At 38.3% G+C, this 57,671-nt stretch carries 52 protein-coding genes and 5 tRNA genes (2 of these 57 only partly in view); 22 read left to right on the top strand and 35 right to left on the bottom strand.

Annotated features, from left to right (window positions below; translation table 11 throughout):
* The 5 genes from CBM24_RS23410 to CBM24_RS23390 all read right to left on the bottom strand — a co-directional run.
* Positions 1-950 carry the 5' portion of an NAD-dependent succinate-semialdehyde dehydrogenase gene (locus CBM24_RS23410; protein ID WP_075994160.1) on the bottom strand. It extends 484 nt beyond the left edge of the window, so the window shows 950 of its 1,434 coding nt (coding positions 1-950); its start codon is at positions 948-950; its stop codon lies off the left edge, out of view.
* Between the two features lie 77 nt (positions 951-1,027).
* Positions 1,028-1,423: a thiol-disulfide oxidoreductase DCC family protein gene (locus tag CBM24_RS28155; RefSeq protein ID WP_075994159.1), complete on the bottom strand. Its 396-nt coding sequence runs from the start codon at positions 1,421-1,423 to the stop codon at positions 1,028-1,030.
* A 142-nt stretch (positions 1,424-1,565) separates the two neighbouring features.
* Positions 1,566-2,780, bottom strand: coding sequence for a bifunctional 3,4-dihydroxy-2-butanone-4-phosphate synthase/GTP cyclohydrolase II (locus CBM24_RS23400; RefSeq protein ID WP_075994158.1), 1,215 nt, complete (start codon positions 2,778-2,780; stop codon positions 1,566-1,568).
* Between the two features lie 71 nt (positions 2,781-2,851).
* Positions 2,852-4,336, bottom strand: a complete 1,485-nt coding sequence (locus tag CBM24_RS23395) for an LptF/LptG family permease (RefSeq protein WP_088162927.1) — start codon at positions 4,334-4,336, stop codon at positions 2,852-2,854.
* A gap of 101 nt (positions 4,337-4,437) precedes the next feature.
* Positions 4,438-4,815: an START-like domain-containing protein gene (locus tag CBM24_RS23390; protein WP_046671984.1), complete on the bottom strand. Its 378-nt coding sequence runs from the start codon at positions 4,813-4,815 to the stop codon at positions 4,438-4,440.
* Positions 4,816-4,880: 65 nt separating this feature from the next.
* Here CBM24_RS23390 and CBM24_RS23385 point away from each other — a divergent pair.
* The 3 genes from CBM24_RS23385 to CBM24_RS23375 all read left to right on the top strand — a co-directional run bounded on the left by CBM24_RS23385 (position 4,881) and on the right by CBM24_RS23375 (position 7,372).
* Positions 4,881-4,954 (top strand) — tRNA-Met (locus tag CBM24_RS23385).
* 293 nt (positions 4,955-5,247) lie between these two features.
* Positions 5,248-5,324, top strand: a tRNA-Met gene (locus CBM24_RS23380).
* 131 nt (positions 5,325-5,455) lie between these two features.
* Entirely contained in the window at positions 5,456-7,372 is a 1,917-nt protein-coding gene (locus CBM24_RS23375; RefSeq protein ID WP_088162926.1) for a peptide-N-glycosidase F-related protein, read from the top strand.
* 92 nt (positions 7,373-7,464) lie between these two features.
* Here the strand turns inward: CBM24_RS23375 and CBM24_RS23370 are convergent, their stop codons facing one another.
* The 3 genes from CBM24_RS23370 to CBM24_RS23360 form a co-directional block, all read right to left on the bottom strand.
* The gene (locus tag CBM24_RS23370) at positions 7,465-9,144 is read right to left on the bottom strand and encodes a hypothetical protein (RefSeq protein ID WP_088162925.1); all 1,680 of its coding nucleotides are present in this window, start codon (positions 9,142-9,144) and stop codon (positions 7,465-7,467) included.
* A 1-nt stretch (position 9,145) separates the two neighbouring features.
* The gene (locus CBM24_RS23365; protein WP_088162924.1) at positions 9,146-9,922 is read right to left on the bottom strand and encodes an ABC transporter ATP-binding protein; all 777 of its coding nucleotides are present in this window, start codon (positions 9,920-9,922) and stop codon (positions 9,146-9,148) included.
* A 157-nt stretch (positions 9,923-10,079) separates the two neighbouring features.
* On the bottom strand, positions 10,080-10,475 hold the full coding sequence (locus CBM24_RS23360) for a hypothetical protein (RefSeq protein WP_232475617.1): 396 nt from the start codon (positions 10,473-10,475) through the stop codon (positions 10,080-10,082).
* 182 nt (positions 10,476-10,657) lie between these two features.
* Here CBM24_RS23360 and CBM24_RS23355 point away from each other — a divergent pair, with 182 nt between their 5' ends.
* Positions 10,658-10,918 carry a hypothetical protein gene (locus CBM24_RS23355; protein WP_088162922.1) on the top strand — a complete coding sequence of 87 codons (261 nt, stop codon included), beginning with the start codon at positions 10,658-10,660 and terminating at the stop codon, positions 10,916-10,918.
* Here CBM24_RS23355 and CBM24_RS23350 read toward each other — a convergent pair.
* From CBM24_RS23350 to rplM, 6 genes are all read right to left on the bottom strand, one after another.
* Entirely contained in the window at positions 10,915-11,736 is an 822-nt protein-coding gene (locus CBM24_RS23350) for a helix-turn-helix domain-containing protein (protein WP_088162921.1), read from the bottom strand. The genes CBM24_RS23355 and CBM24_RS23350 overlap by 4 nt on opposite strands.
* A gap of 143 nt (positions 11,737-11,879) precedes the next feature.
* Entirely contained in the window at positions 11,880-12,743 is an 864-nt protein-coding gene (locus CBM24_RS23345) for an SDR family oxidoreductase (RefSeq protein WP_088163767.1), read from the bottom strand.
* A 187-nt stretch (positions 12,744-12,930) separates the two neighbouring features.
* A complete protein-coding gene (gene tsf, locus CBM24_RS23340; protein ID WP_075994150.1) occupies positions 12,931-13,767 on the bottom strand; it encodes a translation elongation factor Ts in 837 nt (278 codons plus the stop codon).
* A gap of 195 nt (positions 13,768-13,962) precedes the next feature.
* Positions 13,963-14,760 (bottom strand): 30S ribosomal protein S2, encoded by a 798-nt coding sequence (gene rpsB, locus CBM24_RS23335; RefSeq protein ID WP_075994149.1) that lies wholly within the window; start codon positions 14,758-14,760, stop codon positions 13,963-13,965.
* A gap of 18 nt (positions 14,761-14,778) precedes the next feature.
* Entirely contained in the window at positions 14,779-15,165 is a 387-nt protein-coding gene (rpsI, locus tag CBM24_RS23330; protein WP_070563091.1) for a 30S ribosomal protein S9, read from the bottom strand.
* Positions 15,166-15,176: 11 nt separating this feature from the next.
* Positions 15,177-15,620, bottom strand: coding sequence for a 50S ribosomal protein L13 (gene rplM / locus CBM24_RS23325; protein ID WP_046671993.1), 444 nt, complete (start codon positions 15,618-15,620; stop codon positions 15,177-15,179).
* Between the two features lie 235 nt (positions 15,621-15,855).
* Between rplM and CBM24_RS23320 the strand changes: the two genes are divergently transcribed.
* The 5 genes from CBM24_RS23320 (at position 15,856) to CBM24_RS23300 (ending at position 21,734) form a co-directional block, all read left to right on the top strand.
* Positions 15,856-17,577 (top strand): tetratricopeptide repeat protein, encoded by a 1,722-nt coding sequence (locus CBM24_RS23320; protein ID WP_088162920.1) that lies wholly within the window; start codon positions 15,856-15,858, stop codon positions 17,575-17,577.
* Entirely contained in the window at positions 17,567-18,370 is an 804-nt protein-coding gene (locus CBM24_RS23315) for a DUF4292 domain-containing protein (RefSeq protein WP_088162919.1), read from the top strand. Before CBM24_RS23320 ends, CBM24_RS23315 begins: the two co-directional genes overlap by 11 nt.
* A gap of 108 nt (positions 18,371-18,478) precedes the next feature.
* Complete coding sequence (locus tag CBM24_RS23310; RefSeq protein WP_088162918.1) at positions 18,479-19,792, top strand: murein hydrolase activator EnvC family protein; 1,314 nt, start codon at positions 18,479-18,481, stop codon at positions 19,790-19,792.
* Between the two features lie 93 nt (positions 19,793-19,885).
* The gene (gene tatA, locus CBM24_RS23305; RefSeq protein ID WP_088162917.1) at positions 19,886-20,083 is read left to right on the top strand and encodes a twin-arginine translocase TatA/TatE family subunit; all 198 of its coding nucleotides are present in this window, start codon (positions 19,886-19,888) and stop codon (positions 20,081-20,083) included.
* A gap of 184 nt (positions 20,084-20,267) precedes the next feature.
* Positions 20,268-21,734, top strand: a complete 1,467-nt coding sequence (locus CBM24_RS23300) for a LysM peptidoglycan-binding domain-containing protein (protein ID WP_088162916.1) — start codon at positions 20,268-20,270, stop codon at positions 21,732-21,734.
* 9 nt (positions 21,735-21,743) lie between these two features.
* Here CBM24_RS23300 and CBM24_RS23295 read toward each other — a convergent pair whose 3' ends face one another.
* Entirely contained in the window at positions 21,744-22,256 is a 513-nt protein-coding gene (locus CBM24_RS23295; RefSeq protein WP_070563077.1) for a phosphoribosyltransferase family protein, read from the bottom strand.
* A gap of 105 nt (positions 22,257-22,361) precedes the next feature.
* Positions 22,362-22,943, bottom strand: coding sequence for a C40 family peptidase (locus tag CBM24_RS23290; RefSeq protein ID WP_046671999.1), 582 nt, complete (start codon positions 22,941-22,943; stop codon positions 22,362-22,364).
* 536 nt (positions 22,944-23,479) lie between these two features.
* Between CBM24_RS23290 and thrA the strand changes: the two genes are divergently transcribed.
* The 5 genes from thrA to CBM24_RS23265 all read left to right on the top strand — a co-directional run bounded on the left by thrA (position 23,480) and on the right by CBM24_RS23265 (position 31,028).
* Entirely contained in the window at positions 23,480-25,927 is a 2,448-nt protein-coding gene (gene thrA / locus CBM24_RS23285; RefSeq protein WP_088162915.1) for a bifunctional aspartate kinase/homoserine dehydrogenase I, read from the top strand.
* Positions 25,928-26,014: 87 nt separating this feature from the next.
* Complete coding sequence (locus tag CBM24_RS23280) at positions 26,015-26,953, top strand: homoserine kinase (RefSeq protein ID WP_088163765.1); 939 nt, start codon at positions 26,015-26,017, stop codon at positions 26,951-26,953.
* Positions 26,954-27,108: 155 nt separating this feature from the next.
* Entirely contained in the window at positions 27,109-28,416 is a 1,308-nt protein-coding gene (thrC, locus tag CBM24_RS23275) for a threonine synthase (protein ID WP_088163763.1), read from the top strand.
* Positions 28,417-28,578: 162 nt separating this feature from the next.
* Positions 28,579-29,766, top strand: a complete 1,188-nt coding sequence (locus tag CBM24_RS23270; protein ID WP_075994142.1) for a class I SAM-dependent rRNA methyltransferase — start codon at positions 28,579-28,581, stop codon at positions 29,764-29,766.
* Positions 29,767-29,831: 65 nt separating this feature from the next.
* Positions 29,832-31,028 (top strand): MFS transporter, encoded by a 1,197-nt coding sequence (locus CBM24_RS23265; protein WP_088162914.1) that lies wholly within the window; start codon positions 29,832-29,834, stop codon positions 31,026-31,028.
* Between the two features lie 69 nt (positions 31,029-31,097).
* Here the strand turns inward: CBM24_RS23265 and CBM24_RS23260 are convergent, their stop codons facing one another.
* From CBM24_RS23260 to CBM24_RS23230, 7 genes are all read right to left on the bottom strand, one after another.
* The gene (locus CBM24_RS23260) at positions 31,098-31,859 is read right to left on the bottom strand and encodes an SGNH/GDSL hydrolase family protein (protein WP_088162913.1); all 762 of its coding nucleotides are present in this window, start codon (positions 31,857-31,859) and stop codon (positions 31,098-31,100) included.
* A 34-nt stretch (positions 31,860-31,893) separates the two neighbouring features.
* Positions 31,894-33,081: an aspartate aminotransferase family protein gene (locus tag CBM24_RS23255; protein WP_088162912.1), complete on the bottom strand. Its 1,188-nt coding sequence runs from the start codon at positions 33,079-33,081 to the stop codon at positions 31,894-31,896.
* Positions 33,082-33,142: 61 nt separating this feature from the next.
* A complete protein-coding gene (locus CBM24_RS23250; RefSeq protein WP_232475616.1) occupies positions 33,143-33,562 on the bottom strand; it encodes a hypothetical protein in 420 nt (139 codons plus the stop codon).
* On the bottom strand, positions 33,562-34,518 hold the full coding sequence (locus CBM24_RS23245; protein WP_088162911.1) for a hypothetical protein: 957 nt from the start codon (positions 34,516-34,518) through the stop codon (positions 33,562-33,564). The genes CBM24_RS23250 and CBM24_RS23245 overlap by 1 nt, the downstream gene beginning before the upstream one ends.
* A gap of 33 nt (positions 34,519-34,551) precedes the next feature.
* Complete coding sequence (locus CBM24_RS23240; RefSeq protein ID WP_075994136.1) at positions 34,552-35,097, bottom strand: RNA polymerase sigma factor; 546 nt, start codon at positions 35,095-35,097, stop codon at positions 34,552-34,554.
* A 21-nt stretch (positions 35,098-35,118) separates the two neighbouring features.
* On the bottom strand, positions 35,119-36,072 hold the full coding sequence (locus CBM24_RS23235) for a transketolase family protein (protein WP_075994135.1): 954 nt from the start codon (positions 36,070-36,072) through the stop codon (positions 35,119-35,121).
* A gap of 1 nt (position 36,073) precedes the next feature.
* Positions 36,074-36,922 (bottom strand): transketolase, encoded by an 849-nt coding sequence (locus CBM24_RS23230; protein ID WP_075994134.1) that lies wholly within the window; start codon positions 36,920-36,922, stop codon positions 36,074-36,076.
* 170 nt (positions 36,923-37,092) lie between these two features.
* Here CBM24_RS23230 and CBM24_RS23225 point away from each other — a divergent pair, with 170 nt between their 5' ends.
* Complete coding sequence (locus CBM24_RS23225; RefSeq protein ID WP_088162910.1) at positions 37,093-39,510, top strand: glycoside hydrolase family 3 N-terminal domain-containing protein; 2,418 nt, start codon at positions 37,093-37,095, stop codon at positions 39,508-39,510.
* A 125-nt stretch (positions 39,511-39,635) separates the two neighbouring features.
* On the opposite strand, the gene CBM24_RS23220 is transcribed toward CBM24_RS23225, so the two are convergent.
* From CBM24_RS23220 to CBM24_RS23205, 4 genes are all read right to left on the bottom strand, one after another.
* On the bottom strand, positions 39,636-40,190 hold the full coding sequence (locus CBM24_RS23220) for a NifU family protein (protein WP_088162909.1): 555 nt from the start codon (positions 40,188-40,190) through the stop codon (positions 39,636-39,638).
* A 72-nt stretch (positions 40,191-40,262) separates the two neighbouring features.
* Positions 40,263-41,612 carry an adenylosuccinate lyase gene (gene purB / locus CBM24_RS23215; protein WP_088162908.1) on the bottom strand — a complete coding sequence of 450 codons (1,350 nt, stop codon included), beginning with the start codon at positions 41,610-41,612 and terminating at the stop codon, positions 40,263-40,265.
* A gap of 126 nt (positions 41,613-41,738) precedes the next feature.
* On the bottom strand, positions 41,739-41,942 hold the full coding sequence (locus CBM24_RS23210) for a hypothetical protein (RefSeq protein WP_088162907.1): 204 nt from the start codon (positions 41,940-41,942) through the stop codon (positions 41,739-41,741).
* A 145-nt stretch (positions 41,943-42,087) separates the two neighbouring features.
* On the bottom strand, positions 42,088-42,309 hold the full coding sequence (locus CBM24_RS23205) for a hypothetical protein (RefSeq protein WP_075994129.1): 222 nt from the start codon (positions 42,307-42,309) through the stop codon (positions 42,088-42,090).
* Positions 42,310-42,636: 327 nt separating this feature from the next.
* On the opposite strand from CBM24_RS23205, the gene CBM24_RS23200 reads away from it, so the two are divergent.
* Positions 42,637-43,986 carry an acyl-CoA dehydrogenase family protein gene (locus CBM24_RS23200; RefSeq protein WP_198385988.1) on the top strand — a complete coding sequence of 450 codons (1,350 nt, stop codon included), beginning with the start codon at positions 42,637-42,639 and terminating at the stop codon, positions 43,984-43,986.
* A gap of 115 nt (positions 43,987-44,101) precedes the next feature.
* Here the strand turns inward: CBM24_RS23200 and CBM24_RS23195 are convergent, their stop codons facing one another.
* The 5 genes from CBM24_RS23195 to rplS form a co-directional block, all read right to left on the bottom strand.
* Positions 44,102-44,887, bottom strand: a complete 786-nt coding sequence (locus CBM24_RS23195; RefSeq protein ID WP_088162905.1) for an META domain-containing protein — start codon at positions 44,885-44,887, stop codon at positions 44,102-44,104.
* Positions 44,888-45,005: 118 nt separating this feature from the next.
* Positions 45,006-46,832 carry a membrane protein insertase YidC gene (yidC, locus tag CBM24_RS23190; RefSeq protein WP_088162904.1) on the bottom strand — a complete coding sequence of 609 codons (1,827 nt, stop codon included), beginning with the start codon at positions 46,830-46,832 and terminating at the stop codon, positions 45,006-45,008.
* Between the two features lie 39 nt (positions 46,833-46,871).
* Positions 46,872-48,482, bottom strand: coding sequence for a CTP synthase (locus CBM24_RS23185; RefSeq protein WP_088162903.1), 1,611 nt, complete (start codon positions 48,480-48,482; stop codon positions 46,872-46,874).
* A gap of 123 nt (positions 48,483-48,605) precedes the next feature.
* Entirely contained in the window at positions 48,606-49,691 is a 1,086-nt protein-coding gene (locus tag CBM24_RS23180; RefSeq protein ID WP_088162902.1) for a carbohydrate-binding family 9-like protein, read from the bottom strand.
* A 297-nt stretch (positions 49,692-49,988) separates the two neighbouring features.
* Positions 49,989-50,336 carry a 50S ribosomal protein L19 gene (rplS, locus tag CBM24_RS23175; RefSeq protein WP_075994123.1) on the bottom strand — a complete coding sequence of 116 codons (348 nt, stop codon included), beginning with the start codon at positions 50,334-50,336 and terminating at the stop codon, positions 49,989-49,991.
* Positions 50,337-50,678: 342 nt separating this feature from the next.
* Here rplS and CBM24_RS23170 point away from each other — a divergent pair.
* Positions 50,679-50,752: transfer RNA gene (locus CBM24_RS23170), tRNA-Pro, on the top strand.
* Between the two features lie 46 nt (positions 50,753-50,798).
* Here CBM24_RS23170 and CBM24_RS23165 read toward each other — a convergent pair.
* Entirely contained in the window at positions 50,799-53,174 is a 2,376-nt protein-coding gene (locus CBM24_RS23165; RefSeq protein WP_088162901.1) for an ABC transporter permease, read from the bottom strand.
* 435 nt (positions 53,175-53,609) lie between these two features.
* Between CBM24_RS23165 and CBM24_RS23160 the strand changes: the two genes are divergently transcribed.
* The 3 genes from CBM24_RS23160 to CBM24_RS23150 all read left to right on the top strand — a co-directional run bounded on the left by CBM24_RS23160 (position 53,610) and on the right by CBM24_RS23150 (position 55,239).
* A tRNA-Pro gene (locus CBM24_RS23160) sits at positions 53,610-53,683 on the top strand.
* A gap of 332 nt (positions 53,684-54,015) precedes the next feature.
* A tRNA-Pro gene (locus CBM24_RS23155) sits at positions 54,016-54,089 on the top strand.
* A 169-nt stretch (positions 54,090-54,258) separates the two neighbouring features.
* On the top strand, positions 54,259-55,239 hold the full coding sequence (locus tag CBM24_RS23150; RefSeq protein WP_088162900.1) for a DUF1080 domain-containing protein: 981 nt from the start codon (positions 54,259-54,261) through the stop codon (positions 55,237-55,239).
* 39 nt (positions 55,240-55,278) lie between these two features.
* On the opposite strand, the gene CBM24_RS23145 is transcribed toward CBM24_RS23150, so the two are convergent.
* Both CBM24_RS23145 and CBM24_RS23140 read right to left on the bottom strand, forming a co-directional pair.
* Positions 55,279-55,572: a Smr/MutS family protein gene (locus tag CBM24_RS23145; protein WP_088162899.1), complete on the bottom strand. Its 294-nt coding sequence runs from the start codon at positions 55,570-55,572 to the stop codon at positions 55,279-55,281.
* Between the two features lie 45 nt (positions 55,573-55,617).
* Positions 55,618-56,037 carry a hypothetical protein gene (locus tag CBM24_RS23140; RefSeq protein ID WP_075994119.1) on the bottom strand — a complete coding sequence of 140 codons (420 nt, stop codon included), beginning with the start codon at positions 56,035-56,037 and terminating at the stop codon, positions 55,618-55,620.
* A gap of 285 nt (positions 56,038-56,322) precedes the next feature.
* Here CBM24_RS23140 and CBM24_RS23135 point away from each other — a divergent pair, with 285 nt between their 5' ends.
* Positions 56,323-57,306, top strand: a complete 984-nt coding sequence (locus CBM24_RS23135) for a hypothetical protein (protein WP_157698577.1) — start codon at positions 56,323-56,325, stop codon at positions 57,304-57,306.
* Positions 57,307-57,466: 160 nt separating this feature from the next.
* Positions 57,467-57,671, top strand: the 5' portion of a protein-coding gene (locus CBM24_RS23130; protein ID WP_088162897.1) for a copper homeostasis protein CutC. The gene runs 542 nt beyond the window's last position; 205 of the gene's 747 nt are visible here — the first part of the coding sequence; the start codon lies at positions 57,467-57,469; its stop codon lies off the right edge, out of view.

The following is a 57,671-nucleotide window of genomic DNA, read 5'->3' as shown; positions in this document are numbered from 1 at the left end:
CCATTACCTACTTTCAATTTACTGACAGCATGGCTAAGTTTCATCGAAAATTCATCATAGACATCTTCTTGGATTAAAAACCTATTGATGGAAACGCAAGTTTGCCCTGAGTTTCTAAATTTTCCGGCAATGGCTCCTTCGACAGCAGCAGCAATATCCGCATCGTTAAAAACCAAAAAGGGAGCATTACCACCGAGCTCCATAGATACTTTTTTAATGTTAGAGGCTGATTGTTCTATGAGTGTTTTTCCGACTTCGGTAGAGCCTGTGAAAGATAGTTTTCTTATCAGGTCGTTTGTAGCTAGTTCTTTGCCGATACCAACACTATCTTTTCCTGTAATTACGTTAAAAACACCCTTCGGAATCCCTGCATCTTCAGCCAGTTTAGCCAATGCTATAGCAGAAAATGGGGTTTGGGAGGCCGGTTTTAGCACAACGGTACAACCAGCCACCAAAGCTGGAGCAACCTTTCGGGTGATCATCGCTAAAGGAAAATTCCAGGGTGTAATTGCGGCTACGACACCTACACCTTGCCTAATCGTTATCATTCTACTTCCTTTTTTATGGGTAGGTATGGTTTCACCATAGGCTCTTTTTCCTTCTTCTGAAAACCATTCTACGAAAGAACTACCGTAGTCAACCTCTACCCTCGATTCGCTTAGCGGTTTGCCGCTTTCTAGGGTCATGATTTCCGCAAGATCGTCTTTATAGTGTTGAATAAGATCGTACCATTTGCGGACGATGTTGCAACGTTCCAGTACCGTTGTGTTTTTCCAGCTTTTCCATGCCTTGTCAGCATCAATTATGGCTTTAGTACAGTCAACTACTTTTAAATCTGGCAACGAAGCAATAACTTTTCCTGTTGCAGGATTTACCACATCAAATGTGTGTTTTGACTTGATAAATTTCCCATTGATATAGGCACTGTCAATTAAAAGTGTATTTTTCATCGATGTAAATTTAATTGTCACAAGTATAATTAGAAGATTTCTGAACTAAACTTCACTTCAATAAGATTACTGTTTGTTCAAATGAATCTTTCTCGCTCAGATTTTGAAGGTATCGTACAAAATTCATTTTTTCCAAACCATCGATAGCGGTTTTTAGCAAAATAATCATAAAGCGCATCTCTCCACGAAAGTGGTAAAATCTTTAGTAAATAACATGTAATGTAAGGGAAGCCCAATTGCTTACAAATCTTTAAAATAGCTTCACTTTTGAGATAGGTACCAGCTGGAGATAGGAAGACGATGGAATCAGTATTTTTGGGAATATTTGTTAGCGCGGTCCGGGCAAATTCAGACTGCAAGGAACTAAATAAGAATTTCTTTCTGCGATCGATCCTTAATAATAGTTGAACAAAGTGATTACAGATCAAGCAATCACCATCGAAAAAGATGATATATCTCCCTTGTTGTTCCATATTATAAAGTTACTTCTATTTATTGAAAGTACTGCCATAACAAGATCATAAATGGAAGCGATTTTATCATCATTGGGGTTTAATTCTCTATGTTAAAAAAGGCGGTGTTTCCAATAGAAATACCGCCTTTTTTACTTCCTTTTTATAGATTTTTCATGATTGTATGTCCCATACGATCTCTTTTAGTTTTTAAGTACTCTTCATTAAAGGGATTTGCCGTTATTTCAATAGGTACATTTTCTATGATTTCAAGACCATAACCTACTAGGCCAGCACGTTTTGTCGGATTATTTGACATAAGACGCATTTTTGTGACACCAAGATTTCTAAGAATCTGGGCTCCTACACCGTAGTCTCTTAAATCTGCCTTGAACCCTAATTGCACATTGGCGTCTACCGTATCCAAACCATTTTCTTGTAATTTGTAAGCATGTAGCTTATTGATCAGTCCAATACCGCGACCTTCTTGATTCATATAGACAATAACACCTTTACCTTCTTGCTGGATCATTTCCATTGCTTTGTGCAATTGAGGGCCACAGTCACAACGGCAAGAACCAAAAATATCACCCGTAACACAAGAGCTGTGCACCCGTACTAAAATAGGTTCATCTTCATTCCACTCGCCTTTGTAAAGCGCTAAATGTTGTTCGCCAGTGTCCTTTTGTGTAAAGGCTTTCATTTTAAAATCACCATATTGCGTTGGCATATTAACAGTGACTTCTTCATTGATTAAAGAGTCGTGCTTAAGACGGTATTCAATTAGATCTTCAATACTAACGATCTTTAAATCAAATTTTTTAGCAACTTCCATTAGTTCCGGAAGTCTGGCCATTTCACCATCTTCTTTTAGAATCTCAACCAATACACCCGCTGGTTCAAATCCTGCTAATCGAGCGAGGTCAACTGTAGCTTCAGTATGTCCTGTACGACGTAATACACCACCATCTTTCGCTATGAGTGGGAAAATATGTCCTGGTCTACCTAATTCTTCATAATGTATATTAGGATCGATCATTGCTTTAATTGTTTTCGAACGGTCCGATGCAGAAATACCGGTTGTACAACCATATCCCTGTAAGTCAATGGAAACTGTAAAGTTCGTTTCATACACCGCTGTATTCTGTCCCACCATTAAGTCAAGGTGTAATGCATCTGCTCTTTCTTTTGTAATTGGGGCACATACTAGTCCACGACCGTGAGTCGCCATAAAGTTGATGATTTCGGGAGTTGCGTTGCGGGCAGCAGTGACAAAGTCTCCTTCATTTTCGCGATCTTCGTCATCCACGACGATTACTACTTTTCCTGCTTGTATATCAGCGATCGCTTCTTCGATCGTGTTTAATTTGAAATCCATTTATTGATATATTGTAATTGGTACAAAGTTAGTGTAGAATCTAAATTTATTTATAATAGCGTTGTCACAATCTAATGTGATTCTTTTAATTTGTTCTTTTTTGCAAGCTTTTCCTTAATCCACTTCCAAGCGGCTTCTACTTTTAATTTATATTGATCAATATCAAATAAGGCAGAATCAGTCGTCGACTTGTACGTTAGAAAAGCGGCTAATGGTGTTAAGACAATAATGGCCATCCACATGCCTACGGCTGATGATATAGCACCATCTTTCGCTGTTTTTTCTGCTACTGTAGAGATAATGTGATAGATCAGAAAGAAAATGATAGCCATCACGACCGGAAGACCAAGTCCACCTTTTCTGATAATGGCTCCTAGTGGAGCTCCGATTGCAAATAGTAAAAGACAGGAGACAGCTAGGGTAAACTTGCGATGCCATTCAATCCGATAGCGTATATCTTTCGATTTGTAATCTTTAAACTCAAGTGTACGTCCATTCAGATCTTCCTTTAAATAATTCAATTGGTTTAATGCATTCATGGTGATCTGTGCCCGTTGTTCTTGGGGAACCAGATCGGTAAGCAAATTTTTAAAAGGTTTGATCTTAGTTTCTTTGACCTTTGGCTGTCCAGGTTGATTCGCACTAAAATATTTCGAATAGATATTATATCGGGTGTCTAATGTACGGACGATCGCTTTTCCCATACTGTCTATCTTAATATGGTTGGAATCGATGTACATGTCTAACTGTTTCAGGTTTAACATGGCGTGGTGGCTCTTGAAGAGATTTTCATCCGTTTTACCTTGTTGAAAACTTCCCATATCAAACTTTTGCTCTGTTTCCTTGAACTTAAATCGCGTAAATTGCTGACGTGGATCGTAGGTTTTGGAGTTTTTAGTCCGTGCTTCCTCATAGCGGATACCATCCTTAAGTTTTAGGATCATATAATTGTTGTCAGGAGAGTTATAGATATACCCTTCTTTCGCCATAAGTACATTATTGGCTGTGTTACCGCCACGATGATCATAAATCATCAAGTCATAGAGAATTGTTCCCGCTTTATTTTTTCCTCTAGCGCGGATCGAGTAACCTGGGATGGTGTTGTTAAAGATTCCGGGTTTGATGAGGAAATCTGCCTTTTTATTACGTACATCAGTAAGTAGCGTACCCATTTTTAGATTCACTACGGGGAGAATATAGTCGGAGAACAGAAAAGAACTTGTTGCGAAAATTGCAACGAGTATAAATAGTGGGGTCATCGCTTTACGTAAAGATACGCCTGCAGCTTTGATCGCAACTAATTCATAGCTTTCACCCAGATTTCCGAAAGTCATAATGGAGGAAAGGAGCATGGATAAAGGCATTGCCATTTGGATTTGAACAACGCATTGATATCCAATTAGCTCCATGATCGTATACCATTCAAATCCTTTTCCAATCAAATCATCAATGTACTTGAATAGGAAAAGCATCAATAAGACAAACATCACAATAAAGAATGTGACAATAAATGGTTTTATGAAAGCTTGAAGAATAAGTAAATGAACCTTTTTCATCCGTGACGCAAAGCAAATTGATGCCTTTACATTAAGGCATCTTCCAACTAAGAGTTCCAGCTGGAGCTCTTAGTGGAAATATATTGCAAAGATAGGCTTTTTTATGCACCTATAACACTTTGAAGATAGACTATTGAATTTTTCCAAATTAACTTTCTATTTTCAAGGTCTTCTTCTTTAGCGTAATCTGTTATTTTAAGAGCAACATCATTTGTTAGTTCGTCTTGATCGATCTCCAGATCGAAATAATAGGGATCATCATCGAGCCATTTAAAGCGTACAGATTTATTTTCTCTCGATGCTACAATTTTTGCTCGGTGAGGTTCATCATCCCAAATGAAAGTATAAACGGTGTCTTTATAGTTTACATCATCTGCAAACCATTGTGCCAATTCGTTTGGTTCTTGCAAATACGGAAATAAAATTCTAGGTGAAGAGTTGATGATATATTCTAGTTGGAATTTTATTTTATCTGCCATAAAAATGTTTTTTTAAATTTTAGTTTGTTTAAATCAAAAATAAGCTATATTTGCATTCCCAAAATGGCGGGGTAGCTCAGATGGTTAGAGCGTTGGATTCATAACCCAAAGGTCGGCAGTTCGATTCTGCTCCCCGCTACAAATCTCTTCCAAAATTGCTTTTTACTGCATCAACTTATTATTTGTAATAATACATATTTATTTTGTTATTGCAAGTTTTTTTGTAAAAAGTTGCCCCTGTTTTTTGATAAACATGTTGTTTTTAGGACTATCAATTTTTTCAACTACTGTTTCTATTTTTCAATGATAAATTTATTGAGTTAAAAATGAGTTTGTTGCGTTTAATGCGAGTTTTAAATAGGTCAGAATTGGTAAAAAAATAAAAAAATCTTTTGAATTGACATACGAAGTGGTATATTTGCATACCGAAACGGCGGGGTAGCTCAGATGGTTAGAGCGTTGGATTCATAACCCAAAGGTCGGCAGTTCGATTCTGCTCCCCGCTACCAAAAGCATCAGTCTGTTAAGATTGATGCTTTTTTTATGATTGTATGTATTTCCTTTTTATCGCATTACCTTTTTTTCGCCGCCCACAAGAGTACATCTATCTTTGTATTGTTTTATGGATAATATTTAAATAATGAATATAAGACCTATACTAACCCTATTCTACTTTTTTATCTGCTATCATGTTTTTGCACAAGAAGGCACAATAAGCCATGTCGTTACACATCAACGGAAAACCATTCTATGTGATGCACAGAAAGGGGAGAATTCCTATCCAGCTTGGGGGGTATTTCCGAAAGAAAACTATCCTGTAAGAAAGGTTACTATGTTTGTTACCCTTGGGAGCCCAGATAGTTTGCGCACAGCGCATTGGGATTATTTGGATCACATCGTATTGCGTCGTAAAGGAGGAAAAAATGGAGCTGTGCTAAATTATGAATTAGGAAGAATGCTTACGCCATATGGTAGTATCTACAATAAAGGATGGAGTTGGAAATGGCAGGTCGATGTAACTGATTTTGCTCCTTTCTTAAGGGATAGCGTGGAAATTGTCTATACTCATTCTGGTTTTGAGGACAAGACTGTAGGGTGGGCACTTACTGTAGATTTTGAAATTTTATCAGGTCCACCAGTCGTTACCCCATTGGGAATAACAGCGCTGTGGAATAAAGCATATAAATATGGGGATGTTAACGAAAAGATAGCAGAAAATCTACTACCAATAACATATACCTCGAGTCCGGGAGCAGCATTGAGCCGAATACGTATTCAGCATACAGGGCATGGTATGGATAAACCACGTGGCTGTAGTGAATTCTGTAGCCGATGGCGCGAACTCACCTTCGATGGAAAGACTGTAGACAGACGTGATATGTGGAAGAAATGTGGAGGTAATCCACTTTATCCACAAGGCGGTACCTGGGTACATGACCGCGCATATTGGTGTCCTGGAGATTTACAGCAGCCTGATTTTATTGATGTATTTACTAGAGTTGGCACTCATCAAGTTGCCTTACAGATGGAACCCTATACAGCGACAGACAATGTACAGGCTGTCGAAAATATATCGGCTTACTTGTTTCAATATTCAGCCCCTAAACAAAAGGTAGATGTTGCAGTCGAGTCAATAATGGTTCCAAGTGATGAACAGCGTTTCTCTAGATTAAATCCGGCGAGTGCTGGCCCAAGGATCTCTTTCAGAAATTTAGGTGCTGACCCGATTCGATCCCTAGAAATTGTTTATGGCACGAAGGGATTTCCTGTCAAAACTTTCCATTGGAAAGGTAATCTTTCTTTTAATCAAGTTGCAGAAGTTATACTACCCGGAGAAATACAGGAAAAAGATCGGGAGAATGTATTCACGGTGTCACTTCTTAAGCCTAATGGAAAGCCGGATGCATGGCCCACAGACAATAAGGCGGAAAGCGTCTTTACAGCTCTGCAGAAATTTCCCACTGATTTTATTTTGGAGTTTACGACCAATAATAAACCAGCGGATAATCGTATATTTCTAATTAATGCAAAGCAGGATACGGTCTTTTGTAAGACAGGCTCTCAACTGGCTGCGGCAACAATGTATAGAGATACTTTACATCTTAATGAGGGAAATCACTCACTCTCTTTGGTTGATACTGCAGGTAACGGACTGCAGTTTTGGGCACAACCTGAAAATGGTGATGGTCATTTACGGATTTTCGATCTGAAAGGAAACCTTATTCATGCTTTTGAAAGCGATTGTGGAAATGGCGAAATGTTTAGTTTCAATGCCAAAAGTGAATTTGAGATGAACACAATTTCAACGCAATATGCCTTCTCACTTTATCCAAGGTCGGTTGTGGATAAGACGCAACTGAGCGTATTGTCCAATAAACAGAGTGAGATGATAGTGCTTTTTATGGTTGATGGCGTTTTGTGGCAAAAACATGAATACAAATCCATTCAACAAGCTGTCCTGAGCTTTGATCTGAGCCACCTACCTCCAGGAAGAATAATCGTTGAAGTTCTGATGGATGGTATGAGCCGATTTAAAGGACGGATAAATAAAAGATAAGCGGATAAAGAAAAGCACGAAGATATTTTGTGCTTAGATTTTGATTAAACAGATAAAAAAGCTCCATTAATGGAGCTTTTTTATCTGTTTAATCAATTGTCGTCGTAAGCTAAGCCTTTCCAGTCTTCTCTCTGTAGGTACTTCAGCATAAAAAAGAATACGACCCATGCAAGTCCGGCTAAGATCCAAATTAGAGTTTCATAGTGGAAAATTGTTTTATGTAAGTATCCCAAAATACCTAATAGGCCTAATATCAGTAGATTATTTATTGCTTTTGAATTGGATTGACTAGCCTTAGAAAACGGATAGTTTTTGACAATAAAAAGCATAATCAGAATACTTTCGATACCGCCGACCGCGGAAGATAATAGCAGATCATTAATAGAACTGAGACCAAATAGCGGTACACAGATAGAAAGAAACAGTATGTTGAACGGTAAAACATATTTAATAAGACATGCTTTGAGAACTCCAGTCATCAGTTGTCCCGGTTTTTGTATCGGCGTCACATGGTAGACCCAGGCCGCTTTATATTTATTACTTTGCGTGATAAGCTGGAAAACGGTTAATATGGTCAATAACGAAAGATAAAACATAATGATATACAAGCCCGAATCCCGAAGTTTCGCGATTTTGCCAGCTATTGGGAGATCATCTCCTGTACGTAGAAATAAAAAGACAAAATAAATAGGTAGATAAGCCAACGAAGGGTATAGCTGTTGCTTAAATTCTCTCGTTTTAGAACTTATCAGCCATACAATGCCAAATCCAGCCTCTTCAACAGGGGATGAGCAAACGCTCGAAGAGATCCTTTTATATAGCGGTAATTTGGAGGGATTATCTCGGGTTAATTGTGAAGTTTCACTAGGGAGGTTATCGGCACTTGCTAGTGCAGCTATTTTTGTATTAAATCCACTTGAAAACAGCTTAGCACAAGCGTAGATACCAGCAAAGGGAGTTAGTATTCCCAGTGTTGATAAGATGACTAAATGTACATTGTGGTTACCAAAAAGTAATGGTTGGAATGATGCAATCCAGGTACTTGGGAATATCCAAAGAAATCTGAGCTGTTCCATCGTTAAATGAGATTCCACAATAGATTGGATCAAATTTGGGCCAACATAATAGGATAGAAAAAGAACCAGTGAGAGACCGATCTGTATATAAGTAATTACATCTTTAAACTTTTGGATGGGGAGATATTTGATGCTAATCAGATAAAATCCATTGACAAATATCAGCGCGATTAAAGTGCTTAGTATAAGCTGCAGGCATAAAAGAAAGACGGAGACGATATCCCAATTGAATAATGCATAAATAAGCACAGGTAAGGTCAACGCAATTACTTGATTAAAAAGCTTGATTGCAATAAAAGTTATTCGGGAAATAGCTAAAGTCTTGTCATTAACTGGTCTAGGCATAATGATATACTGATCCCGGGTATCTAATAATATGGGAGAAAAATCGGATACCAACGTAATGCTTAACATGCTAATGAAACTGAGTAGCATAATCGAAACGGCTAAGTACCTATCTGGAATAGAAAAAATAATTACCATGAATATCAGGCCAAAGATGAGATACAATAAGAATTGTAAAATCGATGACGAAGAAGAGGATTTCCCTGAGCTACGTTTCCTAAAGCTAATCGGCTTTCTGTTCTCTAAGATTACTTTGGTTTCTAAGATGATCTTAAACTGTTCATAATTGATGCCCAAGCCTTTCCAAACCCCACGAAAAAGAAGGATAAATTTTAAGATAAATTTTTCCATGTTATTGAATTGCTGTAATGATATTGGAAGCGTCTAATGCACTGTTGCCTGTATTGGTTAATTTAGCAAATATATGCTCCAATGATTCGTTAGGATCTGTTTTTAGTTCCTCAATCGTACCATCCGCAATGATGCTGCCCTGATTTATCAGTAAAATCCGATCAGATACTTTTTCAACAACGTCCATCATATGTGAACAATAGAAAATTGTTTTCCCTTCTTTTGCAAGTAATGAGATAAGTTCTTTGACAAAGATAACAGCATTGGCATCGAGTCCAGACAATGGTTCATCCAGTACGATGATTTGTGGGTTATGAATAATTCCTGAAATTAAAAGTACTTTTTGACGCATTCCTTTGGAGAAGGTATCCATCCTATTATTTGCATTAGATTCAAGACCGAAGGCTGTTAGCAGTTTTAAGGAACGTTCTAAAATCAAATTATCTTCCATTCCATAGAGTTTACCTATAAAATCCAAGTATTCCATGGGAGTCAGGACGTCATATAATTCTGCGTTCTCGGGAACATATCCCAATAGTGCTTTTACTGCAAGTGGATCTTCTTGAATATTGATGCCATTAACTTCTACAGTGCCTGTGAAATCTTCGATTAGTCCTGTTAATATTTTAACGGTAGTGGATTTGCCAGCACCATTTGGGCCAATATACCCGATAACTTGACCTGGGAATATGTCAAGGTTGATTCCTTTCAATATTTCTTTTACTCCGTATGATTTTTTTAGGTCAACAATACGGATGAGAGGTAATATACTTTCCATATGATTATAATCTTCAAAGTAAACTTACATAAAAAATTGGAGTTATAGTTTCCAATTGAAAAGTATATATTTAATACTCTTGAGAAGAATATCTCTATTTTAATCAATAGAAAAGGGACCTTTTGGTCCCTTCAAAACTATGTTATTTTCGGAAAAACTACCTGTTGTTTTTGGGATATCCCTCTTCATCAAGATCATCTCTCAGATCTTCTTCGTTCTCGGCTAATTTCTTGTCCAAAGGGGATAGCCGTTCATGTTTAAAAGTCTCAATTCGCATGTTAGCTTTATCTAGATCTTCTTCTTCGAGCTCATCTTGTGTTGCATATTCATCTCCGACAAATGGATTAGAATCATCGTATGTTGAATCATCATCAATTGAGCCCTCAGCTACTGTATCATAGTCGGCGGGGTGGTCATAATCTGGGTCATTATCATCGACATCCATTTCATAACTGTCAAGCTCTTCATTGAAAGCAAGGTCCTGATCCATATCGGAATAGTCTTCTTCGACTTTCCCATTTTTATGCTCTTTTTTTGACATAATCCTACTCATGTTATTCATTTGTAAAACAGTTCTCAAAAAAAAAAGTTTTGAATTTATTCGGCAAAACTATTATTCCAAAAGTATTAAGAGATTCTGGGTTCGAATATCCTTCTGAAAGATAAAAACACAAAAAATGATTAAAGCATTAAAACAATGTAATTATATGTTTGTTCTATCTTAAAATAGGGACTATGATCTTCAAGCGTTTAAATTATCAGACTTTACAGAGTTTACGCCTACAAGGCTACAATATTTTATTGACCATTGGTCGAGCTGAAGACGAGAACCCAATTTATTTCCCGATGAAATTGGATTCTTTTAATTCCAGTACCTCAAATTTTGAAAGTGATGATGCAGATACCTTTCAAGGAAAAAAGATTCTTATTTTGGATGAGGCCATTCAACGCTCCTTAAATCATGATCTTAATGGTATAATCCAGCTTGACAATTAAGCACTATTTTTAGTTCTTTTATAAGAGCTGGGTGTAATGTTTCTTTTCTTCTTATAGAAATTGGTTAGGTGACTTTCATCATTAAATCCTAATTCTTCTACAATTTGTTTCATTGTGTATCTGTTGGATGCTAATCTCTCTTCAATTAGTTTAATACGAATATCATCTATATATACTTTGTAGCTTTTTGAATATCTTTTTTTAAAAAATGCCCCAAAATAATTTGCTGAAATTTGGAACTGATCTGCGATTGACCTGATTTGCAATTTATCCGGGAAATAAATATTTTGCTGTATGTATTGATCGATTTCTTGAGACATTTCATATGACTCGTTAATAGGTAGCTCCAGATCCTTCAATATATTTTCGACTAAAGCGAAGAGGGACATTATCTGGTGGAATATAAAAATTGATTCTGCTGTATCTTCACACTCATATTGTTGAATCAGAGATATTACCCGCTCGATTAGTTTTTTATTTTCCTTTTTAAGCGATAGGCTTTTATTTAATAAAGTCTTCGAGTTGAAGATATCAATAGGATTGTGTGAAAGTCTGAAATTTTGTTGTATAAAGTGCAGGTCTTTAAAATAGGAGTTTGAGAAATAGAGTACAAATGCGGTTGTATCCTTTTTTGTCTCAAGTGTTTCGAAATCTTTATTCAAAAAAAGTAAATTCTCTTTTGAAAATTTTAAGTTATTTCCTTTCGATACGAGTGTGCCTTCGGATATATAAACTAACGCAAAATCAAAACCTGTTTTGTTTAGTTCTAATTTTTGTTTGTGTTTGATTTTTTGAGATTCGAAAGATAAATTCATCATATGTACAGACCCTATTGGAAAATAATCGCTACAAACCTAAGAAAAATGAATTAAAGACTTTACTTTTTCCTCGCTTAAATCTACATGGATTACAGTTATGTATTCACAATAAAATATAAATCATTCGTTGTTTTAAACGGTTATCAAGTGCTTTTTGCATTTCTGGTCATTTTTTCAATAGTATCCCATTGATCTTCAGGAATAATATCTAATCCATTGAACTCTCCAGCCCCCTTAAGCCATTCGCCACCATCTATCGTGATAACATCTCCGTTGATATAACTCGCATAATCGGATACCAGATAGGCCGCGAGGTTAGCTAATTCCTCCAGTTTGCCCAAGCGGCCTAAGGGGATACGTTTGGTAGGTGAGAGGAGTTCGCCTAACTCGCCCGGGAGTAACCGTTCCATGGCGCCCGAAGTTTGGAATGGACCAGGAGCTATAGCGTTGAGTCTTATTCCTTTTTTTCCCCATTCTACAGCTAGAGATCTGGTTAGCGCAAGAACTCCGGCTTTAGCAGTTGCAGAAGGAACAACATATCCCGAACCCGTCCAAGCATAAGTTGTTACGATACTGAGTATAGCTTTATTCTGTTCATTTGCCTCAATCCATCGTTTGCCCAGCGCTAGGGTATAGTTTATACTCCCTTGGAGCACGATACCAATAACAGATTCGAAAGCTCGGTGGCTTAAACGTTCGGTAGGCGAGATAAAATTTCCAGCAGCATTGTTTATGAGGATATCTATCCCCCCAAAATGTTCATATCCATAGGAAACGACGCGTTCGACATTTTCATAATTTCGCACGTCTCCAGCTACTGCAAGACATTTTGCCTGATGTTTTTCCGATAATTCGTTTGCTGTATGTTGTATAACATAATCTTTACGGCTTGTGATCAGGCAAGAGGCGCCAAGCTCGAGAAAGTAATCTGTCATGGCTTTCCCTAGACCTGTACCACCACCCGTAATCAAAATTCGTTTTCCTTTTAACGCGTTTTCCTTTAACATGCCCATATGCTGTCCAGTTTTTATGTATCCTTAAGTTACACAAATTTGGGATAAAATAAAAGCTACGGTGGAGCGGATAAAAATAGTTCAGGAATAAATGGAGGTAGAGATATAAACAAAAGCAGGAGCTATTCATCGAATAGCTCCTGCTTTAAAATTTCCATTCTGAATGGGAATGGAAGTATGCTTATGCGCCTAATTGTACGCGTTTGAAAGCAGTTACAGTCAATCCTTTAGAAACAGAATCTAAGAATTGAGCGATGTTTTTAGAAGAATCTTTTACGAATTCTTGATTTAACAAAGTTGTATCTTTGAAGAATTTGTTCAATTTACCTTGCGCAATTTTCTCAGCCATTTCAGCTGGTTTTCCTTCAGCGATGATTTGTTCTTTAGCAATGGCAATTTCACGCTCGATTGTGTTTTGATCAACACCATCTTTGTCAATTGCAATTGGGTTCATTGCAGCAATTTGCATTGCTACATCTTTACCAGCTTCTTCAGCGCCAGCTGCATCAGCAGAAAGACCTACTAATACACCTAGACGGTAGTTCCCATGGATATAAGCAATAACTTTTTCAGCAGTGATAGTTTCGTATTTAGAAACGTCAATTTTCTCACCAATTACACCAGTTTGCTCGATTAAAGAATCAGCGATGTTTTTGCCATCAAGTTCCAAACCTTTTAATTCTTCCAAAGAAGCAGGTTTATTGTTTAATGCAAGATCTGCAATTTTTTCAGCGAAAGCTACGAAGTCTGCGTTTTTAGCTACGAAGTCAGTTTCACAGTTAACTTCAACTACGATACCTGATTTACCATCAGCAGTCGCTTTAGCGATGATAACACCTTCGTTAGAGTCGCGATCTTGACGGCTAGCAGCTACTTTAGCGCCTTTTTTACGCAAGTAATCTACAGCAGCTTCAAAGTCACCATTAGACTCAACCAAAGCTTTTTTACAATCCATCATACCAGCGCCAGTTTGTTGACGCAATTTGTTTACATCTGATGCAGAAATTTGTACTGACATGTTTATTTCTTTTTATTATTATTTACGACTGAAATTTGTACAATATTAACTTAAAACATGTTAAGCTAATATGAAGTTTAACATTCCTTGATAAACAAGTGTTGTTAAACCAAAAAACCGGACAGAGAGGCTAGTTCAAGAAAAGTAAACTTTTCCAGAAACTAACGCTACGCCATCCGGTTTGGAATAAAAATATTATTCTCCGTCTTTCGCTTTGCGAGGACGTTTAGCTTCTGAAGCTTCACCATTATCAGCTTTTGCTTTAGCAGCAGCAGCATCTTTTTCAGCTTCTTCTTCTTTGTCGCGTTTGCGCTCGTCCAAACCTTCTTGGATTGCTTGACCAATGATACCGGCGATTAAGCTAATAGATTTACTAGCGTCATCATTTGCTGGGATTGGGAAATCAATATTTGAAGGATCAGAGTTTGTATCTACCATTGCAAAAGTAGGGATGTTCAATTTCATTGCTTCAGAAACAGCGATGTGTTCTTTTTTCACATCGATGATGAATAAAGCAGCTGGTAAACGGTTCAAATCAGCGATACCTCCTAAAAGGTTTTCTAATTTGATACGCTCACGTTGAATCATCAACTTCTCTTTTTTAGACAATACATCGTATGTACCATCTTTTTGCATTTTGTCAATGTTAGACATTTTTTTGATAGACTTACGAACTGTAGCGAAGTTTGTAAGCATACCACCTAACCAACGCTCAGTTACAAAAGGCATATTAACCTCTTTTGCTTGTTGTGCGATGATCTCTTTTGCTTGTTTTTTCGTTGCAACGAATAAAACTTTGCGACCTGATTTTACGATTTGTTTGATAGCTGAAGCAGCTTCTTCTAATTTCGTAAGAGTTTTGTTCAAGTCAATGATGTGGATACCGTTACGTTCCATGAAAATGTACTTAGCCATTTTCGGATCCCATTTACGTGTAAGGTGACCAAAGTGCACACCTGCATCCAATAAATCTTGATAAGTAGTTCTTGCCATTTTTTGATCCTCCTTTGATTAACGTTTACTGAATTGGAATCTTCTACGAGCTTTACGACGTCCTGGTTTCTTACGTTCAACCATACGGTCATCACGTGTTACTAAACCTTTAGCGCGTAATGCAGGTTTAACTTCTGGGTTAAGTTCAACCAAAGCTTTTGCGATCGCTAAGCGAACAGCTTCTGCTTGACCTTTAACACCACCTCCGTTAACGTTTACTTTTACATCAAAGTTTGCTAATTCACCAGCTACGTTCAATGACTGTGTAGCGATGTATTGCAAAGGTAATGTTGGGAAATACTCTTTGTAGTCTTTACCGTTTATGATAATGTTTCCGCTACCAGCAGTTAAGTAAATGCGGGCAACAGCAGTTTTTCTTCTTCCTGAAGTGTTAGTTGTTGACATGACGATTCTCCTTAAAATTTAACTGGTTTTGGATTTTGTGCTTCATGCTTGTGCTCAGTACCAGCATAAACGTAAAGGTTTTTAAACAATTGACGACCTAAACGGTTTTTAGGAAGCATACCACGAACAGCTTTTTCAATGATGCGTTCAGGGAATTTAGCCATTAACTCTTTTGGAGAAACAAAGCGTTGACCACCTGGGTATCCAGTGTAGCGAACGTAAACTTTGTCGCCTAATTTGTTTCCTGTCAATTTGATTTTGTCCGCATTGATAACGATCACGTTATCTCCGCAGTCTACGTGAGGGGTGAATGTAGGCTTATGCTTACCACGAATTACTTTCGCGATGTTGCTCGCCAAGCGCCCCAAAATCTCTCCTTCAGCGTCAACAACGATCCACTCTTTGTTAACGGTGTTCTTGTTGGCAGAGACAGTTTTGTAACTTAACGTATTCACTTGCTTTTGTTTAAATAATTTATTAAAATATTTTTCCTTCCCTTATCTCAAGGGTCTGCAAAGGTACATCTATTATTCTATATTTTAAAATCTATTTTGCTTATTTTGTTGAAAACGAGTTGAATTTCAAACGAGCCCCACTAATCTCAATATTTTTACAACTTCCTCGAATGAATATTGTTACATTAGTTAGTATATTGCAGGAAGAATTTTTAAATTATTATAGCGGAAGTAGATGAGATTGAATTTTTTAGATAAACGATTTTTTTTAAGTTTTATTGGTGTATTTCTAATAGCACTGGGTTCATTAAAGGCACAATCTTCGGATAAAAAACCTAAACCTTACGATGCACGATTCAAAAACGTACAGGAAATATTGAAGCAAGGGAAAATTGGTCCAGGGATGGATTCTTTGGACGCCATACTCGCGGATTACCCACAAGCAGATGATATCTATTTTACAAAGGCAATCCTTCTTGCACAGATGAGAAATCAAGATGGAGCAATCGAAGCCATAAAAGAAGCGTTGAATATTCAGTCTAAGCCTGAATATCTAAGTTTTGCCGTAGATGCGTTTAAAAGTAAAAACGAGGCGGATAGTGCTTTAATCTATCTCGATAAGTTGATAGATCAAGATGACAATAATACAGCCTCACTAAAACGGGAGCGTATCATGCTCCTTTTCAATGGCGGATACAAGGATGTGGCTTTGGAGTATTTCTATAAAACCAAAGAGATTGCAGTCGCTTCTGATACATTGGACATGGTTGGTAGTGTCTTGTTAAATGATGCTGGTAATTATAAAGCGGTCATTGATCTTTTGAAACCCTGGGCAGACAAAGGAACTTCGCTGGCTCAAGTATATGGTCAATTAGCACAAGCTTATAATCTTTCCAAAAACTCGAAGCTTGCATTGGACTATATTAATAAAGGAATTCAGACAACAAAAGAGGATTTTCTTTATTTCGATTTGGCTGATCTCTATCGATTTGATAAAAAGATGAAATTATCTTTCGATGCACTTAAACAAGGATTTCAATCTAAGAAAGTTGACTTTGCAGATAAGAATCGGATTATAATGACCTTGTTGAATCCGAAGGGCCCCTATTCAAAAGACCAACTTTTGGAACTGGTCAATATCTTGGTTGAAGTTCATCCACGTATTGCCGAAAGCCATATGGCAAAGGGACAAGTGTTATGGTTGAGAGACGATAAGTCAGCCGCTCAAAGTTCGCTAGCAGTTGCAGTGAGTATGAACCCTTATCAAATTGATGCTTGGCGGATGCTGATGAGTTTGGATATGGACAAAGGCGAATTTGATCAAGCCATTGCACATGGTGGGGAAGCGCTACACTATGTGGCCAATAATGCAACCATACTCTATTTTACAAGCATGGCCTATTTGATGAAGAAAGACATGGAGAATAGCCGGAAGTTTATGGAAGCCGCACTTAATAATGCACAGGATGAATCACCTTTTCTACAGGCAAATATTTATGGCGGATTAGGTGATATTTATAATTCACTTAAGATGTATAAAGCCTCTGATGCGGCTTATATCGAAGCTATTCGATTGGATAGTACAAATGTGACGGCCATGAACAATTTAGCATACTATTTGTCGTTAAGAAAAGAACGACTTGATGATGCTACAAAGTATGCAGCAATGGCGACGAAATTGCAGCCCAATAATGGAACTTTTGAAGATACCTATGCTTGGGTACTTTTCGCAAACGGAAAATATGATGATGCGCTGGTGTGGATTCAAAAAGCGTTAAAAAATACAAATCCGCAAACGTCTGTATTGCTGGAGCATTACGGCGACATTCTTAGTAAGTTAGGGAAAACAACAGATGCCGTTAAGCAGTGGAACCTGGCTTTAGAAAAGGGGACTGATACGGAGGAGAGTAAGCTGAAATTGAAAAAGAAGATTGAGACTAAAAGCTATGTGGAATAAAATTGTTTGGGTTAGTGCTGTTGTGTTGCTGCTTTCTTCTTGTAGTTCTAAGAAGAAGCTACTAAAAGGTGCTGATCTGAAAGCTGAAAATGAGTTGACGATAAAAGATAATACAAGGGAAGCAAAGAAAAATAGCTTACGTAATCTTTTTTTGACTAATTTGAATTATTCTACTTTTTCTGGAAAAGCAAAAATGCGTCTCGATCTTGGGAAGGATAATTATGATGTCACTTCCACTATTAGAATAGAGAAAGATAAAAGGATTTGGATTTCCATTTCTGCCACACTGGGTATAGAAGTTGCCCGGGTATTGATAACTCCAGACAGTGTACAAATCTTAAATAAATTTCAGAGCGAATATATGGTTAAGCCATTTGACTATCTATATCGTTTTGCCAGCCCGGATTTAACTTTCGGGAACCTACAAGATTTGTTGCTTGCAAATCTTTCGGTGAATCTATTGTCCGATATTGATCAGGTTAATTTTAAGCAGGATTCGATGTCTGTCCAGTTAGATGGCAAACTGAATGAACTAGATTTTTTATATAAATTAAATAATAACAATAGGCCTTATCAATTTAGATTAGCGCAACTTTCAAAGAAACAGTTGTTGGAAGCCAATTACGGCGAATATGCCATGGCTTCTGGGCAGGAATTTCCTATGCTTTTAAAAATGATCATTTCTGATGGTCGTCAAGAGATAAAAACAGAGATAAATTTTAACAAAGTGACTTTTAATGAACCGGTCGAAATGCCTTTTTCAGTATCGTCACGTTATAAAGTAATCCGATGAGAAGCTGTCTATTTCCTTTAGATTTATTACTTTCGCAATTAGTTTGCTAAAGTATAGGGTGAATTGATAGGATAGAAAGATGGCAAACACAAAAAAATAGTACTGTAAATGAACTTTAAAAAGACAATACTTGGTATAGCTGCTTTCCTATTCATGATTGGGATTTCATCGGCGCAGACTAGGGCTGAACTTGAAAAACAGCGTGAGAAACTCAACCGCGAAATTGCTGAATTACAAAATACGGTCAAAGAGATTGCAAAGGAAAAATCACTGACCCAACAACAAGTGACAGCATTGAGTAAGCAGATTAATTTGCGCGAGCAGAAGATAAATACCATTACTTCGGAAGTCGCTGTAATCAACAAACATATCAATGCCAATACCGCTGCCGTAAATAAGTTGAAGGCTGAATTGGAGAAGATGAAACGTGACTATGAAAAGATGGTGATGTTTGCGTTCAGAAACCGAAATGCCTATAATAAATTGATGTTTATTTTTGCATCAAAGGATTTTAATCAGGGGTTCCGACGGGTTAAGTACTTACAACAGTTTAATGATTCTAGAAAGCTGAAAGCTGCTGATATCGAAAATACCAAGAAACAGATTGAACAAAAAATAGCTCAATTGCAGGCGGACCGAAACAAACAGGTTGCCTTGATGAAAGAGCAGGAAAATGAGAAAAGAACAATATCTCAACAGCGATCTGTTTATTCTGGACAATTGAGTGAATTGATTGTTACAGAGCGCGGTGTCAAGAAAGATATTACCCAAAAGCAAAAAGAGGAGCGTCGTATTAATGCGGCCATTAAGGAGATCATTAGAAGAGAAATTGAGGCTGAACGTCGACGGGCTGAGGCGGCACGTCGTGCGGCAGAAGCGGCTGCTGAGCGTAACCGCAAAGCGAATGAGTCTACATCAACTACAAAAGGTAAGAACAATACAAGTTCGAAAGGCAGTAATACTACTCGAAAATCAGATTCTGAAGTCTTACGTAGCACACCGGAAGCAGTCAAACTTTCAAATGACTTCAGATCTAATCGCGGTAGTTTACCTTGGCCTGTTTCTAATGCGAAGATTATGCAAGAGTTTGGTTCGGAAAGTGTCGGTAGAAATGTCAATTGGGATCACGAAACTGTTAAAATACAAACATCAAGCGGTTCGGCTGTGAAAGCAGTATTTAATGGAGAAGTTTTGAGTATAGTATCGATGATGGGGCAGCGTATTGTCATGATTAAACACGGTGAATACTTTACTGTGTATATGAATTTGGCTGGTGTAAGTGTTTCAAAAGGGCAAAAAGTAAGCACGGGCCAAACTATAGGAACGGCTGATGTGGACTCGGATACGGGAGTTCCGATGGTAGAATTTTCTGTGCTACAAGGAACAACACCGCTGAATCCGATGTCATGGTTGGCGAGATAAGAAATAATTACTATATTTAATAATTATCATTACATTTGTAAAGAGAGAGAAAAGTTTTAGTTTAAAAGAATTGAAAAACAAGAAATTATAGTTATGTCAACATCATTATTAATCATGGGAATCGGGGGGCAAGAGTTAATTGTCATTGTAGTAATATTGTTACTATTATTTGGTGGCAAGAAGATTCCTGAATTGATGCGCGGATTGGGTAAAGGAGTTAAGGAATTTAAAGAAGGCCAAAAAGATGAGTCTTCACCTGAAAAAAAATCTGAAATAGAAGATAACAAATAAGGGAGGTTTTGATCCCATATAGCATGGATACGATTTTGTGAGGAACAAAATCGTATTTTGTTTTATACTCGACCTACAGCTAAATAGGGCGAAAACCATTTTTATACTAAAATCCATTTCTAAACGTTTAGATTATTGTTGATTTTTCAGCAGATGAATCAAACTCGGATTTAACAGTAAATTTATGATCGGAAAACAGACGTTAATTTCAATACTAGGAGGGGTATGCTATGTACTACCACTCATGGCCCAAGAAAGCGCTGTAGAAGGCATGAAAGAAGCCGCCCATACCTTCTTTCAAAAAAGTATCGAAAAAGAAAAACAAGAGATTTACCAATACCTTGACAGTATAAAATCTTCCGGAAATAACGGGAAGCATGATGCTGAAATTACAGATGAAGATATACAGCTCGTGCGGAAACTGAAAGCAATAGAACGTGAGGTTCCATTGGACTACTCACCGCGAGTGAAAGATCTGGTTGCTAAATATACGTCGGATAATTATAACCCTTATATGTGTAGGATGATGGGACTAGGGCAATACTATTTCCCATTGTTTGATAAAATCATGGATGAAGTTGGAGTGCCACGGGAACTCAAATATCTAAGTGTAGTCGAATCATCATTAAATCCACGCGATATCTCCAGTGCCGGAGCAACAGGCTTATGGCAATTGATGTATTATGAAGCCAAAACTTATCATCTTACAGTGGACAGTTATACCGACCAACGTATGGATCCGATTGCTTCTAGTTATGCCATCGCAAAAATCTTAAAAGAAGCTTACGATGAATATGGCGATTGGCTATTAGCGATAGCATCCTATAATGGTGGTAAAGGAGCGGTTAGCCGTGCGATCCAACGTTCCGGAAAAGAGAATGCTACTTTTTGGGATATCGCACCATATCTAACACAACAGACCCAAAACTATATCCCTAAGTTCATCGCAATGACATATGCGATGAAATACGCGGACGAAAATGATATCAATGCTGCGGATACTGAACTTTCACTAAGAACTCAAGCATTAGATATCAATAAACGGATTTCATTGAACCAAATAGCGGATGCTTTACATGTCTCAAAAGAGACATTACGTGCATTGAATCCTAGTTTTAAAAGAAATGTATTAAATGGTACCGAAGAGTCTCCATTGCGATTGGTGTTACCTGTCTTGGATAAAAAGATTGCCTCAGAAGAATTGTATGCAGCTCTCAACACACCAATATCTTCCGCAACTCTTAGTCAGACGGAAAATTTGAGTGAACCTTTACAAAATGGCAAATATAAAGTGAAAGTTGGTGAGACATTCGCTTCCATTGCTGACAAGTTTGAAGTAACAGTACAGGATATAAAATCGTGGAATAACCTGCGCGGCAATCAAATTGTCCCTGGACAAAACTTACTGATAAAAAAGGAGGATGATTTCGTAAACGCGAAATTAGCTCGTAATACAGAAAGATCTTCAAAGAAGAATCAACAGCATGCCGCTAGCGCTACACGTACAGCTTACTATGTCGTGAAGAAAGGCGATACTTTATCTGATATCGCAGATAAAAATGGTACATCAGTCGGTCGACTTAAAAGTGAAAATGATTTAAACGGAAGCCGGATAAAACCGGGGATGAAATTGAAAGTCTCAAAGAAATAACAGCATGGTTTAAATTAACCATGCTGCATCTTCTTCTTTATCAAATTCTTCAAGAGTAACGGTAACATGTTCTCTTAATATCGTTGAAAGCTTCGTGCCATAGTAGTCACTAAATATAGGGAACTTATGGTGGCTTCTATCAATTAATACAGCCGTTCTCATTTTCTTCAGTGGAACGTTCAAAAATACACCCAGTCCATAAGCTAAGGCTCTACCACTATTCAACACATCATCAACCAAGATGATGGTCTTGTCTTTTGCAATATCAACAGGTATGTCTGTGCTTGCACTCAGTGATCTACTCGTTTTCTTCATGGTAACTTTAATCAGCAGAATTTCTTTCGTTGAAATCTCCTGTAAAATTGCTTGAAGGCGTTGCGCAAATACATAACCCCGGTCGGCAATTCCTACTAATACAAGTGTTTCATCTTCAAAATTGTCTTCCAAAATTTGATAGGCAATCCGAATAGATTTTTGTTTTATTTGTTCTTTATTTAAGATGAGCGTTTTCTTTGAAGACATAATAGTATTCCAATGATTATAGGGTAAAAATAGGATATTATATTGTATAAAAAAAGTCCAAAACGAGTTAAACGCTTTGGACTTTCCTAGATCGAACCGATCTTATTAATTCAATTTATTATCTTTTTCTGCTTTTAATATTTCTGCAGTAAGCGATCTATTATCTTCTGGTAAGCGACCGCCATTGTAATAATAACGTCTCCAGTATGGTTCATCTAAATTGCTGATCATAACTCCTTTGCTAGATGAGGCATGTGCAAATTTATTGTCGCCAATATAAACACCGACATGGGTGATACTTTTACTTCTAATTTTGAAGAATACCAAATCACCTGCTTTTAGCTCATTTTTTTCGACAGTTTTGACTTGAGAATATTGATTTCTGCTATTATATCCTAACGAAGTATTAAATACTTTGTCGTATAATTCATAAGAAAATTTAGAACAATCAATGCCTCTTTTTGAATCTCCTCCTAGACGGTATGGAGTACCCAACCATTCGTAAACAAATTGATAAAGTTTGGTATTTGTTGTTGCTGAGACTGCAACTCCCATAATTTGTGAAAAGTATTCTTTCGCTAGGTTATCAGGATCTGATTCTGGTTTGGAGTTTCTGTTGGTTTGTGCCTGCGACACTAGACATAAGCCGATAAATAGCATTGACGCTATAAATTTCTTTGTTTTCATTAAATCGCTTTTTTGTACAACATTTAACTTTTAAAAATTCAACACTGTCATCTATTTTGGACAGCACTGTTGCGAATATAATACAATATCAGTTTAAGGTCAAATTTATTTTAAGGTATTTAACGAAATTTTAACAATTTTAACATCTTTATCGGACCCACCTGGACTTATTGAAAATTAATGGTTCTGTCAATCGTCGGCTACATAAAGTAGATTGTTTGCTACACTTAAAAAAAATGTCTATCTGATAGAATACCACTCTATTTGGGTTCCCATTGTGAATCTTAAAAAAAATATTAATTTTCTTTGGTAAAGTGATAATATTTGTTCTATATTTACAAAACATAAGCAATAGCAATGAACACAAATACAATTATTACATCGATTATTATTACCACCGGGATAAAACTCAGGAGGAAGTAGTTTCGTTGTATATAATTGTAGACACAATATTTAGAAGCGCTTTCCTCGACAAAGGAAAGCGCTTCTTTTTTTAACACAAAAATCATCAATCTAAACAAACAGTATAAAATAGTATGAAAGTTTTAAAATTTGGAGGCACATCGGTCGGTACGGTAGAAAGTCTAAAGGCGGTCTTAAGTATTGTAAAAAAATCTTATGATGCAAAGGAAAAGCCATTGGTTGTGTTATCAGCTATGTCTGGTGTAACGAACTTGCTTACCCAGTTGGCTGAGGACGCTGCAGAAGGAAAGTCCTTTTCAGATGGCCTAAAGTCCCTGGAAGATAAGCATTTTACGGTTGTTAAAGAGCTTCTGGCTGTGAAATATCAAAATCCTGTATTTACAAAGCTAAAGTTGTTTTTTAATGAGATAGAAGATCTCCTCCAAGGAATTTTTGCGCTAAAGGAGCTGAGCAATCAAAGTAAAGATTTGATCCTTAGTTACGGTGAGCGTTGCTCAAATTATATGGTATCTAAGGTGATGGAACAATATATTCCTGAATCTCTATTTGTAGATGCATCCCATTATGTGAAAACAGATTCAAATTTCGGTAATGCTCATTTAAATGAAATGCTAACCGAGCAATTGGTCAAATCCTTGTACATAACGCATCGTGATAAGCTGCTGTTTGTTACAGGTTTTATCGGAAGTAATGAAAATGGGCGTATTACCACCTTGGGAAGAGGTGGATCAGATTATACTGCAGCGATCTTCGGCTCAATACTGGACGCAACAGCCATTGAAATTTGGACAGATGTGAATGGGATGTTAACCGCCGACCCACGTATTGTGAAGAAAGCTTTTTCCCTGCCTGTATTATCATATACAGAGGCAATGGAATTATCTTACTTCGGTGCTAAGGTGATTTATCCTCCTACGATGATTCCGGCTTTCTTAAAGAAAATACCGATTGTTATTCGAAATACTTTTGAACCTGATTTCTCAGGGACTGTGATTCAGTTTGATAGTGGAAAAACCGCTCTGCCAATCAAGGGAATTTCTTCGATCTCCGATATTTCTGTCATCAATCTGAGTGGATCAGGGATGATCGGTAAGTCGGGTTTTAGCGGACGGCTTTTTACGCTATTGGCTAGAGAGCAGATCAATGTTGTGCTAATCACTCAGTCTTCTTCCGAACATAGCATTACATTTGCTGTCAATCCATCAGATGCCAAACGTGCTATACAATTGATCGAAGTGGAGTTTGAGCTTGAAATCCAGGCGAATAAACTGGTCGTTCCTGCGATTGAAGAAAACCTGTCTGTATTAGCCATCGTTGGTGAAAATATGAAAAAAACTCCCGGTATGTCCGGTCGGTTATTTGCAGCGCTAGGACGGAACGGTATTAACGTCCGGGCTATTGCGCAGGGCTCATCTGAATACAATATATCTGTAATTATTGGTAAGGAAGATTTAGCAAAGGCACTTAATGCGGTACATGACGCGTTTTTCGCAGAGCTGAAGAAAACTTTGCATGTATTTAATATCGGTACCGGTAACATTGGTGCAACTTTATTTAAACAATTGGAAAATCAGCATGAATTCCTTTTGGATAAAAATGATATTGAAATTAAGGTTGTTGGAATCTCCAATAGCCGTAAAATGCTTTTTAATACCGAAGGTGTTGATTTAAATAATTGGTCCGATGAACTTGCTAAAAATGGAACTGAATCAGACCTGGCATTGTTTATTGATCGAATGAAGGCACTGAATTTACCGAACTGTGTATTTATCGATAATACTGCAAGCAAATTACCGGCGACCTACTACGAAGATATCTTTAAATCCAATATTTCGATCGTCACTTGCAATAAAATTGCGAATTCAGGTAAATACGAGCAATATAAAACACTCCGTGATACTGCTCATCGACACGGTGTAGATTTCTTTTATGAAACAAATGTAGGTGCTGGATTGCCTATCGTCAGGGTGCTTAAAGACTTGATGTTGAGTGGTGACCGTATCGTGAAGATAGAGGCTATTCTTTCAGGGACAATCTCCTATATTTTTAACAATTTTAAAGCAGATGCTTCTTTCTATGATGTCGTCAAACAGGCTCAGGAGCTTGGATATACCGAGCCAGATCCAAGAGATGATTTAGGTGGTATAGATTTTATGCGTAAAATGCTCATCTTGGCAAGAGATGCCGGGTATGCTGTTGAGGCCGAAGACGTAGACCTCGGCGCAATATTACCTCCAGCATGTTTGAAAGCAGATACTGTAGATTCTTTTTATACAGAATTGCAGCAAGAAAACGAATATTTCGAAGCAATGAAGAAGAAAGCTGCTAATGAAAATAAAGTAATCCGTTATATCGGGAAATTGGAAAATGGAAAAGTATCCATTGCGATTCAGTTTGTTGATGAAAACCATCCTTTTTATGCTTTATCAGGCAGCGATAACATTATATCGTTTACAACAGAGCGCTATAAAGAACGTCCCCTCGTAGTAAAAGGTCCTGGTGCGGGGGCTGAGGTGACAGCTGCCGGTGTATTTGCAGATTTGGTAAATGTTGGAGCATAAAAACTATTCAAGGAAAATAAAAATTACGTGATGGCCAATAATTTAAATGTGGAGTATCTCAAGGATAAGGTGATAAATTTAGACAGTATGCTGTCGGAAGTTCGTGTTTTTGCGCCTGCAACTGTCGCAAATATGATCTGTGGTTTTGATATATTGGGTTTTGCTGTCGAGGAACCCGGTGATGAGGTGGTTATGCGGCGCACGCAACAACCTGGAGTAACGATTCGGGAAATAACTGGCGACGATGGAAGACTACCACTCGATCCCGGTAAGAATACGGTATCTGCCTGTGTTCAATATCTATTACAAGCCTTGAATATCTCTTCAAAGGTAGGTGTCGAAATTGAATTGCATAAACATATGCCAATTGGATCGGGACTTGGCTCCAGTGCAGCAAGTACCGTGGCTGGGCTTTTTGCCATCAATACCATGCTTGGAAACCCTTTGACAAAAGAAGAATTACTGCCATTTTGTGTTGAAGGTGAGCGTTTGGCTTGCGGTACGGGCCATGCCGATAATGTTGCCCCGGCGCTTTATGGAGGCATAACATTAATTCGGGGAAATGAACCTTTGGATGTTATTTCCATCCCTTCACCAAAAGAGCTTGTAGCAGCGGTCGTTTTTCCACAGGTCGATGTTCCCACACGTGACGCAAGACAACTTATAAAAGATAAAGTGCTGTTAAAAGACGCCGTGACACAATGGGGTAATATCGCGGGATTGGTTGCCGCGTTGTTCAAGGAAGATTATGATCTTATTGCGCGAAGCATGAAAGATATTCTTATTGAACCAACCCGTGCAATTTTAATTCCTCAGTTTTATGAAATGAAAGAGATTGCCTTGAAAAATGGCGCCTTGAGTTTTGGTATTTCTGGCTCAGGACCTTCCGTCGTTGCAATAACACGGGATGAAAAAATAGCAAAGGATATTGCCGACAAAATACAAACTCATCTCAAAGAAAATGAAATTGATAGTTTTGGCTATGTTTCCCGTGTCAATGTGGAAGGACCCAGAATATTAGATTAAAAATTATTTAAGGACAGAAACGAGGTTTATAAAATCTTAGGTTAATTGATCATTGCCTCAGAAAAGATAATAAAATGAAATATCCACATTCTAAAGTCAACACGAATGAAAATAACAGGATGTTTTATCGGCCTTTACAAAAAGATTATTTACATATGAAATTTTATAGTACAAATAATAAAACATTAGAAGTCTCCTTCAAAGATGCGGTCTTCAATTCTCTCCCTGCAGACAAAGGATTGTATATGCCTGAAGAGATACCACAATTGGATCCGCTGTTTATTAAGAATATTCAACAGTATTCCTTGCAGGAGATTGCTTTTGAAGTAGCTTCTACACTATTGGGAAATGATATTCCCAAAGACGATTTAAAACAGATTGTGAACGATGCCATCAATTTTGATGCTCCTGTAAAATTCTTGACCGACAGCACCGCTGTGCTTGAACTATTTCATGGGCCATCTTATGCCTTTAAGGATTTTGGGGCTCGCTTTATGAGTAGGGTCATGGGCTATTTTTCAAAGACTGACGATAAATTACTGGACGTACTTGTTGCGACATCAGGCGATACCGGTGGAGCTGTTGCCTTGGGCTTTTTGGGAGTAGAAGGAACACGTGTGACGATACTATATCCTAAAGGTAAAGTCTCGGAGGTTCAGGAATTACAACTGACCACTAATGGACAAAATATTCGTGCTATTGAGGTAGAAGGAACCTTTGACGATTGTCAGGCATTGGTAAAACAAGCCTTTAGTGATGCCGAACTTAATGCTATATTGCGTTTGACTTCCGCTAATTCAATCAATATAGCACGGTTGATCCCACAGACATTTTATTATTTTTATGCGTATGCACAATTGAAGTCACAAGGAGTCAATGAGGTCGTATTTACAGTGCCGAGTGGTAATTTTGGTAATATTGGAGCTGGTTTATTGGCTTATAAAATGGGACTTCCAGTGAAACATTTTGTAGCAGCAACAAACGTCAATGATACCGTTCCTAGATTCCTTTCTTCAGGTAAATATGAGCCACTGCCTTCTGTTCAAACCCTAAGCAATGCCATGGATGTGGGAAATCCAAGCAACTGGGTACGTATACAGGATCTCTTTGGCGGAAATGTGGCTGAATTAAAAAATATGCTTTCTTCTTATACATTTACAGATGAAGAAACAAAAGAAGGAATGCAGAAATTACTTGAAGAATCGGATTATATCGCCTGTCCGCATACAGCAATTGCCTGGCTTGGCGCTCGTGCTTATGCAAATGAGTACCCCGGTCCGTATGCTTCAGTTTTCTTATCGACAGCACATCCCTGCAAATTCCCGGATGCAATAGCCGCAGATGTATTCGAAAAAATAGTTTTGCCTGTCGGCGCAGAAACATTGCAAGGAAAAGAGAAATTAGCAGAATCTTTGAAAGTTGATTTTGAAGCCTTCAAAAAATATTTAATCAACCATAACTAAACGTTGAGGGCTCCTTAGGAGCCCTTTTATTTTTATTCAGAAATAGTTGAGTTTTTTGGATTAAAAGGATTTTTGGGAAATATATAATGTATTGAGGATGTTAGATTGTTTTATCCGGAAAGTTTCATCAGGATGTCGAATTAATAAGTTAATTTTGCAACAATGAAATCAGTTTATTTGAATAAGGGTAAGGATAAAGCTGCCTGGCAATTGCATCCTTGGGTATTTTCTGGAGCAATTAAATCATTGTCCGATAAAATTGAAGATGGCGAAGTTGTTGGCGTTTACAATGCTGAACGTGAATTTATTGCCTATGGTCTATTTCACAATAGCTCGCGTGTAGCCATTCGTTTATTGGAGTGGAACCCTCAAGCACAGATTGATGCAGATTGGTGGCGTGCCCGAGTTCAGAAGGCTGTTGCAGCAAGACAGCATCTGTTGCAAGAAGGCGTTACCAATACAGTTCGTTTAATCTTTGCTGAAGCAGATTTTCTTCCTGGACTTATTGCAGATAAATACGCAGATTTTATATCCATTCAGATTCATTCAGTTGGGGTGGAAAAAGTCAAATCCATTATTATAGATGAATTGAATGCTTTGCTGCAACCCAAAGGAATTTATGAGCGCAGTGATCTGAAATCCCGCGAACATGAAGGATTACCCGATACCAATGGACTTTTGTTTGGAGAACTTCCATCTGAATTTGTCGACGTTATCGAAAATGGCATTCATTATAAGGTTAACATTATTGATGGGCAAAAATCGGGATTTTATTGCGACCAACGTGAAAATCGCCAGCTAACGGCCAACTACGTTTTGAATAAACGAGTCCTAGATTGTTTCTGCTATTCCGGTGGTTTTACGTTAAATAGTTTGAAAAGTGGCGCTGCAGAAGTCATATCTGTAGATAGTTCTGCACTGGCTATTGAAACCCTGGAAAAGAATATTGTTGAAAATGGTTTTGAACCTAGTCGACATAAAGCAATATTGTCTGATGTAAACAAGCAATTGCGTAAATTCATTGATGAAGGGGAAAAATTTGATCTGATTGTCCTGGATCCACCGAAATATGCACCCTCTCGATCTGCATTGGAAAGAGCATCAAGGGCGTATAAAGACCTGAATCGCCGCGGATTGATGTTGTTAAATAGCGGTGGTTTATTAGCGACATTTTCTTGTTCAGGTGCGATGGATATGGATACGTTCAAACAAGTGCTCGCTTGGGCTGCACTGGATGCCGGTAAGGAAATTCAGTTTATCAGACAATTTCATCAACCTGAAGACCATCCTGTCCGGGCCTCGTTCCCCGAAGGTGAATATCTGAAAGGATTGTTGGTACGCGTATTGTAATTATTATATGAAGGTAGTTTAGGTTGGTTTGTTAAAATCAACCTTTTTAATTTTTGAAAGACGTCATGATACAAGAGAAGGCGGGTAGACCTATTTTTTCTATTTTGTTTGCCGTGAGTATGGTGCATCTTCTGAACGATATGATTCAGGGAGTGATACCGGCAACCTATCCCTTGCTCAAAGAAGAGCATCATCTAAGCTTTTCTCAGGTTGGGATGATTACAATGGTTTATCAGATAGCAGCTTCAATATTCCAGCCTGTTGTAGGCTCATTTACGGATAAACATCCTGTACCGTACTCCCAGATTATAGGGATGTCTTTTTCACTTCTCGGTATGTTTTTGTTTTCGAAAGCACATAGTTATGAATGGATCTTATTTTCTGTTTTTCTGGTCGGGATTGGATCTTCAATCTTTCACCCTGAATCTTCTCGTGTAGCTTATATGGCGTCGGGAGGAAGAAGAAGTATGGCACAATCTATTTTTCAGATCGGAGGCAATGCAGGGACCGCAATGGCTCCAATCATTGTCGCTTTTTTGGTTTTACCGAGAGGGCAACAGGCGATCGCTTGGATGTGCTTATTTACCATTCTCGGCCAATTTATATCTTATTATATCGGTAGTTGGTATAAAAAGAGGCTTCAAAGCTCCGCTAAATCAACGAAGAGAACAATACGCGTACCTGATCTACCCAATAGCAGAATCGTCGTGACGGTTATTATACTCCTATTACTGATTGTTTCAAAATACTTCTATATAGCAAGTATCACAAACTACTTCCAGTTTTATACAATCAAGAAATTCGGAATCAATGAAGTGGAAGCACAAGTCTATCTATTTTATTTTCTGATAGCCGTTGCGGTGGGAACCCTACTTGGAGGAGCATTCGGCGATCGATTTGGTCGCAAATATGTCATCTGGTTCTCCGTCTTGGGCGTTGCGCCATTTGCATTGGCATTACCCTATGTTGGACTTACGATGACGGGGATATTAATCGTGATTATTGGGTTGATTTTATCATCAGCTTTTCCAGCAATTATTGTTTATGCACAAGAACTATTGCCTAAAAAGTTGGGTATGGTTTCAGGTTTATTTTACGGCTTTGCATTTGGAATGGGGGGGATTGGATCCGCTGTACTTGGCTGGCAGGCAGATCATACTTCCATCGAGTTTATTTATCACTTATGTTCCTATCTGCCATTGATCGGTATTGTGGCTTATTTTCTTCCCAATCTACAAAAAACACCTTATAAAGAAATTTAGATTTAACATATAGGCATATGTTAAAAAAGAAAGAGCGGATTTCAATAAAGTATCCGCTCTTTTCTTTTATTACTTGAGGCAGTCCATCCAGGCTGAGGCCATCATTTGTGCCCCAGCAAGCGTGGGATGTACGCCGTCCGCAGCCCAATAGGCACCAGGGGCGTTCTTTTGAGCATTGTCGAATATTTTTTGATAGGGGATAAGAATTGCTCCAAATTCTTTGGCGATCTCACGAGCGGATTCTTGATAAGCCAAAAATTTTGGATACCAAGCTTCAGTAATGTGACCTACACCCTTTACTGCAAAAGGCTCTCCAATAATCAATTTGACATTTGGAAGCTTTTGTAATGTCTCCTGCAATAGCTGTTTGTACTGGGATTTATACTCTTCAACCGTAGTCTGTGCTCCTCGATCGATTGTCCGCCAGAAATCGTTCACACCAATCAAAATACTCAATACAGTAGGGTTAATTGCCAGAGTATCCTCCTGCCAGCGCTTTTGAAGATCGGGTACACGATTTCCGCTAATACCTGTATTATATACCTTTAGTCTCTTTGCTGGATATTTATTTAAGAGTTGGCTGGCAGCCAATAAAGCATAACCATGCCCCAGCGCTGCGGTGTCATTGGCATTTTTGTTATTTCTATCTCGGCCCACATCCGTAATGGAATCGCCCTGAAATAAAATGATGTCGTCGTTATTTAAAGTGATTTTTGAGGAACCGACTGTTGATTCGTGTGCGAATACATCGTTTCTCAGTAAATCGGCGCCAGTCAATAGACCGGTGCCAATAATGCTTTTTTTGATAAATGATCTGCGGTTTGTGTTCATTATTAGGTTTTTGTTATGTTTAAAGTTACATACTTTAGGCATACTTTTCCAAACCTTTTATAATGATGTTACAAGCTTTTTCAATTTCTAGATTTGTAATAGTCAATGGTGGGGCGACACGGAGTGCCGTTTCACAATGCAGATACCAATCGATCATAACCCCTTTTTCAGCACAATACTTACTCACATTGTAAACTTGATCAAAAGAAGCCAGTTGCAGACACATCATAAGGCCTAGTCCTCGAATTTCTTTAATTGCAGGATGCCTGAGTTTTTCTTTAAATAAAAGCGATTTTCGCTCAACCTGTTCGACTAATTTTTCTTCCTTGATAACAGCTAGTGAAGCCCGCGCTGCGGCACAACTCACAGGATGCCCCCCGAAAGTTGTGATGTGCCCAAGCATGGGATTATCCTTAATAACGTCCATCACTTCTTTGGCTGCAACAAATGCACCCAAGGGCATACCGCCTCCGATGCCTTTGGCAAGCATCAGGATATCTGGAACAATAGCAAAATGTTCGAAGGCGAAAAGACGGCCTGTTCGACCGAAACCTGTTTGAATTTCATCAAAGATCAGTAAAGTACCTGTTTCATTACAGCGTTTTCTAACAGCTTGCATGTAAGCGATATCCGGGACTCGGACACCAGCTTCTCCCTGAATAGCTTCGAGGATGACAGCAGCAGTTTGTTCCGTAATCTTTGTGAGATCTTCCATGTCATTAAACCCGATAAAATCTATTTCGGGAAGGAGGGGGGCATACGCTTTGCGATACTCATCGTTTCCGATCAGACTGAGCGCGCCTTGTGTGCTGCCGTGGTACGCTTTTTTTGCAGCGATAATCTGCCTGCGACCAGTATATTTCTTTGCTATTTTCATAGATCCCTCTACGGCTTCCGTTCCACTGTTGGTGAGGTAGACTGATTGAAAATTAGCGGGAAGTTCTGCTAGTAATTCTGTAGCAAATTGCACCTGTGGCGCCTGCACAAATTCACCATAAACGGTGACATGTAAGTACTGCTCCAATTGTGATTTTATAGCCTCTAAAACCTTCGGATGACGATGGCCTATATTGCTGACATTGAAGCCGGAGACCAAATCCATATATTCTTCTCCATTGGGGCCATAAAGGTAGACACCTTCAGCCTTAACTACTTCAACCAATCTAGGTGAGCTAGATGTTTGAGCAGTATTCATTAAAAATAATTCTCTGTTGCTTAACATGATCTTACAAATGTCCGAAAATAAAAAAGAAGTCTTCAAGACTTCTTTTTTATTTTCGAGATTATTTTCTTCTATTCTGCAGGGATTTGTATAGATGTTCTCTGAATTCCTGTTCTACTTCAAAAAATTGCGATGCCCGCGCATTGCCAATAACTTTGGCAAATTTGACCCGGTATTCTTTTTTGATCTCCACTTCTTTAACATCATACTGTAAGACATCTCTGGAACCACCTCTAAAACTATTTTTGGGAGCACCATTCAATTTTTCTTTTCTGATATCCCAAAGTGTTTGGCTATACTCATTATAGAGCGGAAAGAATTGCTGAGCCTCTCTTGGCGTTAAATCTAGTTCTTTAGTAATGTAAGCTATTTTTTCATTTTCTATAGCTTGAAATCGATTTTTGTCTTGTGCAAAGCCCAAGGCAATAGAAAATATACTAAAGAACAATGTTATCCATATGTATTTTTTATCGAACATCATTATAAGGTATAGTTTAGATAATCTTCTATTTCTTGTTTAGATATATTACTCCCAAATCCCTTGGTAGGGAGATTCGCTTCATCGGTATACTGGGACATATAGATCATATCATCACCAGAAGCTGAAGCCGCAAGGTAATTAATAATTTCCTGCTTAGGAATTTCTGACAAATGTTGGCTCAACTGCTCTTCTGCAACTGTTTCTACGGGAGCTGCATTTTGTTGTTGATACTGATACCCCCAATATCCTCCTATGCTCAACATGGCGGCAAAAGATGCTGCAACAGCATAGCGTGCATACCATTTTTTCGGTCTTCCTATTTGATGGATAGGTGTATGATCTTTTTCAGGCTCCTGCACAGCATTAATAATACTTTCGGAAAGAGTCTCAAAATAATGTTGTGGTACATCAAAGCCTGCAGTCACAACCGTTTCTTTGAGTTTTTCTTCAGCGATACGAGCAAAAATAGTCGATTCAACTGTTTCTTCATAGCCGACCGGAACAGAGAAACCATCTGTAGGAACTGTTTTCTTCAATTCCTGTTCAGCTAAACGGGCGAAGATGGAATCTTCAAGCGTTTGATTATAAGCAGAAGGCATTGTAAAGCCATCAGATGCAATCGTTTCTTTTAATTTGTCTTCTAAAATTCGGTTGAGGATAGTTGAAGATAGTTCGGAAGCATAATTTTCAGGAATTTCAAAGCCGTCAGTAGCAACTTGATTTTTTAAATTGTCTTCTGCTACTTTACACATAATGGCCTCAGATAGGCTATCAAAATATCCTTCTGGAACCTCAAAGATGGATTCTTCCTTGCATTCAATCAATTTGACTTGCGTAATTATTTTTGATTCTAAATCACTGAAATAATTTTCAGGTAAGCCAAATGGATTTTCACGCAACGATGCTGGAAGATTTGTAGGCTCCAGCCCATCATGATATGTGCCATTTTCCTTCATAGTATTTGTTAGAACCTAATTTCGCTAAAAGGTTTAATCGTTGTTGTTAAAAAATGCCTCTATTTTTTTGACGGCCAAATGATAAGAGGCTTTAAGCGCTCCAACACTTGTTCCGAGGACTTCTGAAATCTCTTCATATTTCATGTCTTCAAAATATTTCATATTGAAGACCAATTTTTGCTTCTCTGGCAAGGTCAACAAAGCCTGTTGTAACTTCATTTGAGCTCTATCACCATTGAAATAATTGCCATCAGCAAGCGTTTCTGCCAGATAAGCAGTCGTGTCGTCATCCAACGACACGTTCTGCTTTTGCTTTTTCTTATTTAAGAAGGTAATACATTCATTTGTTGCAATACGATAAAGCCACGTGTATAACTGTGAGTCTTCCCGGAAGTTCCCAAGGTTCTTCCATACTTTCACAAAAATATCTTGTACAACATCGTCCGCATCGTCATGATCGATGACCATTCTTCGCACATGCCAATAAATCTTCTGTTGATATTTCTTCAACAATAAACGGAAAGCTTCTTCTCGCGTACTCTCTTCGGCGAATTTTGCTATAATTAAAGCGTCATCCATATATTGACTTGCGTAGTTTTGTTATTTTCTTTTGATTACTTTTTGAGCCGCTGCAACAATAGCCGCTGCATTCAGACCGTATTTTTCCATCAATTGAGCAGGAGTACCTGATTCTCCAAAACTATCATTTACAGCAACGTATTCTTGTGGAGTAGGCAACTCTCTTGTTAATACCTGAGCAACGCTATCACCTAAACCGCCAAGACGATTATGCTCTTCCGCCGTTACGACACATTTGGTTTTAGCAACAGATTTTAAAATAGCTTCTTCATCCAAAGGTTTGATTGTATGGATATTGATAATCTCAGCGTTGATGCCCAACTCAGCTAATTGCTCACCAGCTTGGATAGCTTCCCATACCAGATGACCTGTAGCAATGATCGTAACATCCGTTCCTTCATTTAATAATACCGCCTTACCAATCACAAATTCCTGATCAGCAGGAGTGAAGTTAGGAACTACAGGACGGCCAAAACGCAAATAAACCGGTCCATCATATTTGGCTGCAGCAATCGTAGCGGCTTTTGTTTGATTGAAATCACAAGGATTGATCACTGTCATTCCAGGCAACATTTTCATCAAACCGATATCTTCTAAGATTTGGTGAGTTGCACCATCTTCACCTAAGGTTAGACCAGCATGTGACGCGGCAATCTTTACATTTTTGTCCGAGTATGCAATCGATTGGCGAATCTGATCATAAACACGGCCTGTCGAAAAATTTGCAAATGTACCTGTGAATGGGATTTTACCACCGATCGTAAGTCCGGCAGCAATACCCATCATGTTTGCTTCCGCAATACCGATTTGGAAAAAGCGCTCAGGAAATTCTTTGATAAAATCGTTCATTTTTAACGAACCGATTAAATCAGCACATAATGCAACTACATTCTCATCTTGCTTTCCTGCTTCTAGTAAGCCCGCACCAAATCCTGAGCGTGTATCTTTTGACTCTGTATAAGTATATTTTTTCATTCTAGTAATCTCCTAAAGTTTCTGTAAGCTGATTCAACGCCGACGCCAATTGTTCGTCATTTGGAGCAACACCATGCCATTTATGAGAACCCATCATAAAATCAACACCGCTACCCATTTCAGTATGCATCAGAATAATAACCGGTTTACCTTTTCCTGTGCGTGATTTAGCTTCTGCTAAACCTGCAACAACAGCATTCATGTCATTGCCTTTAGCAATTTCCATCACATCCCAGCCAAATGCTTCCCATTTTGCACGAAGATCACCAAGAGATAATACTTGATCTGTAGATCCGTCAATTTGTGCTTTGTTATAGTCAACAGTAGCAATTAAATTGTCGATTTTGTTGTGTGGTGCGTACATTGCAGCTTCCCAAACTTGGCCCTCCTGCAATTCGCCATCACCCATTAATACATAAACTAGATTATTGTCTTTATTCAATTTTTTTGCCTGTGCGGCTCCAATTGCAACAGATAATCCTTGGCCCAATGATCCCGAAGCAATACGAATACCCGGAAGGCCTTCGTGTGTTGTTGGATGACCTTGAAGTCTGGAATTGATTTTTCTGAACGTTGCTAATTCGCTCACTTCAAAATATCCCGCATGCGCCAATGTACTGTAAAATACAGGAGAGATGTGTCCATTTGACAGGAAGAATAAATCTTCTCCTTTTCCATCCATGTCAAAGGAAGGATTGCGTTTCATTGCATTGAAATAAAGCGCCACAAAGTAATCTGTACAACCTAACGAACCACCTGGGTGTCCTGATTGACAAGCGTGTACCATACGTACGATATCACGTCTTACCTGTGATGCAATTTGTTCTAGTTTGTTAATATCTGCACTCATTTTTTTTGTTGGTTTCACAATTGGTCGTAAAGTTAACTATTTTTAAGCTAGATGCTTGTTAAAAAATGAATTTATATTGACTTATCCCAGATCGACGATGTGTTTGATCTGCGGATTTTTATTTTTTTTGTACCTTGCTTCACTTTATAAAACCAACAATTTTCAGCATAATGCCTAATCAACTCAAAAGCAGCCTTATTATTTCAGCGCTCTCAGCCCTTTATTTGCATTCTTCTGCCCAGCACATCAACATTTACCATAAGGATTGGATCGATTTTAACAAAAATGGGAAAAAGGATATTTATGAAGACCCCAAACAGAAAATAGCCAGTCGCGTGGAGGATCTGTTGCGTCAAATGACTGTTCAAGAAAAGGCCAATCAGACGGTTACACTCTACGGTTATGGGCGGGTTTTGAAAGATGAGCAGCCCACTGCCGCTTGGGACAAAGAGATTTGGAAACACGGCTTGGCCAATATCGACGAAATGTTGAATAGCTTGGCTTATAATAAGTCGGCAAAAAGTTCATTTTCGTATCCCTTCAGCCGCCATGCTCAAGCCTTAAATAATGTTCAAAAATGGTTTGTGGAAAACACACGACTTGGTATTCCCGTTGATTTTACCAATGAGGGGATTCATGGACTCAACCATGATCGCGCTACTTCCCTGCCGGCACCAATCAATATTGGAAGTACATGGAATACTTCACTGGTACGTAAAGCTGGCGATATAATTGGTAGGGAAGCCAAATATCTGGGCTATACCAATGTCTATACGCCTATTCTTGATGTTTCTAGAGATCCGCGCTGGGGAAGAGTGGTTGAAACCTATGGCGAAGATCCGTTTCATATTGCTGAAATGGGGAAACAAGTTGTTTTAGGGATTCAACAAAATGGAGTCGCATCCACATTGAAACATTATGCGGTCTATTCTGTGCCCAAAGGGGGAAGAGATGGCAATGCACGTACGGATCCTCATGTTGGCTTTCGTGAGATGCATTCGCTTCACCTCTATCCATTTAAAAGGGTCATAAAGGAAGCCAAACCCTTGGGAGTCATGAGTAGTTATAATGATTATGATGGCGTGCCTGTATCTGCCAGCAGCTATTTTTTACAGGACTTACTCCGAAAAGAGTATGGTTTTGAAGGGTATGTGGTGTCCGACAGTGAGGCTCTAGAGTTTATTTACAACAAACACCATGTTGCTGCAAACTATAAAGATGCTATTAAACAGGCATTAGAGGCGGGTTTGAATGTGCGGACAAATTTTGATCCACCGAGTACATATCTAACGCCACTAATGGAACTAATAGAAGAAGGAGGGCTGGATATCAAAATATTGGATCAGCGGGTTCGCGAAGTCCTGACCGTGAAGTTTAAACTGGGTTTATTTGATCATCCATTGAGAGAAGATATAGCGATAGCCGATAAAAAGGTGCATACCCCCGCAGATGAAGAAGTATCACTTCAAATGAATAAGGAGTCTATTGTTCTGTTGAAAAATGAACAGAATCTTCTCCCAATAGACGTGAATAAATACAAACGAATTTTGGTTACGGGACCAATGGCAGAAGCAACAAATTATACGACAAGTCGCTATGGACCTTCCAATAATCCGATCACCACCATCAAAGATGGGATTATAAACTATGGAAAAACAAAGGCACTTCGGGTTGATTATGCAAAAGGGGTAGATGTCGTGGATAAAAACTGGCCTGAGAGTGAGATTATTCCAACAGACTTGTCCGGCGAGGAGCTGGAAAAGATGGCCGAAGGTGTTCGTCTCGGTAAAGAATCTGACCTAATCATAGCGGTAATGGGCGAGTCGGAACGGGAAGTCGGTGAAAGTCGATCGCGATCAGATCTAAATTTGCCAGGCAAGCAACGCGACTATTTAATGAAATTGAAGGAAACAGGTAAACCTATTGTGCTGGTACTTGTCAATGGTCGTCCACTTACTGTCAATTGGGAAAACAAATATCTACCTGCAATTGTGGAGAGTTGGTTTCTTAGCAATCAGTCGGGAAATGTTCTTGCCGAAATGCTGTTTGGAGGGTATAGCCCTAGTGGAAAATTGCCCATTTCATTTCCGAAGTCCGTCGGACAGGTTGAAATGAATTTTCCGACCAAGCCCGCTGCACAGGCGGGGCAACCTGGGGTCGGACCCAATGGGTGGGGCAATAGTCGGGTTGTTGGATTCTTATACCCTTTTGGATATGGATTAAGCTACACAGATTTTAGTTTTTCAAATTTACAACTCGCTAAGAAACAGATCAGACCAACGGATTCCCTTACAGTTACGGTTGATATTGAAAACATAGGGAAGAGGAAAGGCGCCGAAGTTGTTCAGCTTTATATCAAAGACGTGCTGTCTTCGGTAACGACATATGAGATGGATTTGCGTGGATTCGAAAAAGTTGAACTTAATCCAGGGGAAAAGAAGACCTTACAGTTTACGATCTTACCTGCCCACCTGGAACTTTTGGATCAGCACAATAACTGGACAGTTGAACCCGGCAAATTTGAACTATTTATCGGTAATTCTTCTGTTAATCTTCCGCTTAAAGATTCATTTGAAGTAGTCAATTAGGTTAAAAAATGCTATACCAAGCAGATGGTGGATAGCGATTATTTCTTCTTAAGACTAGTGAATAAAAAAAGGATTCAGCAAAATTAATTACTGAATCCTTTTTTTATTGTATCGAATAGCTGTGATTACATGGCCTCAGCGACAACTTCAGTCACTTCTGGAACCATGCGTTTCAACAATCCCTCAATTCCTGCTTTTAATGTGATTGTCGAAGATGGACAACCACTGCAAGAACCTTTTAGTTCAACTGTCACAATACCTTCGTTGAAGGATTTATAATGGATTGCTCCACCATCTTGTTCAACAGCAGGTCTTACATAATCATGTAATACTTGTTGTATCTTCACTTCAGTTTCAGTACCTTCAAAATTAACCTCTGTATCGTGGTGTACCGTTTTTACAGCAAGTTCAGACTCTACAGCACCTTTTACAAAGTCTTTTAGCAAGGCTTCAATGTCTTCCCATTCCGCATCTTCAGTTTTGGTAATGGTCACGAAGTTACTTGCAAAAAATACCCCATTTACAAAGTTAAATTTGAATAATTCAAGTGCAAACGGTGAATCTTGTGCTGCTTCTTTATTTGGAAAATCCACACTACCGTTGATCAACAATTTATTGACCAAGAACTTCATTGTAGAAGGGTTGGGTGTAGACTCTGTATATACGTTAATCGTAGCCATGTAGTATCTATTTTTATTCGAAGCAAATATAGGTCAAATGAAGCTTTGTTAAGGTCATCTATAAGTAAAAGCTTATAAAGTGACACCTGTGTAGTTAGAAGGACTGATCGCTTTCAGTTCCTCTTTAACTTCCGCTGATACATTTAGATTATCAACAAATGTTGCTATCGTTTCTTTTGTAACATGTGTGTTGGTACGTGTTAGGTCTTTTAAAGCTTCATACGGCTTTGGATAGCCTTCCCTTCTCAATATAGTTTGTAGTGCCTCCGCAACAACAGCCCAATTATTTTCAAGATCATTGGCCAACGCCTGTTCGTTTAAAATCAATTTGCGTAACCCTCTCAAAGTCGATTTAATAGCAATTAGGGTATGTGCAAACGGAACACCAATATTACGTAATACCGTAGAATCTGTTAAATCTCGTTGAAGGCGGGAAACTGGTAACTTAGCCGCAAGGTGCTCAAAAATGGCATTTGCAATACCTAAATTTCCTTCTGCATTTTCAAAGTCAATCGGGTTGACTTTATGTGGCATAGCCGAAGAACCGATTTGACCAGCAGTGATTTTTTGTTTAAAATATTCCATCGAAATATATGTCCAAATGTCACGGCATAAATCGATGACAATATTGTTTATCCGTTTTAAGGCATCACAGCTCGCTGCAAAGTTATCGTAATGCTCAATCTGTGTGGTCGTTTGTGAACGGTCTAACCCCAAGATATTGTTTACAAAATTATTCCCAAAATTGATCCAATTTGTCGCTGGATATGCAACGTGATGCGCATTAAAATTACCAGTTGCGCCACCAAATTTAGCGGAATACGGTACTTGATGTAATAGTTGCAATTGACGTTCTATGCGTTCGATAAAAACATAAAACTCTTTACCCAAACGAGTTGGAGATGCCGGTTGTCCATGGGTACGTGCCAACATCGGGATGTCTGACCATGACGTTGCTAATGATTTTAACTCATGAAGCAACTCTTCTATTGCCGGTGTATAACTTTCTTTAATGGCTTCTTTCCAGGAAAGTGGAATCGCTGTGTTATTGATATCTTGTGAAGTCAAACCAAAATGGATGAATTCAAGGTAGTCCTGTAATCCTAATTTTTCAAATTGATCTTTTAGAAAATATTCAACTGCTTTAACATCATGGTTCGTAACTTTTTCTGTGTTTTTGATCCAAATGGCATCTTCTTCAGAAAAATTCCTGTAGATATCCCGCAATTTTTCATTGAGTGTTTTGTCAAACTGTTGTAATTGAGCAATACCGGATTCACTTAATGCAATAAAATATTCGACCTCTACGCGTACACGATATTTTATTAAAGCAAATTCGGAAAAAAATGCTGAAAGTTCATTAGTATTATTGTAATAGCGTCCGTCAATAGGCGTAACTGCTGTTAAAGATGATAAAGCCATAGATTGAATGATTTTTGGCAAAGGTAAAAAAATGCTTGGAGCTTAGCAATTTAATTGGTGTAGATATAAAAAAAGCCTCCTTGTTGAAGGAAGCTTTTTATACGGTGTAAATTCTTTTTCAGAGAATTAGTGAGCAGCTTTAGTTGAATCAACTTTAGCAGCAGCTGAATCTACAGCAGTTTTTGCTGAATCCAATTGCGTGTTAGCTGAATCTAAAGCAACGTTAGCTGAATCAGTAGCAGCGTCAGTTTTTTTAGCTGTTTCACCACATGATGCGAAAGCCAATGTTAAAGCTAAACCTAAGAAACCGAATTTGAATGCGTTTTTCATTTTATTAAAATTAAAATATTTTTAAATCTTGTTATTTAGGAGTTAATACCATTAAACCAAAAAGGTAACCCCTGTATTTATTTTTTATAAAAAAAGAAAGGCCTTTCGTAAAAAAGGCCTTCCAAAAGCTTTATTCAGTCCTGAATTATTTAGTAGCAGCTGAATCAACTTTAGCAGCAGCTGAATCAACTTTAGCAGCAGCTGAATCAACTTTAGTAGCAGCTGAATCTAATGTGTTAGCAGCTGAATCAACTAAAGCAGAAGCTGAATCTGCAGCACCTTCAGCTTTTTTCTCTGAATTGTTACAAGATGCGAAAGCTACAGTTAAAGCTAAACCTAAGAAACCGAATTTTAATGCGTTTTTCATTTTCTAATTTTCTAATTTAAATTGAAATAATTTTCTTTTTCATCTCTTAATACACGTAACCAAAAAAGGTAACCCAAAAAATGATGTTTTTTTAAAAATATTTTTAACACATTGTTTTTCATTTATTTATAATTCTATGTTTTATTCAAAACATTCCTGATTCCACTATTTTATTGATAGGGGATTGGGCGATATAAGGTAAGATATTGTCCATTCGTTTGTTTACCGGATAATTCCATCTTGTCAATTTGTATCATGTCATTTCCAAACAATTTTGGATTATTTTTCTTATTTTAAGAAGTAAACACTTAAAAAGAAATTGCAGTTATGTTTGATAAAGTAAAGAATATAATGGATTTGGCAAAATCAATAGACTTTGGCAAATTGGAAGAAATATCGAAGAAAGTGGATTTGGGAGCAGTCATGGATGCCGTATCAAAAATGGATGATAAGCAGCTTCATGGTTTAATGAAAATGCTAAGTGCAGGAAAAGAAAAAAAGGAATTACCGCCTATTAATGGTGATTTCTATGCTATGGATAGCAAATTAAACGATTCAGATCGTGCATTGCAATTGAAGGTAAGGGAGTTTATGGAGACCGAAGTTAAGCCAATCGTCAATAAATATTGGTTAAGAGATGAGTTCCCTTTTGAAATAGTACCGAAACTAGCAGCTTTAAATATTTGTGGCTATACCTACGATGGGTATGGTTGTATGGGGGGAAGTTCATTAATGGAAGGGATCATAGCGGCGGAGATAGCACGGGTAGATGCTTCTGTAGCGACTTTCTTTGGCGTACAGAGTGGTTTAGCCATGGGATCAATTTATATTTGCGGATCCGAAGAGCAAAAACAAGAGTGGCTGCCCAAAATGCAGCAGATGCAAGTGATTGGTGCTTTTGGTTTAACAGAGCCCGAAGTAGGGTCGGGAGCAGCAGGCGGATTGACAACGACCTGTAGGAAGACAGCTGAAGGTTGGGTCTTAAATGGTCAAAAAAAATGGATCGGGAATTCCACCTTTTCCGATATCACAATCGTATGGGCAAGGGATCTTGATGATGGCGAAGTTAAGGGGTTTATTGTACGAAAGGATAATCCAGGTTTTTCAGTTGAAAAAATTAAAGATAAGATGGCTTTGCGCATTGTGCAGAATGGCCTTATTACTTTAGCGAATTGTATCGTTCCAGAAAGTGATCGCCTGCAAAATGCGAATTCCTTTAAAGATACAGGAAAGGTTCTTCAGATGACGCGAGCAGGTGTCGCTTGGATGGCCGTAGGATGTGCGCGGGGTGCTTATGAAAATGCCTTGGATTACACGCGTAAAAGGAAGCAATTTGGTAAACCAATCGCTTCTTTTCAACTTATTCAAAATCACCTGGTTGAAATGTTGTCCAATTTAACAGCTATGCAAACGCTTGTCTTCAGATTATCTGAATTACAGGATAAAGGTGAACTAAAAGATGAACATGCCTCGCTGGCTAAAGTCTTCTGTTCTTTACGTACGAGAGATATTGTTTCCAAGGCTCGAGAGGTCATGGGTGGAAACGGTATTCTGTTGGAGTATAATGTCGCACGGTTTTTGGCCGATGCCGAAGCAATTTATTCCTATGAGGGGACAAAAGAAATCAATTCACTCATAGTTGGTAGAAGTATAACTGGATTTAGTGCCTTTGTTTAGGCGAGATCCGGCTGGTTTTTGACTTCCTGTTGCCAAATATCGCTTAATACATAAAAAGGGCGTTGTTTTTTAAACAATGCCCTTTTTACTTCAGTTGGAGCAAAAAAGCAATTTTCTATTTCCGTTTAAATCGCATAATAGCAATATCTCCCATGATAAATGTCAAGGTATTCTCGCTTACACTATAGGTGTTTACCTTTTCCAATGTCGAAAAGAAAGTTGCTTCACCATTACCTTCGCAGGCCATTTTCGTTGACATAATCGGGCCAAAATTAATGGTATTTCCATTGGTTTTAAAAGTCGTATTGTAGTTATTGCAGCTACTATTTCCGTTTACTTTACCACTGGCAGCATCAAATGTCATTGTTGGTTTACGATTGGGATATAGACCATCGAAAGCGATCCGTGGGCCGGATATATAATCAAGTTCCCAAGTTCCACTAAGTTCTTGTTTATTGTTCTGAATTAACTTAAATTTTGCCAGGGGAGCCATCTTAGCTTTGTTCAGGCTAAGAATGCCATCCTTAACCGTATAATTATCTGCAGCAGTCAGGTTTTTGGATAAAGCTTGTTCAATAGACATATCCGGACAGGCCATCATCGTAGACATGCCCTGAGCAAATTTAATCTTTCCATTTTTTGATAATGTCAATTCTCCACCGATGCCATTACATCCGCCACTTGCACTGTAACTTTTTTCGTCCAGCTGGAGGTAAGGCATTTTGCCGTTGATCTGATCCGCTACAGGCTGTCCATTGATTTCAATCAATTGCCATTTTTTTCCAATTACTGACGACATGCTACTGTCTGTGTTCTGCTCATTCGCGTTCTTCTTGATCACAGAGCAACTTCCAAGACTAACGATTAAGATGGCCAATATGGCGATGTTTTTAAAGTTCATATTCTAAATTTTAACCTATTAACACCCTTTTTAACGTTTGGTTTGACGAAATGCTACAAAAGTTCACAAACAAAGAAGGCTTCCAATTTGGAAGCCTTCTTTATCAGTATGATAAATCTTACGATTTGTTTTTATTTTGTTGTGCTTGTTGTTGTGCACGCATCATCTCTTCCATTTTCGTTTGGAAGCTCGATTTTTTATCTGCTTTTGGATTCTTTTTATTTTCCTCCAATTTAGCTAAGATTTTCTCATCATTCACCATGGTGCGAATAACCAACTGAGTCAAGAACGTAAATAATGCACTTAAGAAATAGTAGTAGTTCAAACCTGCTGGGAAGCTATTCAAAACAAAGAAGAAAATCAAAGGCATGATATAGCCCATGTATTTCATTTGTCCTGTAGCACCAGATGTAGCGTTGTTATACCAAGTCGTCAACAATGTTGTCAATGTCATCAAGATACACATCAAAGAGATGTGGTTGAATGATCCAAAAATAGGTGCAAATGTAAACAGTGTATCATAGGTTGACATATCCTTCATAAACAAGAAGCTTTGTCCTCTCAATTCAAATAAATTTGGAAAGAAGTAGAAGAACGCAATTGTAAATGGCATTTGTAGGACAAGCGGAAGACATCCACCAAGTGGATTTACACCAACCTGTTTGTACAATTTCATTTGCTCCTGCTGCATCAACATTTGATTATCTTCACCCACTTTTGCTTTGATCTCATCCAGCTGCGGTTTTAATACACGCATTTTTGCCATAGAGACATAAGACTTGTAGGTCATTGGTGAAAGAATCAGCTTCAACATCAATGTCAATAAAAGGATAACGATACCGTAGCTCATATGGAAACCATCCAGGAAGTTAAATACAGGTACTGTAATCCATTGGTTGATCCAACGCATAGGGCCCCAACCCATATTGATGATCGATTGGTAGTCATTACCCTCGGCCTTCAATACATTGTATTGATTTGGTCCAAAGAAGAAGTTTAAGGAATAGTTATTGTCCTTATGATTATCAAATGCCAATTCTGCGTTTGTATTATAGAATTTGACGATGTCGGTTTCTGAAGCATGTTTTACATCCACTTTTGCATTGACAAAGCCATCTTTAGTGCTGAGGATACTAGAGAAGTAATGCTGCTTGAATGCAATCCATTGTACTTTTTTCTCCAATGCTTCATCCGCATCTTTTGATTCTGAAAGATGATCTACTTTATTATCTTCTTTATAATAAAGTGTAGATTTCTGTCTTTCAGATTCTATGTTTTGCTCTTTTTGTCTCAACGCGGTGTTCCAGTTAAGGGTCAACGTTTTTTGACTCTGCGGAATTAAATTCTGTATCCCTTTTGTGTTAATATCCAGTCCAACATTATAGCCTTTACCAGCAATCGAGTACACATATTCAATATACTGTTCGGCACTGTAATTTAGTCGGAATTTTACAGATTGTTTACCTTCACCAGAAACTTGGATATCCGAAGATTCTGTATTGAAGTATAAATCATTTGTTGATACGTTTTGACCAGCTGCGTTAAATTGAAAACCAAACTTATTGTCTTCACCATCAAAAAGCATCAAAGGTTTTCCATTGAAATTCTTTTCGCCTTTTAGTTCTACAGATTTAACCTTACCACCTTTTGTACTGATTTTGGCAATGATTTTCTCGTTTTCAATCGTAATGACTTTCTCCGTTCCAAATTTTGTCGCACCAAAAGGCTTTTTCAATTCCGCCGAATCAGCAATCACTGCTGTTTGTGCTGCTTTGGTTTTAGCGGTAGAGTCACTTTCGGCAGGCAGTCCTTTTTCTGTGCGCGCTTTAGCCTCTTGTCTCGCTTGTTCTTGTTTGATTTCCGATTCTGAAGGCTTCATCAGGTAAAATGAACCAGTGATGATAGCAAACATCAGGACCAAACCAATTAGGGTATTTCTATCCATTTTTAATAATTAAACTTAATTAATTGTATCCTTCTATTACTACTTTGATTTTTTGTTGGCCAAAGCAGCGGCTACAAAGCTAACAAAAAGTGGGTGAGGATTTGCAACAGTTGACTTTAATTCTGGATGAAATTGTCCGGCAACGAAAAATGGATGGTTTTTCAATTCGACAATTTCAACTAATCCAGTCTCCGGATTGAATCCTGAAGCAATCATTCCAGCTGCTTCATATTGTTTTAAATAGTCATTGTTAAACTCATAACGGTGACGGTGTCTTTCAGAAATTTTTGTTTTACCATAGATGGCAAAGGCCTTAGTTCCTTTTTTAATTTCACAGTCGTAAGCACCTAAACGCATTGTACCGCCCATATTGGTAATATTTTTTTGCTCTTCCATCAAATTGATGACCGGATTGCTGGTGTTGGCATCCATTTCAAAACTGTTGGCATCTTTTAATCCCAATACGTTTCTTCCGAATTCGATAACCGAACATTGCATACCTAAGCAGATACCAAAGAACGGAATATTATTTTCACGAACATACTGAATAGCATTTAGCTTACCATCCAAGCCGCGTTCACCGAAACCCGGAGCAACCAAAACTCCATCCATACCTTTCAGCTTTTCAGCAACATTTTCTTTTGTAACACTTTCAGCAGCAATATAGCTCACTTTTACTTTACATTCGTTTGTTGCGCCCGCATGAATAAATCCTTCGATAATGGACTTGTAAGCATCTGGAAGCTCAACATATTTTCCGACCAAAGCAATATTAACTTCACTTGTCGGGTTTTTGAGCTTACCTAAAAAGTTTTTCCAGTTTTCTAGATCAGGCTCATTTTTGTTGGAAAGTTTTAGCTTTGTTAATGCTGTTTTATCAAGATTCTCCTTCAACATCAATAATGGGACATCATAAATCGTCGACGCATCGATAGATTCTACGACGGCGTTGATGTTGACATTACAGAATTGCGCTAATTTTTTACGGATTTCTTGCGATAATTTATGTTCAGTACGACATACTAGAATATCAGGTTGTACACCATATTCCAATAATGTTTTTACGGAATGCTGGGTAGGTTTTGTTTTAAGCTCACCAGCAGCAGCCAAATAAGGGACTAAAGTCAAATGGATAACCAGCGAATTATTGGCTCCTAATTCCCAGCGAAGCTGTCTTACGGCCTCCACAAACGGTAAGGACTCAATATCGCCTACAGTTCCGCCCAATTCAGTGATGATAATGTCATATTTGCCGGACTCACCCAACAGTTGCATTCTGCGTTTTATCTCATCGGTGATATGGGGAATCACTTGAACGGTTTTTCCTAAATATGCACCTTCACGTTCTTGTTGGATAACGTGTTGATAGATGCGGCCTGTCGTGACGTTATTTGCTTGTGAGGTAGGGACATTCAGGAAGCGCTCGTAATGACCTAAGTCAAGGTCTGTTTCAGCGCCATCTTCTGTAACATAACATTCTCCATGTTCATATGGATTTAATGTTCCTGGATCGATGTTAATGTAAGGGTCGAATTTTTGAATGGTAACTTTATAGCCACGCGCTTGGAGAAGTTTAGCAAGGGAGGCAGCAATAATACCTTTCCCCAACGACGAAGTAACGCCGCCCGTAACAAAAATATATTTAGTCATAACAATTAAAGGATTTTCAATTTTATGTGGTCAAAATGACCAATAATAGTTGCTCTATGTACGGGATACAAAGATAGCAATTTTTATTCAAAATCAGAATTGAAGATGGCTCGATTAATTAAATTAAAAATAGATATTACCTTGGCTATCTATTGTTGTCTTTAATGTAGGCTGTGCTTTTGACTTGATTTCAATGCGATAGAAATTATTACTGTTTGAAAATACAATCTCATAATTTTTGTGCTCATTTATAATTTCAGGATATAATTTGCTTAGCTCCTGAATTGACGTTGCATAGCGTTTTTTATCCTTTCTATAGATCTGTTGCAGGTAAAAGATATTCCAGGTAACTTTTTCGAGTGCGAGGAATTGCTCATCGATAGGTTGATGGTCTGTGTCGTTAACAAATTTTATATGTCCCCATCGCTCAGGGTAATGCATATTAACGAGGCCGATTGGAGACCATACCCAGTTCTCTTCAGCGAGCGTCTTACCCGTGTTGTCTTTTCTCTTGCTGTAGGTTGTTTCGGTGTTGTCATAATGCCACTGAACACGTGAGAAGTTTATCTTCCAGGTTTCATTTGCTTTAATCTGATTTCCTTCGCCAAAGTATTTTAGACTTTTTACAGGTATTTTCATTTCCACAGTCCAAAATTCATCCTTGTCTTGAGGATCGTTGATGGACCCAGCATGATAGACTGCACTTTCCATATCTTTTGTGTCCCAATTTAGATTAGCTCTGCCGCCAAAGCGATAAGGTTTAGTCATCAAAAGATCCATTACGGTATTTAATGCGTTTATTTCAATCTCTATATATTCTGGAGATAACAGATTTGGCTTGAGAAAGATCTCAAAATCATTGTCATGATAGATGATTGTATCTTTTTGTCTTAAATATCCTTTGATATGAGGTTCTTGAAGCTTAGCAAAAATGTAAAGATTTTCTTTGTCCCAAAGCATCTTGACTTGTGTCTTAAAAGTAGGGGCAGGTTTATTTGATCCCTCAATATCCTTAAAAGAATCTGTCCATATCGCTTTTGACCAGGAAGCTTCACTGTCCTTTCCGTCAATCGTGATCGCATCTGTTACTGGAAGTACATAATACGTTTGAGGGCGCGACTGTAGCTGAAGAAATTCATTCAGATTTCGTTGTGCAAAAATAAAGGTCGGATAGATGATAAAAGTAAGGATAAAAGCTATAGTTCTCATCAAGATACAGTTTGATTTTTAGCGGTAGCCAAGTTGGGATGAAACAATACCAGTTTGTTTTCCGCTATTGTAATCATCTACGATTCTACCTTTCAGATACGGTGCTAAAAGTAAGTAAAATGTTTTAGCGCGGCAAAAAGAGGGTTGGAATTTTGAAGGACATTATCTAATTGTCCTAAATTTATTACAGAAGGAAGTTGGTTGTGCTGTCTGCGTTTGAGAAGCCAGGGCAATATAGTCAATAAAAAAAGGCTTTGAATATATTCAAAGCCTTTTTTTATGCTGTAATAGTCGTAATTAGATTCTTTTCGATTTAATACGAGCAGCTTTACCAGTAAGGCCGCGTAAATAGAATAATTTCGCGCGACGAACTTTACCGTAGCTGTTTACTTCAATTTTTTCAATGTTTGGTGAGTTTACAGGGAAAATACGTTCAACACCTACACCGTTTGAGATTTTACGAACGGTAAAAGTAGCGTTAGCACCTTCGCTGTTTAATTGAATTACTACACCTTGGTACACCTGTACACGCTCTTTATTTCCTTCGCGAATTTTATAATGAACGCTGACGGTATCTCCAGCTTTGAAAGCGGGAATTTCATTCTTTACTACCGCTTGTTCTTCTACAAATTTTACTAAATCCATGATTTCGAGTAATTATTAACGATTTATATCCTGTAAAAATCGGAATGCAATATTACGACTTATTTTCTGAATATAAAAATACTTTTTTAAAAAACTATTGACTGATATTCAAATCGGATGCAAAGATATGAAAATGAAATGGATAATCTAAAGATATTTTGAATATTCCTTTGTAGGCTATATGGAGAGGGTTTTTAATTACTAAATTCAATAGAATATGTGCTTTGTGTAAAAATATTGTGCAATCAATCAGCTATTTAGTGATTAATTTTCTGCAGGGTGTTGACAAAGTCAAAAAATGATTCGATATTTGTGCCACACAAAACAAAGGTGATACCTTTTCGGGGTGTAGCGTAGCCCGGTATCGCGCCACATTTGGGATGTGGAGGTCGTAGGTTCGAATCCTGCCACCCCGACTTAAAAGCTCTAACGAACGTTAGAGCTTTTTTTGTTTCCTTCCTTTTATTCGTCCCGCAAGCTGTTTACAGGATTAGCTACGGCTGCTCGAATGGCCTGCCAGCTTACCGTAATCAATGCGATACCTATTGTTACCAGTCCTGCGAGCACAAACATCCACCATTGGATTTGGATGCGGTAGGCAAAGTCTTCCAACCATTTGTTCATGACTAGCCAGGCAATCGGCGAGGCAATTATCAAGGCAACTAATACGGGTTTTATAAAATCTCTGGACAATAAAGTAGTAACGCCCGATACCGAAGCGCCCAGCACTTTTCGGATTCCAATCTCTTTGTTTCGTTTGGCGGCCGTAAAAGAGGCTAAACCATATAGGCCCAGGCAAGCGATAAATATGGCCAATCCGGAAAAAAGACTGAGTATACGTTGTTGCCTCAGATCGGTTTTGTATAGCGTGTCGAATTTCTGGTCCAAAAAGCTGTATTCAAAAGGGTATAAAGGAGCTACTTTCCCAAATGCAGTTTTAATAGTTTTTAGCGCTGCAGGGAAATCTTTTGTGTTTAAGCGAATGAGGGTTACCCTTAGATCATCAGAAGGAGCAATAACTAATGCATCCATGTTTTCTTTTAGAGATAGGAAGTTAAAATCATCTATTACACCAATGATTTTTCTGGGGGATTGATCGCGGATCGTATTTTTTATCCATTTTCCAATGGCCTGTTCGGGGGTAAATCCGAGCATCGATGTTGCAGTACGGTTAACTAATACAGCGCTAGTGGAGTCGGTGGGGTATTGCGCTGAAAAGTTTCGGCCTGCAATTATTTTGAGGTTCAGCGTGCTTACATAGTCGAAATCGGTGAATTCCGTCCTTGATCTCCACTTCTCCCCATTTTTACTCTCCACTTCAAACGTATGGCTATCGAAGAAGCCTCCTGGTTCACCCGACATAAAGGAGACCGATGCAATATCACTGCTCACAGATAATTCGTTTTTGAATGTACGAAGGTTGTTGTACAGTTCTTCATTGTCTATTGGAATAACCACAGTCTGTTGGTTGTCGTAGCCGAGTCCTAGTTCTTTCACATATTTCATCTGCTTGGAGATAATCAGTGTACCGATGATAAGTAAAATGGATATGCTGAATTGGAACACAACCAGCGTATGTCGGAACAGTGTGCCGCCCTTGCCCAAGCGCAATTTACCTTTTAATGCCTGTATAGGGGAGAAGGTTGAAAGGTATAAGGCAGGGTAACTTCCGGCTAATAGCCCTACTATGACAATAATTGCAATCAAAAAAATATAGATTGGCCATGAATTCCATGGGACCGTTAGGGTGTATCCCAATAGTTGATTATATACAGGCATGAGTAGTTGCAGTAGACATATGGCGAGTATGCAGGATATGGTGGTTAATAAAATGGATTCTCCGATAAACTGCCCCATTAATTGAAGACGTTGTGCTCCAAGTACCTTTCTTAAACCAACTTCTTTTGATCGGTCAACTGCACGTATTGTCGAGAGATTCATGAAATTGATGCAGGCGATAATCAATATAAGGATGGCGATGGAGAGAAAAATGTAAATAACTTTCTTGTCACCATGTTTTGCGCTGTCAAATGCGCTGTGGGATTCAAGATAGACATCTTTTAGCGGTGTAAGGGCAAGATCAAAATGGATACCCATATTGGTAGAAACTGCTTTCATATGCCTATTCATGAAATCGGGAAATTGCTTTTCCAGTTGCCTAACATCTTTATGTTCGTCAAGTAGGATGTAAGTGAATAAATTGTTGTTTTGCCAAGCTTTGAACGGTTCGGTATTGATATAATTGGATAATGGAATGATAAGATCAAATTCCAGATGCGAATTGACCGGAAGATCTTTTGCAATCCCGGTAACGGTTAATTGTTTCGTTTTATCAAGCTGTAGTATTTTACCGATGGGATTCTCATCTCCAAAATATTTTTTCGCAGTTTTTTCCGTTAATACAACACTTGTTGGATTTTTTAAAACAGTCATTGGATTTCCCTTGATGAGCGGAAAACTAAATAGTTCAAAGAAATCGTCATCTGCAATAAAGAGTTTCTTTTCATTGAATGCGATATTGCCAAAAGAGAATAACCCATTGGCAGGCATTACCCGTACAGCTTTTTTGATATCATCCGGATAATCGGTTATTAAGGCGGTGGCATAGGGTGCAGATAAATAAGGAGCGCGGTCTTTGGTGTTGTCAAAGCCACGCATGACCCGATAGATCCGGTCACCTTGGCTGTGAAACTTGTCAAAGCTAAACTGATTGGCGATAAACAGGAATATCATTGCGCAGACGGTGATGCCTATTGTTAAGCCAAGGATATTGATAAAGGAAAAAACCTTGTTCTTAATAAGGTTTCTCCAGGCGATTTGGAAATAGGTCTTTATCATACTTTTTGTTATAAGTGTTCATTCTGAACTTATGGTAATCAATCCCGTTGAAGGATAGGTTGATTTCTATTTTTGAAAAAATGTGCAATGAGTCAATTTCAAAAAAGCGGCCAAAGGGCTAAAGTGTTTTTAGTCAATAGATTGTATTCTTTCTTTTTGTGGTTAAAGTGTTTGGATTCGAACACTTCATGTTCATATTCGAACAGGCTACAGTTGGGAGGTCAAAAAGATTTTAATTGACAGGTGAGCGCTTGATCGAAGTGACAAATATTCGAAATAGCATTAGATTTGATGTATAAAGGGGAGCTATGTATCGTCAGGGCAAAGAGTATGTCGCAATATAACAACTTGTTAGTTTTATTTTATGTTTTTCATTTGCAAATAATTTGTAAGAAGCGTATATTTGTGCCACACAAAACAAAGGTGATACCTTTTCGGGGTGTAGCGTAGCCCGGTATCGCGCCACATTTGGGATGTGGAGGTCGTAGGTTCGAATCCTGCCACCCCGACTAGAAAAGCTCTAACGAAAGTTAGGGCTTTTTTCGTTTTGGGGCAAGAAGGCGAACCTACAGCCTTAGGATATTATTGAGTTTGATCCGGAGGAGACTCAGTCAGGGCCTGCCAATCCCACTATTTCAGCTAGCTAAGCGTTAACTTCGCTATTCAGGGCAGTCATGCTGGTTTTTAAAATTATTTTGGATCGAAATCGATATGTGTTTTAAATGTTTTGTAAATTATTTTACAATAAGTCAGCTTGTTAGGTGTTATGTAGAGAATATTTTTGAAAAAAACATATTTTTAATTTACTTTTGTGCCACACAAAACAAAGGTGATACCTTTTCGGGGTGTAGCGTAGCCCGGTATCGCGCCACATTTGGGATGTGGAGGTCGTAGGTTCGAATCCTGCCACCCCGACGAGAAAAGCTCTAACGAAAGTTAGGGCTTTTTTTGTTTCAGGGCATTAAGGCGAACTTACGGCCGGGTGCATTCTTCGCATTTTTTAACATTATATCCTTGTAAACCCGCTGTTAAACAGTTAAATTGCTTGAAATTTATTGTCAATTAGAATATAAACATAAATAATATGAACAGAAAAGCGGCATTTCTTTTAGGAATTTTGGCCTCTTGTGCATTACCGCAAGTAACCTTTGCTAAACATTCAATCGGAGAATCCAGTCATTATCAACAAGACGTAGAAGGCAAAGAGCTGATTGGTCGATGGGACATCGAAGTTGATATTAATGGTACCCCTGCACCATCCTGGTTGGAGGTAAAATTGTCGGGCTATAGAACTTTAGTCGGTCATTATGTGAGTACTTCCGGAAGTGCTCGGCCAGTTTCGCAGGTGTTTTATGAGAAAGGAAAGTTTAGATTTGCCATCCCACCTCAATGGGAAGGCGGAAAGATGAATCTAAGTGTTGAAGGAGAGATTGTAAACGGTGTATTGCAAGGGACAATAACAGAGCCTGATGGGAAAACATATCGCTTTAAAGGTGTTCGTGCTCCGGAGCTGAAGCGAACAGCTGCAGTAAAATGGGGTAAGCCCATTCAGCTGTTCAACGGCAAGGATCTGTCAGGATGGAAAGCTACCGGTAAAACGAATCAGTGGGTGGTGAAAAACGGAATTTTGACTAGCCCGCAATCTGGTTCTAATTTGGTCTCTGAGCAAAAATTTGAAGATTTTAAATTACATGTTGAATTTAAAATTCCAGCAGGAAGTAATAGTGGTGTCTACTTAAGGGGCCGTTATGAGGTTCAGATAGAAGATAGCCCCAAGGATGCACATCCTAATGCTGTGCTTTTCGCAGGGGTATACGGCTTCTTAGCTGCAAATGAAATGGTCAATAAAGGAGCCGGAGAATGGCAAACCTATGATATTACATTGGTAGGACGTCTAGTGACGGTTGTGGCAAACGGAAAGACTGTTATCAGTAACCAAGAAATCCCTGGTATAACGGGCGGTGCTTTGGATAGTAAAGAGGCAGAGCCGGGACCAATTTATTTCCAAGGGGATCATGGTCCCGTGGAATTCCGAAAAGTGATTATTACTCCAGCTATTAAATAGCATAACATGATACAAAGGCTATCTGAAAAGGTAGCCTTTTTAAATCCCTATGACAACGACTACAATATCTTCATTCTGGTAGGAGGTGTAATAGCGTTCAATGGAGCCGTGAGCTTTGTACTCTTGCAACTCTTCAAAAACCATTTTTTTTAACATTCCTTTTCCCTTGCCATGAATAAACTTTATTTCGTTCATTTCCCAATAAATAGCTGCATCTAGATTAGATCGCATAAAATCAATGGATTCTTGTAAGAGCTCCTCTGGCGAATAATCTTCCCAATCTTCAAGGAAAGTATCGGTGTGTAAGTCTACGATAGCTGGTGGTTTGTGCATTTCTCAATATTTTACAATGCTGCAAAAGTATAATAAAACAGCGACTTAATAGGTTAAGTCACCAACGAAATCAATCGCTTGGGCAAATTTTTCATACCATTTTTTGATAATAGCTGCAATTTCATACTCTTCCTCATCGGCATGGTTGAGCATAAGTAACTCGATCGATTGGAGTAGCTGTTTGAGATCTAGAAAATAACCGTCGAAATCCCGGAACGCAGAGACAGTGTCTCGAATAAGCAGCATGGCATCATGTCGAAGTGTAATCATATCATGACGTGAAGATATTCGGTCCAGCAACCATTCCTTTTGGAAATTGGAGTCAATATGTCTGTTGCAAGCCTGATTAAAAAGCAATTCAAATTCAACAATTTGATGTTTCAGGTCATATATAGCTTTTTGGAGCTCTTCAAAAGTACTGATGATCTTTTCTTGGGTCTCCATGTTTTTTGATATAATTGCCATGATATTTTACTTAAAAATGTATGCGCTTGGTTTTTAGTTATTTAAATAAAAGCATGTAAGGTATATACAAATAGTTCAGCCGAATGTTTTACATGTCTAAAATTCGGTTATGATTTTTGTATATAAAAGAAGAGACTGAGCTTAAAACGGAACTGAGTTTTTTTGGTTTTTGGTCCCGTTTTCAAATCGTAGATTTTTTTTGAAACCTAATTTATTTAATACTATTTAATTTTAAGTATATTTAATATGCTGTATTGCAGCCAATGCACTGAAAATGTATTAACTATGTTAGCATCTAGTTTTGTTGATTTCTTTAAGAAGAGGAGGTACTATGTCCTTTTTTTAGCATTGCTATTGGTATGCAGCTTACCCATGTGTCATGGCCAATATAAGCTGAAAGATTCTACAAAATTTATAAACGATCAGTTGCCCAGGTATCTCGGAAGAATGGGGAAGATTAAGTCTAGAAATTATCCCCTTGGTGGTCGTGAAGCAATCTTGCGAATATTACTGAAAGACTATTACGTGTATAGATTGGTATCAGGAGAAGATAGTTTGGATAGGGAACGTTATCCTGCTTTATGGAATCCTCTTTCGGTACAAACATTTAAAACGCTAAATACGCGTGATATGTTTAGTTACTGTATGCTTGCACCTGAGTTTGAGATGCAAAATTGTGGTTCCTTGGGGCGCTTGAAAGGTCAATACATATTTGGAGTCTATTATCGAGGGGACATACCGCTGGAATATTGGAGCAATAGACAGTTGGTTGCTTTGCATGGAAGTAGAGATTCTGTTGTACGATATGTGGACCAGATGTGGCCTACACTCGATTTCATTGGTGAGAATACCAAAGATTTAGCGGTTGAATTGATGATGTGGGAGTTGATACCAAAGGTGTTGGATAAGTTGGTTCTGGCGCCAACGGACAATGATCTGTATGCTCTATTGGTACAAATAATGATGCGTCTGAAATTCAAACCTTTTGAAGATTCAGCTATTTATGAGCAATTGTATGGTCCGACATCTTATATAGGAAGTCGAATTGAAAGCAATGCAGAAAATCGGAATGACATCATGAAACTCGCGCGGGAATGTTTTGAAACGCTAAATACATCGCCTGGCTTCCAATTGCCAACTTATATTAAACGGGAGCGTTTCTTAGACCCTCCTTCTTCAAGGGAGATGTCAGGTGGCATGAGTACCTCAAAAGGACCAGATTGGAAGTGGAAAAAAGTAGAGGTACATCATTATAAGCTAAAGTTGTAGATCTTTGTCTAGAAGCAAAATTTACCATGAAGGTAAAGTATCTTTTTAACTGTAGTCTTTTCTAAAGCTTATACTAGTTTGACCATAAGTAGGGGAGTAGGTTATTTCCTTTTTTTTTACGTTATTCGCGTAAACGAAAAATAGCTTAAGATATAATATAATGAAGGAAAAGGCAATTGGAAATTACCAATTAGAAATCTGTTCAAATTCCGTAGCATCAGCAATTGAAGCCGAACAAGGAGGTGCGACCCGGGTAGAGTTTTGTCAAAATTTGGAAAATGGAGGGACTACACCTTCGTTTGGTCAGTTGCAGTTAGTGCGGGAACTGGTGAATATTGGTATTCATGTGCTTATCAGACCGCGTG

Source organism: Sphingobacterium sp. G1-14 (genome assembly GCF_002196555.1).
Taxonomy (GTDB): Bacteria; Bacteroidota; Bacteroidia; order Sphingobacteriales; family Sphingobacteriaceae; genus Sphingobacterium; species Sphingobacterium siyangense.
The sequence above is the reverse complement of the archived record's forward strand: the minus strand, read 5'-3'. Positions and strand labels throughout refer to the sequence as shown.

Excerpts from the sequence above, each read along its gene's own strand:
- CBM24_RS28155 (WP_075994159.1), bottom strand. The coding sequence starts at position 1,423 with ATGGAACAACAAGGGAGATATATCATCTTTTTCGATGGTGATTGCTTG.
- CBM24_RS23400 (WP_075994158.1), bottom strand. The coding sequence starts at position 2,780 with ATGGATTTCAAATTAAACACGATCGAAGAAGCGATCGCTGATATACAA.
- CBM24_RS23395 (WP_088162927.1), bottom strand. The coding sequence starts at position 4,336 with ATGAAAAAGGTTCATTTACTTATTCTTCAAGCTTTCATAAAACCATTT.
- CBM24_RS23390 (WP_046671984.1), bottom strand. The coding sequence starts at position 4,815 with ATGGCAGATAAAATAAAATTCCAACTAGAATATATCATCAACTCTTCA.
- CBM24_RS23375 (WP_088162926.1), top strand. The coding sequence starts at position 5,456 with ATGAATATAAGACCTATACTAACCCTATTCTACTTTTTTATCTGCTAT.
- CBM24_RS23370 (WP_088162925.1), bottom strand. The coding sequence starts at position 9,144 with ATGGAAAAATTTATCTTAAAATTTATCCTTCTTTTTCGTGGGGTTTGG.
- CBM24_RS23365 (WP_088162924.1), bottom strand. The coding sequence starts at position 9,922 with ATGGAAAGTATATTACCTCTCATCCGTATTGTTGACCTAAAAAAATCA.
- CBM24_RS23360 (WP_232475617.1), bottom strand. The coding sequence starts at position 10,475 with ATGAGTAGGATTATGTCAAAAAAAGAGCATAAAAATGGGAAAGTCGAA.
- CBM24_RS23355 (WP_088162922.1), top strand. The coding sequence starts at position 10,658 with ATGATCTTCAAGCGTTTAAATTATCAGACTTTACAGAGTTTACGCCTA.
- CBM24_RS23350 (WP_088162921.1), bottom strand. The coding sequence starts at position 11,736 with ATGATGAATTTATCTTTCGAATCTCAAAAAATCAAACACAAACAAAAA.
- CBM24_RS23345 (WP_088163767.1), bottom strand. The coding sequence starts at position 12,743 with ATGTTAAAGGAAAACGCGTTAAAAGGAAAACGAATTTTGATTACGGGT.
- tsf (WP_075994150.1), bottom strand. The coding sequence starts at position 13,767 with ATGTCAGTACAAATTTCTGCATCAGATGTAAACAAATTGCGTCAACAA.
- rpsB (WP_075994149.1), bottom strand. The coding sequence starts at position 14,760 with ATGGCAAGAACTACTTATCAAGATTTATTGGATGCAGGTGTGCACTTT.
- rpsI (WP_070563091.1), bottom strand. The coding sequence starts at position 15,165 with ATGTCAACAACTAACACTTCAGGAAGAAGAAAAACTGCTGTTGCCCGC.
- CBM24_RS23320 (WP_088162920.1), top strand. The coding sequence starts at position 15,856 with ATGAGATTGAATTTTTTAGATAAACGATTTTTTTTAAGTTTTATTGGT.
- CBM24_RS23315 (WP_088162919.1), top strand. The coding sequence starts at position 17,567 with ATGTGGAATAAAATTGTTTGGGTTAGTGCTGTTGTGTTGCTGCTTTCT.
- CBM24_RS23310 (WP_088162918.1), top strand. The coding sequence starts at position 18,479 with ATGAACTTTAAAAAGACAATACTTGGTATAGCTGCTTTCCTATTCATG.
- tatA (WP_088162917.1), top strand. The coding sequence starts at position 19,886 with ATGTCAACATCATTATTAATCATGGGAATCGGGGGGCAAGAGTTAATT.
- CBM24_RS23300 (WP_088162916.1), top strand. The coding sequence starts at position 20,268 with ATGATCGGAAAACAGACGTTAATTTCAATACTAGGAGGGGTATGCTAT.
- CBM24_RS23295 (WP_070563077.1), bottom strand. The coding sequence starts at position 22,256 with ATGTCTTCAAAGAAAACGCTCATCTTAAATAAAGAACAAATAAAACAA.
- CBM24_RS23290 (WP_046671999.1), bottom strand. The coding sequence starts at position 22,943 with ATGAAAACAAAGAAATTTATAGCGTCAATGCTATTTATCGGCTTATGT.
- thrA (WP_088162915.1), top strand. The coding sequence starts at position 23,480 with ATGAAAGTTTTAAAATTTGGAGGCACATCGGTCGGTACGGTAGAAAGT.
- CBM24_RS23280 (WP_088163765.1), top strand. The coding sequence starts at position 26,015 with ATGCTGTCGGAAGTTCGTGTTTTTGCGCCTGCAACTGTCGCAAATATG.
- thrC (WP_088163763.1), top strand. The coding sequence starts at position 27,109 with ATGAAATTTTATAGTACAAATAATAAAACATTAGAAGTCTCCTTCAAA.
- CBM24_RS23270 (WP_075994142.1), top strand. The coding sequence starts at position 28,579 with ATGAAATCAGTTTATTTGAATAAGGGTAAGGATAAAGCTGCCTGGCAA.
- CBM24_RS23265 (WP_088162914.1), top strand. The coding sequence starts at position 29,832 with ATGATACAAGAGAAGGCGGGTAGACCTATTTTTTCTATTTTGTTTGCC.
- CBM24_RS23260 (WP_088162913.1), bottom strand. The coding sequence starts at position 31,859 with ATGAACACAAACCGCAGATCATTTATCAAAAAAAGCATTATTGGCACC.
- CBM24_RS23255 (WP_088162912.1), bottom strand. The coding sequence starts at position 33,081 with ATGTTAAGCAACAGAGAATTATTTTTAATGAATACTGCTCAAACATCT.
- CBM24_RS23250 (WP_232475616.1), bottom strand. The coding sequence starts at position 33,562 with ATGATGTTCGATAAAAAATACATATGGATAACATTGTTCTTTAGTATA.
- CBM24_RS23245 (WP_088162911.1), bottom strand. The coding sequence starts at position 34,518 with ATGAAGGAAAATGGCACATATCATGATGGGCTGGAGCCTACAAATCTT.
- CBM24_RS23240 (WP_075994136.1), bottom strand. The coding sequence starts at position 35,097 with ATGGATGACGCTTTAATTATAGCAAAATTCGCCGAAGAGAGTACGCGA.
- CBM24_RS23235 (WP_075994135.1), bottom strand. The coding sequence starts at position 36,072 with ATGAAAAAATATACTTATACAGAGTCAAAAGATACACGCTCAGGATTT.
- CBM24_RS23230 (WP_075994134.1), bottom strand. The coding sequence starts at position 36,922 with ATGAGTGCAGATATTAACAAACTAGAACAAATTGCATCACAGGTAAGA.
- CBM24_RS23225 (WP_088162910.1), top strand. The coding sequence starts at position 37,093 with ATGCCTAATCAACTCAAAAGCAGCCTTATTATTTCAGCGCTCTCAGCC.
- CBM24_RS23220 (WP_088162909.1), bottom strand. The coding sequence starts at position 40,190 with ATGGCTACGATTAACGTATATACAGAGTCTACACCCAACCCTTCTACA.
- purB (WP_088162908.1), bottom strand. The coding sequence starts at position 41,612 with ATGGCTTTATCATCTTTAACAGCAGTTACGCCTATTGACGGACGCTAT.
- CBM24_RS23210 (WP_088162907.1), bottom strand. The coding sequence starts at position 41,942 with ATGAAAAACGCATTCAAATTCGGTTTCTTAGGTTTAGCTTTAACATTG.
- CBM24_RS23205 (WP_075994129.1), bottom strand. The coding sequence starts at position 42,309 with ATGAAAAACGCATTAAAATTCGGTTTCTTAGGTTTAGCTTTAACTGTA.
- CBM24_RS23200 (WP_198385988.1), top strand. The coding sequence starts at position 42,637 with ATGTTTGATAAAGTAAAGAATATAATGGATTTGGCAAAATCAATAGAC.
- CBM24_RS23195 (WP_088162905.1), bottom strand. The coding sequence starts at position 44,887 with ATGAACTTTAAAAACATCGCCATATTGGCCATCTTAATCGTTAGTCTT.
- yidC (WP_088162904.1), bottom strand. The coding sequence starts at position 46,832 with ATGGATAGAAATACCCTAATTGGTTTGGTCCTGATGTTTGCTATCATC.
- CBM24_RS23185 (WP_088162903.1), bottom strand. The coding sequence starts at position 48,482 with ATGACTAAATATATTTTTGTTACGGGCGGCGTTACTTCGTCGTTGGGG.
- CBM24_RS23180 (WP_088162902.1), bottom strand. The coding sequence starts at position 49,691 with ATGAGAACTATAGCTTTTATCCTTACTTTTATCATCTATCCGACCTTT.
- rplS (WP_075994123.1), bottom strand. The coding sequence starts at position 50,336 with ATGGATTTAGTAAAATTTGTAGAAGAACAAGCGGTAGTAAAGAATGAA.
- CBM24_RS23165 (WP_088162901.1), bottom strand. The coding sequence starts at position 53,174 with ATGATAAAGACCTATTTCCAAATCGCCTGGAGAAACCTTATTAAGAAC.
- CBM24_RS23150 (WP_088162900.1), top strand. The coding sequence starts at position 54,259 with ATGAACAGAAAAGCGGCATTTCTTTTAGGAATTTTGGCCTCTTGTGCA.
- CBM24_RS23145 (WP_088162899.1), bottom strand. The coding sequence starts at position 55,572 with ATGCACAAACCACCAGCTATCGTAGACTTACACACCGATACTTTCCTT.
- CBM24_RS23140 (WP_075994119.1), bottom strand. The coding sequence starts at position 56,037 with ATGGCAATTATATCAAAAAACATGGAGACCCAAGAAAAGATCATCAGT.
- CBM24_RS23135 (WP_157698577.1), top strand. The coding sequence starts at position 56,323 with ATGTTAGCATCTAGTTTTGTTGATTTCTTTAAGAAGAGGAGGTACTAT.